The organism is Streptomyces sp. NPDC058246 (assembly GCF_042881985.1).
GTDB lineage: Bacteria > Actinomycetota > Actinomycetes > Streptomycetales > Streptomycetaceae > Streptomyces.
Window position 1 is genome coordinate 57,672 of the sequence record NZ_JBHVWZ010000026.1, and the last position, 57,671, is coordinate 115,342.

The 57,671-nt window shown below is 70.6% G+C and carries 43 protein-coding genes and 1 pseudogene (2 of these 44 cut by a window edge); 30 read left to right on the forward strand and 14 right to left on the reverse strand.

Translation table 11 applies throughout. The features are described 5' to 3' along the window. The 5 genes from ACFVXA_RS30210 to serA all read left to right on the forward strand — a co-directional run. Window positions 1-704 carry the 3' end of a putative bifunctional diguanylate cyclase/phosphodiesterase gene (locus tag ACFVXA_RS30210; protein WP_390027708.1) on the forward strand. It extends 2,548 nt beyond the left edge of the window, so the window shows 704 of its 3,252 coding nt (coding positions 2,549-3,252); its start codon lies beyond the left edge, outside the window; its stop codon occupies window positions 702-704. Between the two features lie 227 nt (window positions 705-931). Further along, window positions 932-2,788 (forward strand): acetolactate synthase large subunit, encoded by a 1,857-nt coding sequence (locus ACFVXA_RS30215; protein WP_362026495.1) that lies wholly within the window; start codon window positions 932-934, stop codon window positions 2,786-2,788. Window positions 2,789-2,808: 20 nt separating this feature from the next. Continuing rightward, window positions 2,809-3,336, forward strand: coding sequence for an acetolactate synthase small subunit (gene ilvN, locus ACFVXA_RS30220; RefSeq protein WP_362026499.1), 528 nt, complete (start codon window positions 2,809-2,811; stop codon window positions 3,334-3,336). 119 nt (window positions 3,337-3,455) lie between these two features. Beyond that, complete coding sequence (ilvC, locus tag ACFVXA_RS30225) at window positions 3,456-4,457, forward strand: ketol-acid reductoisomerase (RefSeq protein WP_383742910.1); 1,002 nt, start codon at window positions 3,456-3,458, stop codon at window positions 4,455-4,457. A 307-nt stretch (window positions 4,458-4,764) separates the two neighbouring features. Beyond that, complete coding sequence (gene serA, locus ACFVXA_RS30230) at window positions 4,765-6,354, forward strand: phosphoglycerate dehydrogenase (RefSeq protein WP_362026505.1); 1,590 nt, start codon at window positions 4,765-4,767, stop codon at window positions 6,352-6,354. 138 nt (window positions 6,355-6,492) lie between these two features. Here the strand turns inward: serA and ACFVXA_RS30235 are convergent, their stop codons facing one another. Further along, window positions 6,493-9,471 (reverse strand): AAA family ATPase, encoded by a 2,979-nt coding sequence (locus tag ACFVXA_RS30235; protein WP_390027711.1) that lies wholly within the window; start codon window positions 9,469-9,471, stop codon window positions 6,493-6,495. 199 nt (window positions 9,472-9,670) lie between these two features. After that, window positions 9,671-11,218 carry an MFS transporter gene (locus ACFVXA_RS30240; protein WP_384403029.1) on the reverse strand — a complete coding sequence of 516 codons (1,548 nt, stop codon included), beginning with the start codon at window positions 11,216-11,218 and terminating at the stop codon, window positions 9,671-9,673. Window positions 11,219-11,315: 97 nt separating this feature from the next. On the opposite strand from ACFVXA_RS30240, the gene ACFVXA_RS30245 reads away from it, so the two are divergent. Beyond that, window positions 11,316-11,909 (forward strand): TetR/AcrR family transcriptional regulator, encoded by a 594-nt coding sequence (locus ACFVXA_RS30245; protein ID WP_362026514.1) that lies wholly within the window; start codon window positions 11,316-11,318, stop codon window positions 11,907-11,909. A gap of 151 nt (window positions 11,910-12,060) precedes the next feature. Here the strand turns inward: ACFVXA_RS30245 and ACFVXA_RS30250 are convergent, their stop codons facing one another. From ACFVXA_RS30250 to ACFVXA_RS30270, 5 genes and pseudogenes are all read right to left on the reverse strand, one after another. Then, entirely contained in the window at window positions 12,061-13,035 is a 975-nt protein-coding gene (locus ACFVXA_RS30250) for an aldo/keto reductase (protein ID WP_390027713.1), read from the reverse strand. Further along, window positions 13,032-13,868, reverse strand: a complete 837-nt coding sequence (locus ACFVXA_RS30255; RefSeq protein ID WP_390027716.1) for an amidohydrolase family protein — start codon at window positions 13,866-13,868, stop codon at window positions 13,032-13,034. The genes ACFVXA_RS30250 and ACFVXA_RS30255 overlap by 4 nt, the downstream gene beginning before the upstream one ends. A 189-nt stretch (window positions 13,869-14,057) precedes the next feature. Next, window positions 14,058-14,381: an L-rhamnose mutarotase gene (locus ACFVXA_RS30260; RefSeq protein WP_383742895.1), complete on the reverse strand. Its 324-nt coding sequence runs from the start codon at window positions 14,379-14,381 to the stop codon at window positions 14,058-14,060. Between the two features lie 5 nt (window positions 14,382-14,386). After that, window positions 14,387-15,145: an SDR family NAD(P)-dependent oxidoreductase gene (locus ACFVXA_RS30265; RefSeq protein ID WP_383907417.1), complete on the reverse strand. Its 759-nt coding sequence runs from the start codon at window positions 15,143-15,145 to the stop codon at window positions 14,387-14,389. A gap of 1 nt (window position 15,146) precedes the next feature. After that, window positions 15,147-15,287 (reverse strand): annotated as a pseudogene (locus tag ACFVXA_RS30270) (fumarylacetoacetate hydrolase family protein); the annotation flags it as partial. Between the two features lie 288 nt (window positions 15,288-15,575). On the opposite strand from ACFVXA_RS30270, the gene ACFVXA_RS30275 reads away from it, so the two are divergent. From ACFVXA_RS30275 to ACFVXA_RS30305, 7 genes are all read left to right on the forward strand, one after another. Further along, entirely contained in the window at window positions 15,576-16,424 is an 849-nt protein-coding gene (locus tag ACFVXA_RS30275; RefSeq protein ID WP_362026530.1) for an FCD domain-containing protein, read from the forward strand. Between the two features lie 264 nt (window positions 16,425-16,688). Continuing rightward, window positions 16,689-19,952, forward strand: coding sequence for a discoidin domain-containing protein (locus tag ACFVXA_RS30280; RefSeq protein ID WP_390027719.1), 3,264 nt, complete (start codon window positions 16,689-16,691; stop codon window positions 19,950-19,952). A gap of 60 nt (window positions 19,953-20,012) precedes the next feature. Continuing rightward, window positions 20,013-21,110 carry an enolase C-terminal domain-like protein gene (locus ACFVXA_RS30285; protein ID WP_362026535.1) on the forward strand — a complete coding sequence of 366 codons (1,098 nt, stop codon included), beginning with the start codon at window positions 20,013-20,015 and terminating at the stop codon, window positions 21,108-21,110. Between the two features lie 93 nt (window positions 21,111-21,203). Continuing rightward, window positions 21,204-22,592 (forward strand): ABC transporter substrate-binding protein, encoded by a 1,389-nt coding sequence (locus tag ACFVXA_RS30290; RefSeq protein ID WP_383907412.1) that lies wholly within the window; start codon window positions 21,204-21,206, stop codon window positions 22,590-22,592. Beyond that, complete coding sequence (locus ACFVXA_RS30295) at window positions 22,589-23,521, forward strand: sugar ABC transporter permease (protein ID WP_362026542.1); 933 nt, start codon at window positions 22,589-22,591, stop codon at window positions 23,519-23,521. Before ACFVXA_RS30290 ends, ACFVXA_RS30295 begins: the two co-directional genes overlap by 4 nt. Then, on the forward strand, window positions 23,518-24,444 hold the full coding sequence (locus ACFVXA_RS30300) for a carbohydrate ABC transporter permease (RefSeq protein WP_389749309.1): 927 nt from the start codon (window positions 23,518-23,520) through the stop codon (window positions 24,442-24,444). Before ACFVXA_RS30295 ends, ACFVXA_RS30300 begins: the two co-directional genes overlap by 4 nt. Before the next feature lie 311 nt (window positions 24,445-24,755). Beyond that, window positions 24,756-28,202 carry an AAA family ATPase gene (locus tag ACFVXA_RS30305; RefSeq protein WP_390027721.1) on the forward strand — a complete coding sequence of 1,149 codons (3,447 nt, stop codon included), beginning with the start codon at window positions 24,756-24,758 and terminating at the stop codon, window positions 28,200-28,202. A gap of 312 nt (window positions 28,203-28,514) precedes the next feature. Here the strand turns inward: ACFVXA_RS30305 and ACFVXA_RS30310 are convergent, their stop codons facing one another. Further along, the gene (locus tag ACFVXA_RS30310) at window positions 28,515-29,879 is read right to left on the reverse strand and encodes a PucR family transcriptional regulator (protein ID WP_390027724.1); all 1,365 of its coding nucleotides are present in this window, start codon (window positions 29,877-29,879) and stop codon (window positions 28,515-28,517) included. A 182-nt stretch (window positions 29,880-30,061) separates the two neighbouring features. Between ACFVXA_RS30310 and ACFVXA_RS30315 the strand changes: the two genes are divergently transcribed. Further along, window positions 30,062-30,988 (forward strand): proline dehydrogenase family protein, encoded by a 927-nt coding sequence (locus tag ACFVXA_RS30315; RefSeq protein WP_383742875.1) that lies wholly within the window; start codon window positions 30,062-30,064, stop codon window positions 30,986-30,988. 37 nt (window positions 30,989-31,025) lie between these two features. Then, on the forward strand, window positions 31,026-32,657 hold the full coding sequence (pruA, locus tag ACFVXA_RS30320) for an L-glutamate gamma-semialdehyde dehydrogenase (protein ID WP_390027727.1): 1,632 nt from the start codon (window positions 31,026-31,028) through the stop codon (window positions 32,655-32,657). A 145-nt stretch (window positions 32,658-32,802) separates the two neighbouring features. Here the strand turns inward: pruA and ACFVXA_RS30325 are convergent, their stop codons facing one another. Both ACFVXA_RS30325 and ACFVXA_RS30330 read right to left on the reverse strand, forming a co-directional pair. After that, on the reverse strand, window positions 32,803-33,009 hold the full coding sequence (locus tag ACFVXA_RS30325) for a DUF5988 family protein (RefSeq protein ID WP_362026559.1): 207 nt from the start codon (window positions 33,007-33,009) through the stop codon (window positions 32,803-32,805). Window positions 33,010-33,013: 4 nt separating this feature from the next. Beyond that, window positions 33,014-33,370, reverse strand: a complete 357-nt coding sequence (locus tag ACFVXA_RS30330; RefSeq protein WP_362026562.1) for a hypothetical protein — start codon at window positions 33,368-33,370, stop codon at window positions 33,014-33,016. A 32-nt stretch (window positions 33,371-33,402) separates the two neighbouring features. Here ACFVXA_RS30330 and ACFVXA_RS30335 point away from each other — a divergent pair, with 32 nt between their 5' ends. Continuing rightward, the gene (locus ACFVXA_RS30335; RefSeq protein ID WP_383907399.1) at window positions 33,403-33,942 is read left to right on the forward strand and encodes a GNAT family N-acetyltransferase; all 540 of its coding nucleotides are present in this window, start codon (window positions 33,403-33,405) and stop codon (window positions 33,940-33,942) included. A gap of 27 nt (window positions 33,943-33,969) precedes the next feature. On the opposite strand, the gene ACFVXA_RS30340 is transcribed toward ACFVXA_RS30335, so the two are convergent. Further along, window positions 33,970-34,968, reverse strand: a complete 999-nt coding sequence (locus tag ACFVXA_RS30340; protein ID WP_390027730.1) for an NADP-dependent oxidoreductase — start codon at window positions 34,966-34,968, stop codon at window positions 33,970-33,972. 205 nt (window positions 34,969-35,173) lie between these two features. Here ACFVXA_RS30340 and ACFVXA_RS30345 point away from each other — a divergent pair, with 205 nt between their 5' ends. Together ACFVXA_RS30345 and ACFVXA_RS30350 are read left to right on the forward strand one after the other, a co-directional pair. Next, complete coding sequence (locus tag ACFVXA_RS30345) at window positions 35,174-36,073, forward strand: LysR family transcriptional regulator (RefSeq protein ID WP_390027733.1); 900 nt, start codon at window positions 35,174-35,176, stop codon at window positions 36,071-36,073. A gap of 383 nt (window positions 36,074-36,456) precedes the next feature. Next, on the forward strand, window positions 36,457-36,585 hold the full coding sequence (locus ACFVXA_RS30350) for a hypothetical protein (RefSeq protein ID WP_362026573.1): 129 nt from the start codon (window positions 36,457-36,459) through the stop codon (window positions 36,583-36,585). Between the two features lie 136 nt (window positions 36,586-36,721). On the opposite strand, the gene ACFVXA_RS30355 is transcribed toward ACFVXA_RS30350, so the two are convergent. Continuing rightward, window positions 36,722-38,281, reverse strand: coding sequence for a purple acid phosphatase family protein (locus ACFVXA_RS30355; protein WP_390027735.1), 1,560 nt, complete (start codon window positions 38,279-38,281; stop codon window positions 36,722-36,724). A 142-nt stretch (window positions 38,282-38,423) separates the two neighbouring features. Here ACFVXA_RS30355 and ACFVXA_RS30360 point away from each other — a divergent pair, with 142 nt between their 5' ends. Together ACFVXA_RS30360 and ACFVXA_RS30365 are read left to right on the forward strand one after the other, a co-directional pair. Beyond that, window positions 38,424-39,467 carry a 3-isopropylmalate dehydrogenase gene (locus ACFVXA_RS30360; protein ID WP_383742854.1) on the forward strand — a complete coding sequence of 348 codons (1,044 nt, stop codon included), beginning with the start codon at window positions 38,424-38,426 and terminating at the stop codon, window positions 39,465-39,467. 267 nt (window positions 39,468-39,734) lie between these two features. Then, a complete protein-coding gene (locus tag ACFVXA_RS30365) occupies window positions 39,735-40,823 on the forward strand; it encodes a branched-chain amino acid aminotransferase (RefSeq protein ID WP_362026583.1) in 1,089 nt (362 codons plus the stop codon). A gap of 238 nt (window positions 40,824-41,061) precedes the next feature. On the opposite strand, the gene ACFVXA_RS30370 is transcribed toward ACFVXA_RS30365, so the two are convergent. Then, window positions 41,062-42,507, reverse strand: coding sequence for a cytosine permease (locus tag ACFVXA_RS30370; RefSeq protein ID WP_390027738.1), 1,446 nt, complete (start codon window positions 42,505-42,507; stop codon window positions 41,062-41,064). 168 nt (window positions 42,508-42,675) lie between these two features. On the opposite strand from ACFVXA_RS30370, the gene ureA reads away from it, so the two are divergent. The 8 genes from ureA (at window position 42,676) to cimA (ending at window position 51,842) form a co-directional block, all read left to right on the forward strand. Then, window positions 42,676-43,386, forward strand: a complete 711-nt coding sequence (gene ureA, locus ACFVXA_RS30375; protein ID WP_362026589.1) for an urease subunit gamma — start codon at window positions 42,676-42,678, stop codon at window positions 43,384-43,386. Continuing rightward, on the forward strand, window positions 43,383-45,053 hold the full coding sequence (locus ACFVXA_RS30380) for an urease subunit alpha (RefSeq protein WP_362026592.1): 1,671 nt from the start codon (window positions 43,383-43,385) through the stop codon (window positions 45,051-45,053). Before ureA ends, ACFVXA_RS30380 begins: the two co-directional genes overlap by 4 nt. Window positions 45,054-45,062: 9 nt before the next feature. Next, window positions 45,063-46,100 (forward strand): agmatine deiminase family protein, encoded by a 1,038-nt coding sequence (locus ACFVXA_RS30385; protein ID WP_362026595.1) that lies wholly within the window; start codon window positions 45,063-45,065, stop codon window positions 46,098-46,100. Between the two features lie 34 nt (window positions 46,101-46,134). After that, window positions 46,135-46,725, forward strand: coding sequence for a TetR/AcrR family transcriptional regulator (locus tag ACFVXA_RS30390; RefSeq protein WP_362026598.1), 591 nt, complete (start codon window positions 46,135-46,137; stop codon window positions 46,723-46,725). 269 nt (window positions 46,726-46,994) lie between these two features. Beyond that, window positions 46,995-48,350 carry a TolB family protein gene (locus ACFVXA_RS30395; RefSeq protein WP_390027740.1) on the forward strand — a complete coding sequence of 452 codons (1,356 nt, stop codon included), beginning with the start codon at window positions 46,995-46,997 and terminating at the stop codon, window positions 48,348-48,350. Window positions 48,351-48,484: 134 nt separating this feature from the next. Further along, window positions 48,485-48,625 (forward strand): hypothetical protein, encoded by a 141-nt coding sequence (locus ACFVXA_RS30400; protein ID WP_390027743.1) that lies wholly within the window; start codon window positions 48,485-48,487, stop codon window positions 48,623-48,625. Window positions 48,626-48,653: 28 nt separating this feature from the next. Continuing rightward, the gene (locus tag ACFVXA_RS30405) at window positions 48,654-49,922 is read left to right on the forward strand and encodes a TolB family protein (protein ID WP_390027746.1); all 1,269 of its coding nucleotides are present in this window, start codon (window positions 48,654-48,656) and stop codon (window positions 49,920-49,922) included. Between the two features lie 315 nt (window positions 49,923-50,237). Next, window positions 50,238-51,842, forward strand: a complete 1,605-nt coding sequence (cimA, locus tag ACFVXA_RS30410) for a citramalate synthase (RefSeq protein ID WP_362026609.1) — start codon at window positions 50,238-50,240, stop codon at window positions 51,840-51,842. Between the two features lie 176 nt (window positions 51,843-52,018). Here cimA and ACFVXA_RS30415 read toward each other — a convergent pair whose 3' ends face one another. Continuing rightward, window positions 52,019-53,896, reverse strand: a complete 1,878-nt coding sequence (locus ACFVXA_RS30415) for a ricin-type beta-trefoil lectin domain protein (protein WP_362026612.1) — start codon at window positions 53,894-53,896, stop codon at window positions 52,019-52,021. 309 nt (window positions 53,897-54,205) lie between these two features. Here ACFVXA_RS30415 and ACFVXA_RS30420 point away from each other — a divergent pair, with 309 nt between their 5' ends. Both ACFVXA_RS30420 and ACFVXA_RS30425 read left to right on the forward strand, forming a co-directional pair. Continuing rightward, complete coding sequence (locus ACFVXA_RS30420; RefSeq protein WP_390027748.1) at window positions 54,206-57,229, forward strand: glycoside hydrolase family 3 N-terminal domain-containing protein; 3,024 nt, start codon at window positions 54,206-54,208, stop codon at window positions 57,227-57,229. 231 nt (window positions 57,230-57,460) lie between these two features. After that, on the forward strand, window positions 57,461-57,671 hold the 5' portion of the coding sequence (locus ACFVXA_RS30425; RefSeq protein WP_390027751.1) for a hypothetical protein. It continues 1,160 nt past the right edge of the window; 211 of the gene's 1,371 nt are visible here — the first part of the coding sequence; its start codon is at window positions 57,461-57,463; its stop codon lies off the right edge, out of view.

Genomic DNA, 57,671 nt, shown 5'->3' on the forward strand with positions numbered 1-57,671 from the left:
TGGGCCGCTGGATGCTGGAGGAGGCGATCGAGCAGGCCGCCCAGCGCGCCGCCGTGGGCGGCACGGTGCCCGTCGCCGTCCGGATGAACGCCCGGCGGCTGCTGGACCGCTCCGGCCCCCTCGGCTCCGTGGAGGCCCTGCTGACCCGGCACGGGCTGCCCTCCGGCGCCCTGATCGTCGAGCTGTCGGACACCGATCCCCGGGTCTCCCTGGACGAGCTGGAGCGCCGCCTGAGCGCGCTCAGGCGGCTCGGCGTCCGGGTCGCCCTGGACGGCTTCGGCAGCGGCTATGCCGCCATCACGGCGCTGCGGCGGCTCCCCGTCGACGTACTGAGACTCGACCGCGGTCTCGTGGAGGGTGTCGTCGAGTCCGCCCGGCTGCACAAGATCACCAGCGGGCTGCTGCGGATCGCCGCCGATCTGGGGCTGCAGTCCGTGGCCGACGGGGTGGACCTTCCGGAGCAGGTCATCGCGTTGCGCGCGATGGGCTGTACCCATGGGCAGGGGATGGCCTTCTCCGGGCCGCTCGACGAGTACCGGCTGCGCAGAGCGCTGTCTTCCGGCCATTTTCCGGTGCCGCACGAGCCCGTGGAGCCCGCGTTCGCGGGCGGCGGCCCAGGGGTGTATACGGGTGGTGTGCCGGCGGTTTTCGGGAGCGGTACGGCCCTCCGCTCACATAATGAGACTCCCGTCCCACCTACTTGACAGTCAGTGCGTGCCGGGGGGAGGGTCAATGCCATGCGCACCCGAATTCTCGTACTTGGAAAGCGCGTCGGCTGAAGCTAGGTGGCCACCGGACGGACCCGGAACACCCAGCGACCGCACCCGGCGCGCTCCCCTCGCTTGCCTCACGGCACGAGGGGTTTTTTGTTGCACAGGCACCAGTCGTACACCGCACAAACCTCGCAAAAACCCTCAGCATCGAGAAGAGAATGCCGATGACCGAGCAGGCCACCGGGGCCCACCATCCGCAGCCGCGGCCCCGTTCCGGAGGACAGCAGTCCGCGCCCGAGCAGGTGACGGGTGCGAAGTCCCTCATCCGTTCTCTCGAGGAGGTCGGGGCCGACACGGTATTCGGCATTCCCGGCGGCGCGATCCTTCCGGCCTACGACCCGCTGATGGATTCCCGGCGGGTGCGGCACGTGCTCGTCCGGCACGAGCAGGGCGCGGGTCACGCGGCCACCGGTTACGCGCAGGCCACCGGCAAGGTCGGCGTCTGCATGGCCACCAGCGGCCCGGGCGCCACCAACCTGGTGACCCCGATCGCCGACGCGCACATGGACTCGGTGCCGCTCGTGGCGATCACCGGGCAGGTCGCGTCCAAGGCGATCGGCACCGACGCCTTCCAGGAGGCGGACATCGTCGGCATCACGATGCCGATCACCAAGCACAACTTCCTGGTGACCAAGGCCGAGGACATCCCGCGCACGATCGCGGAGGCCTTCCACATCGCCTCCACGGGCCGCCCGGGTCCCGTCCTCGTCGACATCGCCAAGGACGCCCTCCAGGCACAGACCACCTTCCAGTGGCCGCCCACCCAGGACCTGCCCGGCTACCGCCCGGTGACCAAGCCGCACGCCAAGCAGATCCGCGAGGCCGCCAAGCTGATCACCCAGGCCAGGCGTCCCGTCCTGTACGTCGGCGGCGGCGTGCTCAAGGCGAACGCCACCGCCGAGCTGAAGGTCCTCGCAGAACTCACCGGAGCGCCCGTCACCACCACCCTGATGGCGCTCGGCGCATTCCCCGACAGCCACCCGCTGCACGTGGGAATGCCGGGCATGCACGGTGCGGTCACCGCCGTCACCGCGCTGCAGAAGGCCGACCTGATCGTCGCCCTCGGAGCCCGCTTCGACGACCGCGTGACGGGCAAGCTCGACAGCTTCGCCCCGTTCGCCAAGATCGTCCACGCCGACATCGACCCGGCCGAGATCGGCAAGAACCGCGCCGCCGACGTGCCGATCGTCGGCGACGCCCGCGAGGTCATCGCCGACCTGGTCCAGGCGGTGCAGAAGGAGCACAGCGAGGGTCACACCGGCGACTACACCGCCTGGTGGAAGGACCTCAACCGCTGGCGGGAGACCTACCCGCTCGGCTACGAACAGCCCGACAACGGCTCGCTCTCGCCGCAGCAGGTCATCGAGCGCATCGGACAGCTCGCGCCCGAGGGCACGATCTTCGCCGCGGGCGTCGGCCAGCACCAGATGTGGGCCGCGCACTACATCCAGTACGAGAAGCCCGCGACCTGGCTGAACTCCGGCGGCGCCGGAACGATGGGCTACGCGGTCCCGGCCGCGATGGGCGCCAAGGCCGGTCGGCCGGACCAGACGGTCTGGGCGATCGACGGCGACGGCTGCTTCCAGATGACCAATCAGGAGCTCACCACCTGCGCCCTGAACAACATCCCGATCAAGGTCGCCATCATCAACAACGGCGCCCTCGGGATGGTCCGCCAGTGGCAGACCCTCTTCTACAACCAGCGCTACTCCAACACGGTGCTGCACTCGGGCCCCGAGGCGAGCGGCAAGGAGCCGAGCGCGGGCACCCGCGTCCCCGACTTCGTGAAGCTGTCGGAGGCCATGGGCTGCTACGCCATCCGCTGCGAGTCCCCGGACGACCTCGACAAGGTCATCGAAGAGGCGAACTCGATCAACGACCGCCCCGTCGTGATCGACTTCATCGTCCACGAGGACGCGATGGTGTGGCCGATGGTCGCCGCAGGCACCTCCAACGACGAGGTCATGTTCGCCCGGGACGTCCGCCCCGACTTCGGCGACAACGAAGACGACTGAGAGAGAGCCGAGTCAGACCCATGAGCAAGCACACCCTCTCCGTCCTCGTCGAGAACAAGCCCGGCATCCTCGCCCGGATCGCCGCCCTGTTCTCCCGGCGCGGCTTCAACATCGACTCGCTCGCCGTCGGTGTCACCGAGCACCCCGACATCTCCCGCATCACCATCGTGGTGAACGTGATCGAGGCACTCCCGCTCGAACAGGTCACCAAGCAGCTCAACAAGCTCGTCAACGTTCTGAAGATCGTCGAGCTGGAGCCGTCCGCGGCCGTGCAGCGTGAACTCGTTCTGGTGAAGGTGCGCGCCGACAACGAGACGCGCTCCCAGATCGTCGAGATCGTCCAGCTGTTCCGCGCCAAGACCGTGGACGTCTCCCCGGATGCCGTCACCATCGAGGCCACCGGCGGCAGCGACAAGCTGGAGGCCATGCTCAAGATGCTGGAGCCCTTCGGCGTCAAGGAGCTCGTCCAGTCCGGCACGATCGCGATCGGACGCGGAGCGCGTTCGATCACGGACCGCTCGCTGCGCGCGCTGGACCGATCCGCGTAAGTCTGGAAACGGGCGGCCGGCAGTCGCCGGCCGCCCGCATTCCGAGACCCCGAGACTTCCCCTCACCTCACCGGCATACGGTGGGACGCAACACCTGCACACCAAGGAGAGAACCCAAAGTGGCCGAGCTGTTCTACGACGCTGACGCCGACCTGTCCATCATCCAGGGCCGCAAGGTCGCGGTCATCGGCTACGGCAGCCAGGGCCACGCCCACGCGCTGTCGCTGCGCGACTCGGGTGTCGACGTCCGCGTCGGTCTGCACGAGGGCTCCAAGTCCAAGGCGAAGGCCGAGGAGCAGGGCCTGCGCGTGGTGACCCCGTCGGAGGCCGCCGCCGAGGCCGACGTCATCATGATCCTCGTCCCGGACCCGATCCAGGCCCAGGTGTACGAGGAGCACATCGCCCCGAACCTGAACGACGGCGACGCGCTGTTCTTCGGCCACGGCCTGAACATCCGCTACGGCTTCATCAAGCCCCCGGCCGGCATCGACGTCTGCATGGTCGCCCCCAAGGGCCCGGGCCACCTCGTCCGCCGCCAGTACGAGGAGGGGCGCGGCGTTCCCTGCATCGCGGCCGTCGAGCAGGACGCGACCGGCGACGCCTTCGCGCTCGCCCTGTCGTACGCCAAGGGCATCGGTGGCACCCGCGCAGGCGTCATCAAGACGACCTTCACCGAGGAGACCGAGACCGACCTGTTCGGTGAGCAGGCCGTTCTCTGCGGTGGTACGGCCGCGCTGGTCAAGGCGGGCTTCGAGACCCTGACCGAGGCCGGCTACCAGCCGGAGATCGCGTACTTCGAGTGCCTCCACGAGCTGAAGCTCATCGTCGACCTGATGTACGAGGGCGGCCTGGAGAAGATGCGCTGGTCCGTCTCCGAGACCGCCGAGTGGGGCGACTACATCACCGGCCCGCGGATCATCACGGACGCCACCAAGGCCGAGATGAAGAAGGTCCTCGCGGAGATCCAGGACGGCACCTTCGCCAAGAACTGGATGGACGAGTACCACTCCGGTCTGAAGAAGTACAACGAGTACAAGAAGCAGGACGCCGAGTCTCTGCTGGAGACCACCGGCAAGGAGCTGCGCAAGCTCATGTCGTGGGTGAACGACGACGAGGCGTGAGCCCGACGACGATGGGGCCGGAACACACTGTTCCGGCCCCATCGTCGAACCCCGGGTAACCTGGGTGACGCTGTTTGTCCACTGAGGCCAGCCACGTCCGGGTGATCCTTCCGCAGAGGCGTAAGACGGCCGCCATGGCGCCACTACACTGCTGCACATCAACAACGCGTCAGGCCCACAGCGTCGTGCGTCTTCCACGCGGCTCGAGCGACACCGAGGAAGTGAAGGCACCTCCCGGCGCCGCTACAACCCTCCACCGCCTGCGGCCGTCGGGACGGCCGTCCGCATTGGACTTGTGAGGACTCACGTGAGCTCGAAACCTGTCGTACTCATCGCTGAAGAGCTGTCGCCCGCGACCGTCGACGCCCTGGGCCCGGACTTCGAGATCCGGCACGCGAACGGCGCGGACCGCGCCGAGCTGCTGCCCGCGATCGCCGATGTCGACGCGATCCTGATCCGCTCGGCCACCAAGGTCGACGCCGAGGCCGTCGCTGCCGCCAAGAAGCTGAAGGTCGTCGCACGAGCCGGCGTCGGCCTGGACAACGTGGACGTCTCCGCCGCCACCAAGGCCGGCGTGATGGTCGTCAACGCCCCCACCTCGAACATCGTGACCGCCGCCGAGCTGGCCTGCGGTCTCCTCCTGGCCAGCGCGCGCCACATCCCGCAGGCCAACACGGCGCTGAAGAACGGCGAGTGGAAGCGCAGCAAGTACACCGGCGTCGAGCTGGCCGAGAAGACCCTCGGCGTCGTCGGCCTCGGCCGTATCGGCGCGCTCGTCGCGCAGCGCATGTCGGCGTTCGGGATGAAGGTCGTCGCCTACGACCCCTACGTCCAGCCTGCTCGGGCCGCGCAGATGGGCGTGAAGGTGCTGTCGCTGGACGAGCTGCTCGAAGTCTCCGACTTCATCACCGTGCACCTGCCGAAGACCCCCGAGACGGTCGGTCTGATCGGCGACGAGGCGCTGCACAAGGTCAAGCCCTCGGTGCGGATCGTGAACGCCGCGCGCGGCGGGATCGTCGACGAGGAGGCGCTCTACTCGGCGCTCAAGGAGGGCCGCGTCGCGGGCGCCGGCCTCGACGTGTACGCGAAGGAGCCCTGCACGGACTCCCCGCTCTTCGAGCTCGACGAGGTCGTCTGCACCCCGCACCTCGGTGCCTCCACGGACGAGGCGCAGGAGAAGGCCGGTATCTCCGTCGCCCGCTCGGTGCGTCTCGCCCTCGCCGGCGAGCTGGTCCCGGACGCGGTGAACGTGCAGGGCGGGGTCATCGCGGAGGACGTCAAGCCGGGCCTGCCGCTCGCCGAGAACCTCGGCCGCATCTTCACCGCCCTCGCGGGCGAGGTCGCGGTCCGTCTCGACGTCGAGGTGTACGGCGAGATCACCCAGCACGACGTCAAGGTGCTCGAACTCTCCGCGCTCAAGGGCGTGTTCGAGGACGTCGTCGACGAGACCGTGTCGTACGTCAACGCCCCGCTGTTCGCGCAGGAGCGCGGCGTCGAGGTCCGCCTGACGACCAGCTCGGAGTCCCCGGACCACCGCAATGTGGTCACCGTGCGCGGCACCCTCGGCGACGGCCAGGAGGTCTCGGTCTCCGGCACGCTCGCGGGCCCCAAGCACCTCCAGAAGATCGTCGCCGTCGGCGAGTACGACGTGGACCTGGCGCTCGCCGACCACATGCTCGTGCTCAGCTACGAGGACCGTCCCGGTGTCGTCGGCACCGTCGGCCGCATCCTCGGCGAGGCGGGCATCAACATCGCCGGGATGCAGGTCGCCCGCGCGGCCGCCGGGGGCGAGGCCCTCGCGGTCCTCACCGTCGACGACACGGTCCCGCAGACCGTCCTCTCCGAGGTCGCCGCGGAGATCGGCGCGACGTCGGCGCGGTCGGTCAACCTCGTCTGAGGCTGCCCGACCCTCTGGGGGCTCCCGCCCCCAGAGGCCCGTACTCCACCTGGACGCTCTCGTCCTCGGACGCCGGACGGCTGAGAACTCAGCCCGTCCGGCGTCTTTGCGTGCCGTACGTCCCGCTCGCGTGAGGACTCAGGGCGAGGCGGTCGGCTCCGGCGCGACCAGACCCTCTCGATAGGCGATGGCCACGGCCTGCGTACGGCTCGCGGCCCCCAGCTTGGCCAGGATGTTGGACACATGGACGCTCGCCGTCTTGCCCGTGATGAACAGCTCCTCGCCGATCTGACGGTTGGTCCGGCCCCGGGCGAGCAGCCGCAGCACATCGCTCTCCCGCGCGGTCAGCACGGGGATCCGGTCCGCGCCGGACGGCGCCTCGGCGAGGCGACCCCGCCGGATCAGGGCGTCCACGGATTCCAGTAGCGGCACGGCACCGAGGCGCAGGGCGGTGTCACGGGCCGCGCGTGCCTGCTCGGCCGCCTCCTCGCGGCGGTCGGCCGAGAGCAGCGCCTCGGCGAGCCGCCGCCGGCAGCGCGCCAGTTCGTACGGATCGCCGTACCCGAAAGCGGCGACGGTCTTCTCCCAGGCCGCGACATCCGGCCCGGAGTGCGCGCGCAGCCACTCCGCCTCGGCGCGGGCCAGCCACGCCAGCCCCTCCGGGCCCTGAGGGGTACCGTCCTCTCCCTTGGCGGCCGTGGCCCGGGCCCTCTCCACCAGCTCGGTGGCGGTGTCGACCCGGCGGCGGGCCCCCGCCGTGTCGCCGGTCAGCCGCAGCTCCACGGCTGAGTCGGCGACCGCGGACAGGGCGAGCGCGGCGAGCCGCACTCCGACGTCCGGCCCGTCGGTGGCCTCGTCGCCGGCGAGCGCCGCGATCGTGGCGCGCTGCTGCTCGACGGCCCCCTCGGCGTCCCCTCGTACGGCTGCGGCGTCGGTCAGCACGATGCCCGCGACGAGCGTGGCCATCCAGTCGAACGGCCCGTCGGTCAGGGCACGGGCACGGTCGGCGGCGTCCTGCTCGCCGCGCGCCAGGGCGACGTACAGGGCGGGTCCGGTCGCGAATCCGGCCGCGGCGGGCAGCCGTTCGGCGTCCGCGGCGGCGGCTCGCGCGCACTCGTCCCAGCGGCCCAGGGTGTAGAGCACCAGGGACTGGAGGTAGCGCAGCTCCAGGGCGTACGGCGAGGAGAGGAGGCCGTTGCGGCGGGCCCGGTCCAGGCCGTCGGAGAGCCAGGTCAGACACTCGTCCAGGTCACCGGATTCGTAGCACCCGACGGCGAGGTTGTAGAGCGCGCGCATCTCGACCGGGATGTTGCCCGCGCCCCGGGCCAGTTCACGGGCCTCCCGCAACCGGTCGCGGCCCCGCGGGGTGCGCCGGTTGTGCCTCTCCAGGCCGACCATGGAGATCATCAAGTCGGCCTGGGCGTCGACCAGTCGGAGCTCCTCGGATACGCGCAGCGCCTGCCGGGCGATCCGCAGGGCGTCCTCGTCCCGCCCCACGTAGCGCGCCGCCATGACATGGGTCGCCGCCGCCCACACCCAGGTGTACGACGGTGGCTCGGCCGGGATCATGGCGAGCGCCTCGCTGCTGTACGTGAACGCGGCGTTCAGGCTGTCGATGCGCATCAGGTTGCCCGCGAGCGTGTAGCGGACGCGGGCGGCGAGCTCCGAGTCGGCGTCCGATCCGGCCCGGGCGAGCGCGGCGCGGGTGAGCTGCACCGCGCGGTGGCTCTCACCGGCGTGCGCGGCCGCCGCGGAGGCGCGCAGGGTGAGGGTCACCGAGTCGCCGTCCTGGGGGCGGGCGGCCGGGTCCACCGCCGGCCACAGTTCGAGTGCGGTCTCCAGGTGGCGCAGCTCCTCGGCGGGCGCGCCGACCCGCTGGGCGTGATCGGCGGCTTCGAGTGAGGCCGCGAGCGCGTCGGCGAGATCGTGACTCTCGCGCGAGTGATGGGCCCGCTCCGCCGCGCTCTCCGCCGAACGGCCTTGCCCGGCAAGGAGTTCGGCGAACCTCCCGTGCAGCCGGACCCGCTCGCCCGGCAGCAGGTCGGCGTACACGGCCTCGCGGGTCAGGGCATGCCGGAACGAGTAGGTGGCGTCCTCGCCGGGGACCAGCAGCTGCCGTCCGACGGCCTCGCGCAGCGCCGACTCCAGCTCGTCCTCCGGCAGTTGTACGGCGTCACGGAGCAGCTCGTGCTCGACGCGGCGCCCGGCGACGGCGGCCGTGCGCAGCACCTGCTGGGCGGTCTCGGAGAGTTGCTCGATGCGGATGAGTAGCACGTCGGCCAGGCCGCTCGGCATGGCGGGCGAGGCCGGGCCGACGTCGCCCGGCAGGGCGGCGAGCAGTTCCTCCGCGTAGAACGCGTTGCCCTCGGCGCGGTCGACGATACGGCGGACGGTGGTGTCCGGCAGCGGGTCCGTGCGCAGTGCCCTGACCAGCCGGGCCACGTCGGCGTCGGCCATCGGCCGCAGTTCCACGCGGTCGACGGCGGGCAGCCGGATCAGCTCGGCGAGCAGCGGGCGCAGGGGGTGGCGGCGGTGCAGGTCGTCCGCGCGGTACGAGGCGAAGACCGCCAGGCGGTGGGCCGGCCCGCCGGGTCTCGGACGCTGCAGGAGCCCCCGGCTGAGCAGGAAGCGAAGGAGGTCGCGGGAGGACTGGTCCGCCCAGTGCAGGTCTTCGAGGACCAGGAGGAGGGGGGTGATGTCGGCGAGATCGGCCAGCAGGGCGGCCGTGCTCTCGAAGAGACGCAGCCTGCCCCCGCCGTCCGGGGCGACGTCGGGGCCCGCGCCGGTGCCGCCTCCGAGGAGGCGCCCCACCGCCGGGTGGGCGGTGAAGGCGGACGCGAACCGGTCGTCGGCGGCCAGTGCTCCGAGGATCTCCGTGAACGGGAGGTACGGCAGGCCCACGTCACCCAGGTCCACGCAGTGGCCGGTGAGGACGGTCATGCCGGTGGCGGCGGCGTGGGTGGCGGCCTCCGTGAGGGTGCGGGTCTTGCCGACGCCGGCGTCGCCCGCCACCAGTACGGCGCGGGGGTCGCCGGCCGTTGCGCGGTCCAGCACGCCCGTGAGCCGGGCGAGTTCGTCCTCCCGGCCGATGAACGGCGTACCGAATGTCTGTGCCACGGGGCCCATCCTGGCACGCGGCACCGACAGCACGCGTCTCAGTTCTTCGGCCGCGGGCGTCCAGAGGGGCGCGGGGAACTGCGCAATCTTTCAAGGGGGTTCTGGGGGCGGAGCCCCCAAGCAGGGGACGGGCAGGGGCGGAGGGGGCGAAAAACGCCGGACGGGCCGGGATCCCCCGGCCCGTCTCGAAAGCGCGCCCTCAGGCGAGCGACTCCGCAGCCTCCACGACCTCGGCCTCACGGACCTGCACCTTCCGCAGCGCCGCCGTGGCCAACACCGCCGCCCCCAGCAGCAGCACCGCCCCCGCGATCGCCGCCGCCTGCATGCCACTGGTGAAGGCCTCCCGCGCGGCCGTGGCGAGGGCCTGGCCCGTGTCACCGGGCAGGTGCCGGGCCACGGCCAGCGCACCGCCGAGGGTCTCGTGGGCCGGGGCCGGAGCACCGGCCGGGATCTCGTGGCGGTAGACCGCCGTTCCGATGGAGCCGAGGACGGCCATGCCCAGCGCGCCGCCGAATTCCGCGCCGGTCTCCAGGAGGGATGAGGCGGCGCCCGCGTTGCCGACGGGGACGGTGCCGAGGGCGAGGTCCATCATCTGCGACATCACGGTGACGATGCCGGCGGCGAGGACGCCCGCCCCGGCGAGGACGAGCCACATCGAGTCGGTACCGGCGAGGGTCAACAGCCCGTAGCCGCAGGCGGCGGTGACGAAGCCGCCGGAGACGACATGGGCGCGGTGCACACCCTTCTGCACCAACTGCGCGGCGACCGGGGCCGCCACACCGACCAGGACCGTGGGGAGCAGCGCCCACAGCGCGGCCTCCATGGAGCTCTTGCCGAGCACGGACTGGAGGTACTGGGTGGTGAAGTACGCCGATCCCATCATCCCGAAGGAAGAGATGAGGTTGAGGACGACTGCGGGCGCGAAGCCTCGGCCGCGGAACAGGGCGGGGGAGATCAGCGGGGACTTCGTGGTGCGCTGGCGGTGGACGAAGAGGGCGGCGAAGAGCAGACCGACGGTGATCGAGACGACGTACCGGACGTTCCAGCCCTCGGACGGGATCTCCTTGATGCCGTAGATGACGGGCAGCACGGCGGCCATCGACAGCGGCACGCTCAGCAGGTCGAAGCGGCCGGGCTCCGGGTTCCTGGACTCGGGAAGCAGGATCGGGCCGAGGACCAGCAGCAGCGCCATCGCGGGCAGGTTGACCAGGAAGACCGAGCCCCACCAGAAGTACTCGACGAGCACACCGCTCATCACCGAACCGAGCGCGACGCCGCCGGTCATGACGCCGGACCAGATGCCGATCGCCTTCGCGCGCTGGCCCGGATCCGTGAACATCGTGCGGATGATCGCCATCGTCGACGGCATCAGGGTCGCGCCGCCGATGCCGAGGATCGCGCGGGCGGCGATCAGGGTCTCGGGGCTGGTGGCGTACGCGGCGATCACCGAGGCGGTGCCGAAGGCCGCGGCGCCGAAGAGGAGGAGCTTGCGGCGGCCTATGCGGTCGCCGAGGGAGCCCATCGTCATCAGCAGTCCGGCGAGCACGAACGCGTAGATGTCGAAGATCCAGAGCTGCTGCGTGCCGCTCGGCTCCAGGTCCGCGCTGATCGAGGGGATCGCGAAGTAGAGGACCGAGACGTCCATCGAGACCAGGAGCAGCGGAAGCATCAGCACGCCGAGGGCGGTCCATTCGCGGCGGCCGGCGAGGGCGCCGGATGCGGGGGTCGTGCTCGTCGAGTTCGTCATGGCAGGAACTGTACGAGCGTCTTAAACACTTGTCTAGAACGACTGTGTAATACATGCGTCTGGTACGGGTGTCTGAATCGGAGGTACGCTGGCCCGCATGGGACACCGTGAGGATCTGCTCGAAGGCGCCAAGCGCTGCCTGATGGAGAAGGGGTTCGTGCGCACGACGGCGCGCGACATCGTGAAGGAGTCAGGGACGAACCTCGCGTCCATCGGCTACCACTACGGATCGAAGGACGCGTTGCTGACGCAGGCCTTCGTGGAACTGATTCAGCAGTGGGGCGACAGGTCCGACCCGCCCTCGGCGCGCGAGGCCGAGCCCGGGGGATCCGTGGAGCGGTTCCACAGTGTGTGGGCGCGGATGCTGGAGTCCTTCGAGGACTTCCGCCCCCTGTGGGCGGCGAGCATGGAGATCGCGACGCAGGGGGACCGGGTGCCGCAACTGCGGGACCTGATGGCGAAGGCCCAGATCGAGGGCCGGTCCGGGCTCGTCGCGATGTTCACGGGGCAGGACGAGGAGACGCTCGACGAGCGGACCGTACAGTCGCTCGGCGGCTTCTACCAGGCGCTGCTCAACGGCCTGATGGTGCAGTGGCTCTTCGACCCGGCGAGCGCGTCCACCGCGGACGATCTGACGGAGGGTCTGCGCCGGGTGATCGACGCGGCGTCGGCCCCGCGGTCGCGCGACTGAGCCGCCCCCGGGCGTACGGCCCGAGCGATCCGTCGGCGCACCGTGCGGGCTTCAGTCCTGGACGACTCCGCCCGTGCGCGTCTCGGTCGCCCGGTCGGTGAAATGCCGTCCCGGGCTCAGCGCCCCGTCTCGGCGGCCTGCTCAACGCGCTTCAGGCGCTGGGCTCTTCGGCTGCCACGTCGAGGTCCGACCAGGCGGCGTCGGTCAGGTCGGTGGCGGCCCAGTGGGCGGCGGAGGCGACCTCGGCGGCGGAGCGGAAGCCCGCCACCACGCCGGCCACGACCGGGGCGCGGAGCGGGAAGCGGACGGCGACGTGCGGGAGGACGGTGCCGTGCGCCGCGCAGATGTCGGCGAGATGCCGGGCGCGGCGCAGTACCGCGTCGGGGGCGGGACCGTAGTCGAAGGTGGCGCTGTCGGGTGGGCGGGGCCGGCTGAGCAGACCGGAGTTGAACGGCGCCGCGGCGACCACCGAGACACCTCGCTCGGCGCACGCGTCCAGCAGCGGGCGGGCGGTGCGGTCGAGCAGCGTCCACCGGCCGGCCACCATCACGGCGTCCACGTCCGCCTCGGCGACGATCCGCAGCAGCGGGTCGACGGCGTTCATGCCCACGCCGACCGCGCCGATCACCCCTTGGTCGCGCAGGGCCGCCAGCGCGGGCAGTGCCTGCTCGACGGCGATGTCCAGGTGGTCGTCGGGGTCGTGGACGTAGACGATGTCCACCCGGTCCAGGCCGAGGCGGGTCAGGCTGCCCTCCAGGCTCCGCAGCACGCCGTCGCGCGAGTAGTCGGGGCGGCGGATCAGTGTGTCCGGTACGGCGAATCCGCCCGCGGCCAGGTCGGATCCGGTGGGTGCGGGGTGGGGTTCCAGCAGGCGGCCCACCTTGGTGGAGACGGTGAACTCCGCCCGGGGGCGGTGGGCGAGGGCCGCGCCGAGGCGCCGTTCGGACAGTCCGAGGCCGTAGTGCGGGGCGGTGTCGTAGTAGCGGACGCCGACGTCCCAGGCGGCGTCGATCGCGCCCCGTGCCTGGTGGTCGTCGAGCGGGGTGTAGAGGTTGCCGAGGGGGGCGGCGCCGAATCCCAGGGAGCTGACGTGGACGCCCGTACGGCCGAGCCGGCGGGCTCTCACGCGGGGATTCCGTACCAGCGGGCGGCCGTCGTGCCGAAGACCGCCTCGCGCTCCTCGGCGTCCAGGTCTTCGGTGAGGGTCTCGGCGACGGCCAGGACCTCGTCGTACTCGGCCGCGAGCAGGCAGACCGGCCAGTCCGAGCCGAACATGAGGCGGTCCGGGCCCAGTGTCGCTAGCAGTACGTCCGCGTAGGGGCGCAGCGCGGCATGGGCCGGCGTCTTGGCGGTCCGGGTGACCAGGCCCGACAGTTTCACGGCGACGTTGGGGCAGTCGGCCAGCTCGGTCAGCGGCGAGGTCCACGAGGCGAGACCGTCGCCGCCCACAACCGGATTGCCGGCGTGGTCCAGGACGAAGTGGACGTCGGGGAGTTCGCGTACCGCCCGGACGGCGGCGGGGAGTTGGTCCGGCCGGACGAGCAGGTCGTAGACGAGGCCCGCGGCGGCGACCGCCTCGATGCCGCGCCGGACGTCGGGACGTGCCGTCCAGTCCGGATCCGCCTCGTCCTGGATACCGTGCCGGATGCCGACGAGCGCGGAGCCCCCGGGCCCCTCGCGCAGTTCCGCGAGCCGGTCGGCGATGCCGGGGTCCGTCAGACTGGTCCAGCCCACCACCGCCCGGATGTGCGGATCCCCGGCCGCGAGGGCGAGCAGTTCAGGTGTCTCCTCCGGTACGGCGATGGTCTGTACGACGACGGTGGCGTCGATCGTGTTCCGGTCGAGCGTGGGACGCAGTTCGGCGGCGGTGAAGGTCCGGCGGAGGGCGGGTAGGTCCCGCGTCCAGGGCTGGTCCCGGACTTCGAGGTCCCAGAGATGGTGATGAGCGTCGATGCGCACCGTTTGATCCTTGGGGATGAGGGGCGGATTCTGAGGGGGCGGATTCTGGAGGTGCGGGGCTCGGTGGACGGGGGAGGGCGGCCGGAGGTGTAGGGGGCTTTGAGGTACGGGTCCTTGAGCTATGGGCCCTTGAGGTACGGCCCCTTGAGGTGCGGGGCTTTGAGGTGCGGGGCCTCGCTGTACGTGCCTTCAGTCGAGGTGGAAGATCTCCTCGGCCGGGGCCCACCACTGTCCCTCGGTCACGGTGTCCAGCGGCTGCTGGCACGGGTCGGTCAGCGCCCACCAGTCGCGGGAGACGGGATCGGCCGCGATCGCCGCGGTGTCGGCGGCGTAGTCGGTCCCCGTGTATTCGAGGTAGCTGAACAGCAGTCCGTCGCGGAGGAAGATGGAGTAGTTGCCGATGTTGGCCCGCTTGAGGGCGGCGAGTACGTCCGGCCAGGCGGCGGCGTGGAGTGCGCGGTACTCCGACTCCTTCTCGGGGCGCAGTCGGATCACGGCGGCGAAGCGTCGCATGGTGGTCAGCTCTCCTTCCGCGGCCGCAGCCGCAGTCCGTCCATGCCGCCGTCCACGGCCAGGGAGGTGCCGGAGGTGGAGGCGGCGGCCGGGGAGGCCAGATAGACGACGGCGGCGGCGACTTCGTCGGCGCTGACCAGGCGGCCGTGCGGCTGCCGGGCCGCCAGCGCCGCGTGTTCCGCCGCTGGATCGTCCGCCCGGTCGAGCAGCCGGCCGACCCACGGTGTGTCGGCGGTGCCGGGGTTCACGGCGTTGACCCGGATGCCCTCCGGCAGCAGGTCGGCGGCCATGGCCCGGGTCAGCGAAAGCACCGCGCCCTTGCTGGCCGAGTACAGCGCACGCTGCGGCAGGCCGGCCGTCGCCGCGATCGAGCTGATGTTGACGACCGCCGCGTGGGCGGAGACGCGCAGCGCGGGCAGCGCCGCCCGGGTGACCCGCACCAGGCCGAGGACGTTGACGTCCAGCACCCGGTGCCACTCCTCGTCGGTGTTGTCCTCGATGCCGCCCTGCGCCCCGATCCCGGCGTTGTTGACCAGGACGTCCAGCCCGCCTAGGACCGAGACGGCTTCCCGCACACCGGCCACGACCGACGCGTCGTCACCGATGTCCGCGCGGATGTGAGCCGCGAAGGCCCCGGGCGCCGCATCGGTCCGATCGAGCACGGCCACCCGCGCCCCCTCGGCGGTGAGCAGCCGGGCGGTGGCCAGACCGATGCCCGAGGCACCGCCGGTGACCAGGGCCCCGAGTCCGTCGAAAGCGCCCATGTCAGGCCTGCTCGAAGGTCTGCCGCAGGCGGCCGAGGCCGTCGATCTCCACGTCCACGATGTCTCCCGCTCGTAGGTAGGGCTCACCGGCTCGGCCCAGGGCGACGCCCGAGGGCGTACCGGTGTCGATCACGTCACCGGGGTGCGGGAGTCGTGCGGCGGGCCCGTCCCGGGCGTTGCCGCTCCCTGCTGCGCGAAGGATCTGATTCATCCGGCAAGGATCTGCTTCATCTGACAGGCAGGACCTTAAGGATGGGATCCTTCCTGTGCAAGAGTTTCGATGCTATGCACCTTTAGTTACCTTAAGGGGCGGTTCAACAGGCCCATAAATTAAGTTCTGTTCGCACTCTTCTCAACGTGTAACACGGATGTCATAGTGGCCACCGTCGATGAACCTGATTAATCCGAACGGGCAAGAGGGGGGTACGCAGTGGCCGATCCAGCACAGGTCCCTGGCGAAGGAGATGACGAGGCGTCACGTCCTTACCGGCCGGGGTACGAACTGGTCGCCGAGCAGCTGCTGAACTACATCGCCGAACAGAACCTGCGGTCCGGCGACCGGCTCCCCACCGAACAGGGCCTCGCCCAGATCCTGGGCGCCTCCCGCAACGTCACCCGCGAGGCGGTGAAGGTCCTGGCCGCCATCGGCCGGCTGAGTGTGCGGCGCGGCGCCGGGATCTTCGTCGCGGACTCGGCCGGCGGCCTGGTGGACGACCAGCTCTCGCACTTCCGGCCGACGAGCATGGAAGACGTTCTGATGCTCCTGGACTACCGGACGGTGATCGAGTCGGAGACGGCCCGCCGTGCCGCGTCCCTGGCCACGCCGATCGAGGTCCGGACCATCCGGGAGGGTGCCGAGACCTCGCTGGTGGCGGCCGGGGAGGACGACGGGTACGCCTTCGCCAAGGCCGACGCCGCGTTCCACGACGCGGTCGGGGCCGCCTCGCACAACGTGTTCCTGAGATCGAGCGTCGCCGGCGTACGGCGCCTCGCGTCCCAGTCCGATGTCCTGCTCTTCCATGGCGACGCGCCCGGCTCGCTGGAAGTCGCCGCACGTCAGCATCTCGCCATAGCCGAGGCGGTCGCCGCGGGGGAGGCCGACCTCGCCAGTGAGCTGATGGTGGAGCACATCGCCACCACGCAGAGCCAGTTCGAGCGAAAGATTCGCGACCGGCTGTTCAACCTCGACGACCGCGGCGCCTCCGGGCCGCCCCCGCGGACTTCGAGGAACACCGGCGCCGGGGACCCACCCCTGTCCCCGGAGACATCCGCTTCGTAAACCGGCACCACGCACACCTGCACGCGCCACGGCACCAGCACAGAGCACCCGACGTGGCACGAGCACCGAGCTTCACCCACGCGCCACGGCGCGGGCACCGAGCACCGCGCCCGTGCCACGGCTCCCGCACCGAGCCGCTTCTGCACCGAGCCGCTCCGGCACCGAGCCCCCAACGCCCTGGGACCCGGAGGACGACCGGGTTCCCAGACATCACTCCCCTCAGGCGATTGGATTTCCGTGTCTCTACCGTCTGCTCGCGGGGGCATGTTCGCGCCCCTGCGAAGAAGCCTCATAGCCGCCGTGTCCCTGGCCACGGTGGCGGCACCGCTGGCCGTCGCCGTACCGGCCCAGGCCGCGGCGAAAGCGTCGGACCTCGACGTCTACGTCTCACCGGCCGGCCGGGACTCCGGCACCGGCACCGCCGCACATCCCTTCAAGACGCTGGAACACGCACGGGACTATGTGCGCGACGCCAAGAAGAAGGTCGGCGGCGAGGTCCACGTACGGCTGCTGTCCGGTACGTACCAGCTCAGCCGCACCTTCACACTGACCGCCCAGGACTCCGGAAGCGACGGGCACAAGGTGGTCTACGAGGCCGCCCCCGGCGCGCACCCGGTGATCAGCGGGGGCAAGCAGGTCACCGGCTGGACCCCGGCCGACTCGGCGGGGAAGGTCTACAAGGCCAAGGTGGGTGACATCGACACCCGCCAGCTCTATGTGAACGGCGAGTTGGAGACCCGGGCGCGCGGCGGCAAGAACCCGTCCGGGTTCAGCAAGACGTCCACCGGCTACACCTTCACCGACAGCAGTCTCAGCGGCTACAAGCGTCCCTCGGACCTGGAGGTCGTCAGCAGCTGGGGCTGGAAACTCATGCGCTGCCCGGTGGAGTCGATCTCCGGCACCACGATGACGATGCAGCAGCCCTGCTGGCACAACGCCAACCTCCAGCAGGGCCAGGAGATCACCAACCCGACCTGGCTGGAGAACGCCCGCGAGCTGCTGGACACCCCCGGCGAGTGGTACCTGGACAAGGGCCAGGGCGAGATCTACTACATGCCCAAGTCCGGTCAGGACCTGTCCACCGCGACCGTCACGGTGCCGCGCGTGCAGGACCTGGTCGACCTGAACGGCACCAAGGCCGACCCGGTGAGCGACGTGTCCTTCGAGGGCATCACCTTCTCCTACTCCACCTGGCTCGCCCCCAGTTCGTCCGAAGGCCTCATCGAGGGCCAGGCCGGCTTCCGGATGGTCGGCAACGACCCCGACTTCGACGCCACCCGGTTGAAGTGGCAGAAGACGCCCGGCGCGGTCAACGTGAGCCACGGCCACGACGTCGGCTTCCAGGGCAACACCTTCACCCATCTCGGCGCGGTCGGTCTCAACCTGAACACCGGCACTCAGGGCACCGACATCACGGGCAACGTCTTCCGCCAGATCGCCGCCACCGGCATCCAGATCGGCGGCGTCGAGGTGATCGACGCCCACCCCGACGACCCGCGGGACATCACCAAGGACACCACGGTCGACAACAACGTGGTCACCAAGGTCGCCGACCAGTACAACGGCTCGCTCGGCATCCTGGCCGGCTACACCGACCACACGGTGATCACCCACAACAAGGTCTACGACCTGCCCTACTCCGGCATCTCCGTCGGCTGGGGCTGGGGTTTGACCGACAAGGGCGGAGACACCAACTACCCGGGCAACTCCGGCGTTCCGGTCTGGGACACCGACACCACCAGCCGGGACAACAAGGTGACGGACAACGATGTCTTCGACATCATGAAGTCACAGGCCGACGGCGGCGCCGTCTACACCCTCAGCACCAACCCCGGCGGTGTGGTCTCCGGCAACTACCTCCACGGCGTTCCGGCGCCGGCCTACGGCGCCATCTACCACGACGAGGGCAGCCGTTACTGGCAGAACACCGGCAACGCCCTGTGCGACGTGGCGTACCAGTGGCTGCTGATGAACCACGGCATGGACATCACCGCCACCGGCAACTTCACCACCCAGCCCGCGTTCACCACCCAGGCCAACAGCACGGGCGATGACGTGAGCGGCAACATCACCGTCGGGTCCTGCGACCAGCTCCCGGCCTCGATCGTCAACAACGCCGGACTCCAGCCGAGTTACCGTCACCTCGACCCGGGCCCGGCCGTCACCGACACCAAGGCGCCCACCGCGCCCGGCACCCCGACCGCGGTCACCGACTTCCCGACCGTGGCGGACCTGAGCTGGCCCGCGGCGAGCGACGACACGGGTGTCACGGGCTACTCCGTCTACCGTGACGGCAAGCTCATCAGCGCCACCGGCAAGACCTCGGTGCGGCTGTCCGGGCTGACGGGCGGGAAGACGTACGGCTTCGAGGTCACCGCCCGGGACGCGGCAGGCAACGAGTCGAAGCCGAGCGGGGCGTTGAAGGTCACCATGCCCTCCGGCTCCGACCTGGCGCTGAAGAAGCCGGTCACCGCCTCCTCGGATTCGGAGGGCAACGTCCCCGGGAAGGCCGTGGACGGTGACCTCTCCACCCGCTGGGCCCAGGGTCTCGGCCTGCCCGACCCGTCCTGGATCCAGGTGGACCTCGGTGCCTCGTACGACGTGAACGGCGCGATCACCACCTTCGAGAAGAGCAGCGGCTACAAGTACCGCGTCGAGGTGTCACCGGACGAGGTCCACTGGAAGACGCTCGCGGACCACACCTCCGCGAACACCACGGCGATGACCGACTACGCCCACACCGCCGACCCGGTCACCGGCCGCTACGTACGGCTGACGGTCACCGGCTCCAGCGGCAACGGCGGCAGCATCTTCGACTTCCAGGTCTACGGCACCCCCAGCGCACCCAGCTCGGACCACACGGCCCCCGCGGCGCCCGGGAAGCCCACCGTCAAGCCGCTGCTGCCGAGCCTGGTGGACGTGAGCTGGCCGGCCGCGACCGATGACACCGGCGTGACCAGCTATGTCGTCTACCAAGACGGCAAGCGGATCGGCGTCACCGGCGCCACGACGCTGCGGGTCTCCGACCTGACCCCGGAGAAGGAGTACTCCTTCACCGTGGTGGCCCGCGATGCCGCGCTGAACGCCTCCGATCCCAGTGAGGCAGCCGTCGTCACCACCCCCGCCGACAACGACCTCGCGCTGAAGAAGACGGTCACCGCCTCCTCGTACTCGGAGGACAACACGCCGCAGAAGGCGGTGGACGGCGACCTGTCCACGCGCTGGGCGCAGGGCCTGGGGCTGCCCGACCCGTCCTGGATCCAGGTGGACCTCGGCAAGGACACCAGTGTCTCCAGCGTGGTGACCACCTTCGAGAAGTCCAGCGGCTACCAGTACCTGCTCGAGTACTCCGCCGACGGCGTCACCTGGTCCACCTTCGAGGACCACACCTCCCAGAACACCGTCTCGGCGGCCAACTACTCCTTCGCCGACCAGCCCGTCACCGCCCGCTACCTGCGGCTGACCGTCACCGGTTCGAGCTGGAACGGCGGCAGCGTCTACGAGCTCCAGGCGTACGGCGACTTCTGAGCCGTCAGCCCGTCAGCCCCCGGGGCGGGTCGGCGCTCCCACACAGAAACGAAAGCCAGGATGAAGATCACCCAAGTCGAAGTACACCGGATCGATGTTCCGGCGGCCAGCCCGCCCTTCCGCTGGCGGGACGGGCTGAGCGGAAGCGCTCCGGTGGGCGACGGCGCGGTCCTGCGGATCGGTACCGACGAGGGTGCCGAAGGGGTGGCCCTGTTCGCCCGGCCCGGGGCCTTCAACACCCTCCAGTACCTGGTGGAGCAGGTCTTCCGTGAGGAACTGGTCGGAGCCGACCCCTTCCAGCGGGAATGGCTGTGGCACCGGGTGTGGGAGCTGGACCGCATCCACGAACTCCCGCTCCCCACCCTGGGCCTCATCGACACCGCCCTGTGGGACCTGGCGGGCCGGTACCACGGCGAGCCGGTCTGGCGCCTGCTCGGCGGTTTCCGGGAATCGATCCCCGCCTACGCCTCCACCTCGACGTTCTCCAGCATCGCGGAGTTCCTCGACGTGGCGGACCAGTGCCTGGCACTGGGCTATGTGGGCATCAAGCTGCACGCCTGGGGCGACGCCCGCCGGGACGCGGAGCTCTGTCTGGCGCTGCGTGATCACGTCGGCCCCTCCGTCCCCCTCATGTACGACGGGTCGGCCGGATTCGACCTGCCCGACGCGATCCGCCTCGGCCGGGCGCTCTCGGAGGCGGACTACCTCTGGTACGAGGAGCCGATGCGCGAGTTCAGCATCTCCGCGTACCAGAAGCTGGCCGAGGCCGTGGACATCCCGCTGCTGGTCGCCGAGACCTCCGACGGGGCGCACATGAACTCGGCGGACTTCATCCGGGCCGGCGCCGCCACCTTCGGCGTACGCGCCGGCACCACCCTCCGGGGCGGCATCACCGGCGCCATGCGCACCGCCCACCTCGCCGACGCCTACCGGCTGCGGGCCGAGGTGCACGGTTCGGACATCCCGAACCACCACCTGTGCATGGCCATCTCCAACACCACCTACTACGAGTCCCTGGTGACCGCGACGAACGTCGTCCGCGAACGCCATGTGGACGACCAGGGCCTGGTGCACGCCCCCACGGGGCCCGGCATAGCCCTTCCCCTCGACTTCGGCTACGGCGAGGAACTCCTGCCGTTCGTCGAACAGCCGCGCTGACCGGGCGGTGGCCGTCCGCCCGGACGGCCACCGCAGCCGGCGCCCCCCATCCGGCGCGCCCCCTGTCCCACGCAAGAACAGAAAGGCAAGACAATGAGGTCTTCCGGATCTCCGAGAGCCGGCCGACGCCGCACCGCGGTGCGCACAGCGGCGGCCGCGCTCTCCCTGGTCACCGCGGCTGTGCTGGCCGGCTGCGCCAGCGCCGACACCACCGCCCAGTCCTCCTCCTCCGCCCAGCCGACGTTCAAGCCGGTCACGCAGAAGGCCGGTTCGCAGATAACGGTGTGGGCCGACTCGACCCGGCTGCCGTCGGTGCAGGCGTACCAGAAGGCGCACCCGGACGTGAAGATGAAGATCGTCACGTACGACGGCGGGGCCGACGGCTCGACGTATCTCCAGTCGAAGGTGCAGCTGTTCGACCGGACCGGCAGCGGCTGGCCGGACGTGGTGTTCGGCTCACCCACCGACGTGACATGGGCGTCGGAGGCCACCAAGCCCGGAGCGCAGCCGTTCGCCGCGCCCCTGGACGACAAGCTGGTCCCGCAGAGCACGCTGGACGGCTTCGCCAAGGGCTCCCTGACGCCCTGCGAGTTCAACGGCCACACCTACTGCCTGCGCAACGACATCGCGCAGGTCGTCCTCTGGTACAACAAGTCCCTCATGGACAAGTGGGGATACCAGGTCCCCACCACCTGGGAGGACTACGAGGCCCTCGGCAAGAAGGTCGCCAAGGACCACCCCGGCTACCTCGTCGGCTCGGTCGGCGACACCAACTCCCACGAGTCGTACTTCTGGTCCGGCCAGTGCCCGGCGTTCAGCCTGACGAAGCCGGACACCCTGCGCAGCGACCTCCAGGACCCGAAGTGCACCCGGACGGCGAAGCTCCTGGACAGCCTGATCGACGCCAAGGCCGTCACCACCAAGGGCTTCTTCAGCCAGGGCTTCGCCAAGGACAGCGGCAGCAAGGTCCTGATGGCGTACGGCCCGTCCTGGTACGGCCAGTACCTGTTCAAGGCCGCCTTCAAGGCCCCGGCCAAGCAGATCGCCGCGGCGTCCCCGCTGACCTGGAAGGGTGAGACCACGGCGGCCACCGGCAACGTCGGCGGCGGCGTGTGGATGGTGTCCTCGCACAGCGCCAACCTCAAGGCGTCCACGGACCTCGCCACGTGGCTGACCACCTCCGACGAGAACCAGGCCGCCGCGCCCACCTACCCGGCCTACACCAAGGCCGCGCAGGCCTGGCTCGCCAACCCGGCCAACAGCGACTACTTCGCCAACGACGTCAGCAAGCCGTTCCAGGAGGCCGCGAACGAGGTGTGGACCGGCTGGTCGAACACCAAGTTCCCGGACGCCACCGCCTGGTCCAGCGTCGTCCTGCCGGCCCTGACCGCGGGCAAGAGCCTGACCTCGACACTGCCCGCCTGGCAGCAGGAGATCAGCAACGAGGCGAAGGCGCAGGGATACAAGGTGGTCAATCAATGACCTTGCTGGAGACCGAGCGCGTCGCCGTCTCCCCCCTCCGCCGCGGCAGCACGCCGCGGCGGAGGGGCCCCGGTCTCGCGGGCTACTTCTTCGTCGCCGGATACGCGGTGCTGCTGCTCGCCTTCGGCGTCTTCCCCACCGGTTACTCGTTCTACCTGGCGCTCACCAACGACCGGGGGCAGTTCACCGGCTTCAACCAGTTCGTGAAGGTCGCCCAGGACTACCGGTTCGTGCCGGCCTTCACCCACATGCTGATCTACCTGCTGCTGTGGCTGGTCGCCCTGGTGGTCCTGGTCGTCCTGGTCGCGGTGGTGCTGCGCGGCCGGGTGCGTCCGGGTACGTCGGCGCTCTTCCGCTTCCTGTACTACATCCCCGGCGCTCTCGCCGGAGTGGCGAGCGTGCTGGTCTGGCTGTTCATGCTGGACCCGGACGTCAGCCCGGTGTCCTGGGTGCTCAAGAGCATGGGGCTGGGGACCTTCGCGGCCGTGCTCGCCCCCGGCAACCTGCCGCTGATCCTCATGCTGATCGCCTTCTGGACCGGCGCCGGCGGCTGGATGGTCGTGATGTACGGGGCGCTGAACAACATCCCCGACGAGGTGCTGGAAGCCGCCCGGATGGACGGCGCGGGGCCCTGGCGTACCGCCTGGCACATCCAGATCCCGATGATCCGGCAGTGGATCGTCTACATGACGATCATGGCGTTCGCGACCGGCACCCAGCTGTTCGTCGAGCCCCAACTGCTCCAGACCGCCAGCCTGGGCCGGGTGAGCCCCACCTGGTCGCCCAACCAGCTGGCCTACGTCTACGCCTTCCAGCAGGGGGACTTCAACGGCGCCGCCGCCATCGCCGTATTCCTGCTGGCCGTGGGACTGCTGGCCGCCGGACTGCTGGTCGCCCGATCGAACCTGTTCAAGTTGGATGAGAAATGACGCAATCCACTCTCTCCTCGGCGCACTCCTCGGCAGCGGCGGGCCGGCGCGTCCGGCCGTCCCGGGCCCTCTCCTTCCTGGTGGTCGGCGTCCTGCTGGCCGCGCTGCTGGTGTTCTTCGTGCTGCCGGTGGTCTGGCTGCTGCTCGCACCGTCCAAGACCGCGGGCGAAGTGGTGCGGGACAACCCGTTCTCCTTCGGGTCGTTCCAGCAGATCGGCGCGGCCTGGCGACACCTGTTCACCTTCCAGGACGGCGCCATGGTCACCTGGCTGCGCAACTCGGCGATCTACTCCGGCGGTTCGCTCGTCCTGACGCTGGCCGTCAGCGTGCCGGCCGGCTACGCGCTCGCCCTGACCAGTTTCCGGGGACGCAAGACGCTCCTCATGATCACCCTGGTCACGATGATCATGCCGCAGGCCACCCTCGTACTGCCGGTCTTCCTTGAGCTCAACCGCTTCCACCTGATCGGCACCGTCTGGTCGGTGATCCTGCCCTTCTCCTTCTACCCGTTCGGCGTGTACCTCGTGTACATCTACTTCGGGAGCAGCCTGCCCAGGGACCTGCTGTCGGCCGCGCGGATCGACGGCTGCACGGAATGGCAGCTCTTCTCGCGCATCGCGCTGCCGCTGGCGAAGCCGGTGGTCGGCCTTGTCGCGTTCTTCAGCTTCGTGGGCAACTGGAACAACTTCTTCCTGCCCTACCTCGTCCTGCCGAACAGCGAGCAGTTCCCTGTCCAGGTGGGCCTGAACCAACTGCTCACCTCCACCCCGTCCTTCAACCCGGTGGCCGGCGCCGGTCTGAACATCACCATCCCGGAACTGGCCCTGGCGATCATCGTCGCCATCCTGCCCGTGCTGGTGCTCTTCCTCTTCTCGCAGCGCACACTGGTCTCCGGGATGCTCGCCGGAGCGACCAAGGAATGAGCGCCCGCCGTGCCGCCGTGGTGCGCGCGGTTCTCGTCCGGGCCTGAGCCCCGGTGCCCGCGGCCGTTGGCGCCGTTGCAGGAAACCGCTGTAGGGTCCGCGGTTTCGTTCTATGGTCTGGTTGATCGCCGGTTTCGCCAACCTGGGGTCGGCGGCCTGCTCGCCTGAACCACCCTGCGACGCGGCTGCGGGGCGGTGAAGGTCTGGAGCCTGCCGACCTGTGCTTCTTCGGCGAAGTGGACATGCAGCGGCCCCGGGTTGTTATGGGGATCTGCCCATCTCGGTTTTGCTGACGGCTAAGTTGTCGATCTATGGATCGACGCCCCATCAAGCTCGTGGTCGATGTCCTGCTCATGCTGGTCGGGACCCTGTTGGGTATCGCGACGAACTACGCGACCGGCCAGTCGGACCATGTGCCGCCGGCGCTGCGGCTGTTGCGGGACTGGTCGGTGCCGCTGATCGGCGTCGCTCTGGTGCTGCTGGTCGGGGGCCAGATCGCGCTGCATCTCCTCGATCGGCCGGCGCCGGTGCGCCGGGTGTGGAACAAGGCCCAGCCGCCGTACCCGGGGCTTGAAGCTTTTGCGGAGGACGACGCGGCCGTCTTCTTCGGGCGGGACCGGGAGATCGCCGAGCTGGTCGGGCGGCTGCATCCGGCGGTGCCGGGGCGGGCGCAGCGGTTTGTGACCGTGGTCGGGCCGTCGGGGAGCGGAAAGTCGTCGTTGGTGCGGGCCGGGCTGCTGCCGGCGCTGGCCCGGCGACGGGGGCGCTGGGCGGTCGCGGTACCGTTCTCGCCCGGTGAGGACCCGGTCGGCACCCTGCGACGGCGGCTGGCCCAACTGCCCGATGAGCGGCCAGCGTTGCTGGTGGTCGACCAGCTGGAGGAGTTGCTCACCCTGTCCGGTCGCGAGGAGCGGGACGCGTTCCTCACCGCCGTACGCGACGCGCTGCGGCGTGACTCGCGGCTGTGGCTGGTGGCCACCCTGCGCTCGGACTTCCTCACCGGGTTCCTGGAGTCAGGTTTCGCCGAGCTGGTGCGTAACCCGGCCGTCGTTGGCGCACTCGCCCGGGACGCGCTGTATGAGGTCATCGAAAAGCCCGCCGAGCAGGCCGGGCTGACCTTCGCACCTGGCGTCGTGGCCCGCATGGTCGATGAATGTGGCGGAGGCGACGCGCTGCCGTTGCTCGCCTACACCCTCCAAGAGCTGTACCTGCGCGCCGGAGGGTCCGGCGGGACGGTGACCCAGGAGGCGTACCGCGCCCTCGGCGGCGTCGCCGGAGCCCTGTCCGAGCGGGCCGACCAGATCACCGGCGAGCTGGTGGACGCACCCGTGATGCCCACCCTGCTGCGGTTCGTCACCATAGACCGCAATGAAGCCACCCGCCGCCGGGTCCGCCGTGCGGACCTCACCCCGCGGGAACAGGAGGTCGCCGACGCCTTTGTCGCCGGACGCCTGCTTACCGGCGACGGGGGCGTCCTGGACGTGGCTCACGAGGCGCTGTTCCGCCAGTGGGCGCCGCTGCGCCAAGCGGTCGTCGCCCGTAGCGAGGACCTACGCCGCCGCACCGAGCTGGAACGCTGGGCGCAGGACTGGGACCACGCGGAGCGCCAGGACGCCTACCTCCTCACCGGGGAGCGGCTGTCTGTCGCCCGGCGGTGGCTGGCGCAGTCCTCGCGGACGGTCGGCGCGACGCCACTGGTCGAGGAGTTTGTGAACCGGTCGCTACGGGCGGACCGGGCCACGATGGAACGTGCCGCGGACGCGGTGGCCGTCCGGGCCCTCGAAAGCCTCGACAAGGAGCCGGAGACCGCCGTGCTCGCCGCCCTTGCGGCAGTCGAGGAGTGCGCGGCCACACCCGGCGCGGTCCAGGCGCTGCACACGGCCCTGGGCGCCTCACGGCTGCGAGCCGTGCTGCGCGGCTTCGATCGCGGCGCGTCCGGGGTGGCCTGGTCGCCGGACGGGCTGCGGCTGGCCGTGTCCAGCGAGGACGGCACCGTACGGGTGTGGCGTCCGGACCGCGACGACCAACCGGTGGTGCTTGCGGGGGAAGGCGGCAGGGTACAGGGGGTGGCCTGGTCCCCCGACGGACGCAGGCTTGCGGCCGGCTGCAGGGACACCACCGTGCGCGTCTGGTCCTGCGACACCTGGGCCGAACTGGCCGTCCTGCGCCACACGGCGGCGACCGGCGACCGGGAGGAGGGGGTCGGCGGTGTCGCCTGGTCGCCTGACGGCAGCCGCCTCGCGTCGGTCGGCAGCGACTGCGCCGTGCGGATCTGGGATGCCGACTCCTACGCCGAATCCGCAGTGCTGCGCGGGCACCAGCGCATGGTCTGGAGCGTGACGTGGTCACCTGACGGGAAACACGTGGCCAGTGGCGGAGAAGACGGCACGATACGGGTCTGGGCCGCGGCCACCGCAGCCGTCGTCACCGTGCTCACCGACCACCAGAACAACGTCGAGTCGATCCGGTGGTCGCCGGACGGCCGCCGGCTCGCTTCGGCCTCCGGTGACCGGACCATACGGATCTGGGACACCGGCAGCTGGCAGGTGCGGCGGACGCTGGAGAGCCCGGAGGTCATCAACTCCCTGGCCTGGTCACCGGACGGCACGCGCCTCGCTGGTGGTGACGCGGACCGTACGGCCTGGGTCTGGAGCCTCGATGGGACCGAAGGCGAGGACCGGCTCACCGGGCACGCCGACACCATCTACGGCATCGCCTGGTCTCCCGACGGGAAGCGGCTGGCGACCGCCTCCCGCGACCGGACCGCGGCCGTGTGGAACGTCACCGAAACCACCAACGTCTTCAGCGGCCGCGATGGCGCGGTCCTCCGCGTCGCCTGGTCGCCCGACGGGACGTCCATCGCCTCCGTCTACCAGGACGGCTCCCTGAGCATCCGGGACTTCGCCTCCGGCCGTACGACCGGCGGCTGGCACGGCGGTGAGGTGTCCGATGCGGCCTGGTCCCCCGACGGCACCCGTCTGGTCATCGCCCTGCGCGATGGTGCGGCCGTCGTGTGGCGGGAGGACGGCAGCGACGATGACATCAACCTGGCCGGACACACCGAGGCACTGTCCCACGTCTCCTGGTCCCCTGACGGCACCCGCATCGCCACCGGATCCCGCGACGGCACAGCCCGCGTCTGGGACGCCGCCACCGGTGCGACCGTCCACATCCTGCGGGGCCACGAGGACTGGATCGGCGGTACGGCGTGGTCACCGGAGAGCCGCTATCTCGCCACGTCCAGCACGGACCGCACCGCCATCGTCTGGGACACCACCGACGGCACCGCCGTCACCACCCTGCGCGGTCACCTGGACTACGTCTGGAAGGTCCACTGGTCACCCGACGGCCGCCGCCTCGTCACCGGCTCCCGCGACCGCACGATCCGCCTGTGGGACCCCTTCGAAGGCACCGAACTCGCCGTCATGGCCGGCCACGAGCAGCGGGTCCAGGACGTTGCCTGGTCACCCGACGGCACCTGCATCGCATCCGTGTCCCAGGACCGCACGGTCCGGCTCTGGGACCCGGACAGCGCCACCCAGACCGCGGTACTCGGCGTCCACGCCGACCGGGTGAGCGGCCTCGCCTGGCACCCGGACGGCTCGCGGCTGGCGACCGCCTCCCGCGACCGCACCGTACGCGTCTGGACGATGGCCGATCACGACATCGACGGCCTGCTGCGCCGCGCCGGCCGGCGGACCTTCCGGGAACTCAGCACCGAGGAGCGCCGCTCTTTCCTCCTACCTGACAGGAACTGACGCCCACCTTCGGCGCCTGCCCACTGGAAAGGAGTGGGGTAAAGGATCGCGGACGACACCGTGAGCGCCGGAGCATTCTTGTACCGGATCGGCGCCGTAGGAATCTTGCGTGGACGACGGGCGCCGCCCGGACTCCTCACTGCCATGACGGAGACGGACCGAAGCACGGGCAGCACACGCCCGGTGAAGATCGAAAGAGACCTACGGAAGACCGCTACTGAACGGAGTCCTTGTCAACGGGATCGCGGATTTGCTGATCCACTGCTGACGAACCACCTTCATTGCCAACGAAGTCGCGGATGCTGGAACCGCTCAGAGCCGTGCCCCCTTCAACGCCATGTGCAGCAGCAGCCGGTCCTCGCCGTCGTCCAGGTCCAGCCCCGTCAGTTGCTCGACGCGCGACAGGCGGTAGTAGAGGGTCTGCCGGTGGATGCCCAACTCCGCCGCCGTGCGGCCTGCTTGGCCCGCGCAGTCGAGGAACACCTCTGCGGTGCGGGCGAGTTCGTGGTGGGCGGGGGCCAACAGCGTCCGTACGGCGGGGTCCTGGGCGGCCTCCGGAGGCAGCGAGGTCAGGAGGCGGAAGGGGCCGATGGACGCCCACTCGGCGACCGGGCCGAGGCGCGGCTCGGCCAGCGCGGCGCGCGCTGCGGCGGACGCCTCCTGCCAGGCGGCGCCCAGCTCGGCGAGACCGACTCGGGCGGCGGCCACTCCGGCCGTGGCCCGGCCCGCGCCACGGGCTCCGCCCGCACGGCCGCCCGCCGCCGTCCTGCCGCCCCCGGACCCGCCGCCTGCCACCGCTCCCGACCCCGCCGTGGCCCCGCCGCTCCTCGCCCTCGCGCCCGTGCCGTCTTCCGTGCGGCTCCCCCTGCCGCCCGTTCCGGGCCCGCCCTGCTCCCTCGAGTCGCGCGCCCCGCGCTGCCCCTCCGCCTCGCGGACGAAGCGGGAAGCCGCCGTCAGTGCCGGGGTCAGTACGTCCGGCGAGCGCAGCCGTACGAGCAGGGCCAGGCTCTGGCCGGTCGTCCCCCACGGCACCGTGCACAGGGCCGTCGCGCCCGGCACCGTACGGGCGGAAGGGGCGTCGTCCGGGTCCGCCGAGGGCCAGGGGGTCACGCAGACGACGGTGTGCAGGCCCTCGCCGCGCGGACCGAGGGCCGTACGGAGTTCGGCGACGGCCATGTCGCGCTGCCAGCCCCGCTCGGCGGTGAGGACGGCACGCAGCTCGCGGGTGAGGTCCGCGCCGGCCTGCGCCTCGTCCGCGAGCAGGGCGCCGATGCGGGAGGCGACGTCCATGGCGGCGGCCAGCTGGGCGTCGGTGGGGCCGGGATCGTCGTCGAGCAGCCAGACGTAGCCGAGGACGACACCCCGATGGCGTACGGGAAGACAGATCCGTCCCCGGTACACCCCCGCCTCCGGGGTCGGCGGGATACGGACCGGGCCGGTGGCGCGGGTGATGCCGAACCCCTCGAACCAGGTGCGGACCGCCGTGGTGGACCGGCGCGTGAGGATCGAGCGGGTGCGCACCGGGTCGAGCGCCGACGCGTCGAGCTCGCCCTCGCTGTCGTACGCGCCGAAGGCGATCAGCTCGAAGTCCCGGTTCTCCAGCGTGGCGGGGACACCGAGGAGCGCCGAGATCTCATCCACCAGCTCTTGGTAGTCGCCTCTGTATTCACCGCTCATCCGGGCATTCTGCCTCATTTCCGAGCGCCCTTCATACATCTGTCTGAGATCCAGTGCACGGATGCGTGACAGCTGTCGATGGCCGAGGATCGGAGGGATCCCTAGGTTTCACGGTGGTTCTCCGTGCCGTACCCGAATGGTCGGGATTCGGCCTCCTGCTGGCTTTGTTGTGGAGGTGCCCCGTGCTGGGTCCCGTGATTCTCGCCGCCTCGCGCAGCGACAAGTTGCGCCGTCTGATCTCGTCGGCCCCGGTGACCAAGCCGGTCGTCGACCGCTTCATCCCCGGCGAGACCGTCGACCAGGTCGTGCCGATCATCCAGGACCTCACGGGCAGGGGCCTGGAGGTCACGATGGACGTCGTCGGCGAGGACATCACGACCCCCGAGCAGGCCACGGCCGCCCGTGACGCGTATCTGGAGCTCATCCGGCGCCTCAAGGAGCTGGACCTCGGCACCCAGGCCGAGATGTCCGTCAAGCTCTCGATGTTCGGCCAGTCCCTGGAGGGCGGCCACGAGCTCGCGCTCGCGAACGTCCGCCCGGTCGTCGAGGCCGCCGCCGCGATCGGTACGACGGTCACGCTGGACGCGGAGGACCACACCACCCTCGACTCGATGTTCGCCATCCACGAGGAGCTGCGGAAGGACTTCCCGGGGACCGGCTGCGTCATCCAGGCCTACCTGTTCCGCACCGAGGCCGACGCCCGCCGCCTCGCCGCGAGCGGCAGCCGCGTACGCCTGGTGAAGGGCGCCTACAAGGAGCCCGCCGAGGTCGCCTACCAGCAGAAGGCCGAGACAGACAAGGCGTACGTCCGCATCCTGCGCATCCTGATGGAGGGCGACGGGTACCCGATGATCGGGTCCCACGACCCGCGTCTCATCTCCATCGCGCAGGAGCTGGCCCGGCGCGCCGGGCGCAAGCTGGACGAGTACGAGTTCCAGATGCTGTACGGCATCCGCAGCGACGAGCACCTTCGGCTCGCCGCCGAGGGCCACCGCATGCGGGTGTACACCGCGTACGGCACCGACTGGTACGGCTATTTCATGCGCCGCCTCGCGGAGAAGCCGGCCAACCTCCTCTTCTTCGCCCGCTCGATCCTCACCAAGGGCTGAGACCGAACCACCCGCTCATAAAGGAGTTACGGAACCCATGGACGCTGTGACCCAGGTCCCCACCCCCGTCAACGAGCCGGTGCACGGCTACGCCCCCGGCTCGCCCGAGCGCGCCCGCCTGGAGGCCAAGCTCAAGGAGCTGGCCGAGAACCCGATCGAGCTGTCGATGACCATCGGCGGCGAGAAGCGGCTCGGCGGCGGTGAGCGTTTCGAGGTCGTGCAGCCGCACAACCACAAGGCCGTCATCGGCACCGGCGCGCACGCCACGCAGCAGGACGCCCAGGACGCGATCGACGCGGCCCTCGCCGCCGCTCCGGCCTGGCGCGCGATGTCCTTCGACGACCGCGCCGCGATCATCCTGCGCGCCGCCGAGCTGCTGGCCGGTCCCTGGCGCGAGACCCTCGCCGCCTCCACCATGCTCGGCCAGTCGAAGACCGCCCAGCAGGCCGAGATCGACTGTCCCTGCGAGCTCGTCGACTTCTGGCGCTTCAACGTCAAGTACGCCCGTGACCTGCTCGCCGAGCAGCCCCCGGCGAACTCCCCGGGTGTCTGGAACCGCCTGGACCACCGCCCGCTCGAAGGCTTCGTCTACGCGATCACCCCCTTCAACTTCACGGCGATCGCGGGCAACCTGCCGACCGCGCCGGCGCTGATGGGCAACGTCGTCGTCTGGAAGCCGTCCCCGACGCAGACGCACGCCGCCGTGCTGCTGATGCAGCTCCTGGAGGAGGCGGGCCTGCCCAAGGGCGTCATCAACCTCGTCACCGGCGACGGCGTCGAGGTCTCCAAGGTCGCCCTGGCCCACCGTGACCTCGCGGGCATCCACTTCACGGGCTCGACCAAGACCTTCCAGTACCTGTGGAAGACGGTCGGCAACAACATCGAGAAGTACCGCTCCTACCCGCGCCTGGTCGGCGAGACCGGCGGCAAGGACTTCCTGGTCGCGCACCCGAGCGCCGACCGCGCCGTGCTGAAGACGGCGCTCACCCGCGGTGCCTTCGAGTACCAGGGCCAGAAGTGCTCCGCCACCTCCCGCGCCTACATCCCGGCCTCCATCTGGAACTCCGGTTTCAAGGAGGAGTTCGCGGCCGAGGTCGACTACCTGACCATGGGTGACGTCACCGACCTGTCGAACTTCATCGGCGCGGTCATCGACGAGCGTTCGTTCGCCAAGAACAAGGCGGCCATCGACCGCGCCAAGTCGGACCCGACCTGCGCGATCGTCGCGGGTGGCTCGTACGACGACTCGGTCGGCTACTTCGTGCGCCCGACCGTCGTCGAGTGCTCGGACCCGGAGAACGAGGTCTTCAAGACCGAGTACTTCGGCCCCTTCCTCGCGGTGCACGTCTACGAGGACGAGAACTACGACGAGATGCTGACCCAGATGGAGTCGGCGTCGGACTACGCGCTCACCGGCTCGGTCGTGTCCAACGACCGTGCGGCGGCCGCGTACACGATGGAGAAGCTCCGCTACGCCGCGGGCAACTTCTACATCAACGACAAGTCGACCGGCGCCGTCGTCGGCCAGCAGCCCTTCGGCGGCGGCCGCGCCTCCGGCACCAACGACAAGGCCGGCGCTCCGCAGAACCTGATGCGCTGGACCCTGACCCGCGCCATCAAGGAGACGCTGGTCCCGCCGACCGACTACGGGTACCCGCACATGGGCTGACACGCCCCGCACACCCGGGCCGGGAAGCCCGCCCCCGAGCAGGCTTCCCGGCCCGTTTCCATGTGCAGGCTTCCCGGCCCGTTTCCATGTCCGCCCGGGCAGCAGCGCGTTCGCGGACGAAGCCGGGCTGGTGGCGGGCGCTGCGTCACCCGGCGAATTCCGTCCGCTCCCACCACTCGTACACGGGCAGCCTGCCCTCCGGCGTGTCCGCGTGCCGTGGGGTCGCCCTGAAGTGTTCGTATCCGCCGCGGAACTCGATCTTCACATCCGTTCCGGGGGGCGGGATCGGGACGGTCCGTTCGGGCAGATCATCAGGGCCGCCCTCGAGAAGTGCCTTGGCCGTGTCGCTCATGACGTCACCGTTCCCCTCGCCGGAGCCCGATGTCGCATGCCGCGCGGAGGATCAGTCGTGTGGCCGATCCGCTGCTCGGCCCTCGTCCGCCGTACTCGGAGATCAGGCCGGGCTGGATGCCGGGCTGCCCGGGGCGGCCCGGCGCCGCCGCGTCGTGCTCGTACCCGACCGGACCGGCGAGGCTCGGGTCCCAAACGCCGTGCGCCGCGGCCCTGGACCGGATGCGGCACGTGTACTCCCTCAGTCCGATCCGCTCCGCGAACTCGCCTGTGATCTCGGCCAGTTGGGTGCAGGCGTTCGAGAATTCACCGGACGCCGGTGCCGTCGAGCGGCCGGAACCCAGGTGGCCGGGGGCGACCACGACCGCCGTCCGCGCCCCGTGATACTGGGCCGATGACCACCCGACTGCGTACCGCCCACACGGCGGACCTCACCCCGGCCGAACTCCGCGCCGCCCGCACCCTCCTGGACGACGCCTTCGACGGGGGATTCAGCGACGAGGACTGGGATCACGGACTCGGCGGCATCCATGTCCTCGTGCACGACGAGCGGGGCCTCGCGGCGCACGGCTCGGTGATCCAGCGGCGCGTCCTGCACCGCGGCCGCTCGCTGCGCGTCGGGTACGTGGAGGCGGTCGGGGTCCGTGCCGACGCGCGCCGCACGGGTCTCGGCGGCCGGGTGATGGCCGAGGTGGAGCGGATCGTCGAGGGGGCGTACCCGCTCGGGGCGCTCTCCGCGAGCGAGGAGGGGGCCGCCCTGTACGCGGCCCGGGGCTGGCAGCTCTGGCCCGGCCGGATCTGCGCGCTCGGCCCGGACGGCATCGTGCGCCTCCCGGAGGAGGAGGGCACCACATACCTGCGACCCTCCTCGGCCGGCCCCCTCGACCCGGCCTACGACCTGGTCTTCGACTGGCGTGACGGCGACGTGCTCTGACGCCACGCCCCGGGGCGGCCGTGCCGGTCACCGGGAGGCGTGCCGGACGATCATCTTGCCCGTGTTGCCGCCTCGTAGCATCGACAGGAACGCCTCCACGATCCGCTCGAAGCCGTCGACGACGGTCTCGTCCGGCACGAGACGGCCACTGAGCAGATGCGGTACGGCGAACTCGTACAACTCCGCCTGCACGTCCTGGTAGTCACGCACCAGGAAACCCTCGACGCGCAGGCTCTTCTCCACGACGTCGGCGTGATTGAAGAGCACCGGCGGGGCGTCCGGGGTGTTGTACTGGCCGACCGTGCCGACCCGCACCACCCGGCCGCGCTCGCGCAACGCGCCGACGGCCGCACCGAGTTGGGCGCCTCCGACGTTGTCGACGAACACGTCGATGCCGTCCGGGGCCGCCTTGCCGAGGAGTTCGGCCGCGGCACCCGCGTGATGGTCGAAGGCCTCGTCGTAGCCGACCCGTTCCCTCAGGTACCTCACCTTCGCCGGGCTGCCCGCGCTGCCCACCAGCCGTCCGGCCCCCAGCAGCCGTGCGAACCGCCCGGTCGCCGTACCGACCCCGCCCGAGGCGGCCGAGACGAACAGGTCCTCGCCTTCCCGCAGTCGGGCGATCCGCGTCAGACCGACGTACGCGGTCAGGCCGGTGCCGCCGAGCACGCTCAGATACGCGGACAGCGGTACGCCGTCGTGGTGCGGGAGGCGTCTGGTCTCCTCCGGGCGTACCACGGAGTGGGTGCGCCAGCCCGCGCGGTGGAAGACGATCTCCCCCTCCGGGAGCGCCGGATCCCGGGACTCGATCACGCGGCCGAGGGTCCGGCCCTCCAGCGGGGCGCCGAGCGCGAAGTCGCCGTCCATCATCTCGCGGTGGTAGGGATCGACGGACCAGTAGAGGTTCTCCACGAGTGCCGTGCCGGGTGCGGGCTCGGGCACGGGCGACTCCGCGAAGCGGAAGTGGCCCGGGGCCGGGAAACCGGTCGGGCGGGCAGTCTGCTGGACGGTGAGCGCGATGTCGTTCATGGGAAGGGACCGTAGGAAGGAATGCCGGCTCCGGGCAGAGGGTTGCGCTCATACGACGGCCACTTCCATGAGCCGTGTTCATAGCAGCAGGCAGCAGGCAGCAGGCAGCGGGCAGCAGGCAGCAGGCAGTGGGCAGCAGGCAGCAGGCAGCGGGCAGCAGGCAGCGGCGGTCGGCAGAGCCGTACGGCGCCAAGGGGGGACCTTCATGAGCACAGCCGACCTCGCCCCGCGGGAGCTGCGGACTCTGGTGGCCGTCGCCGGCGAGGGCGGGTTCTCGGCGGCGGCCCTGACGCTCGGCACGACCCAGTCCGCGGTCTCCCACGCGGTACGCGGCATCGAACGCAAGGTGGGTGTCGTGCTGTTCGAGCGCGGACGGCACGGGGCGCGTCCCACCGCGGCGGGCGAGCGGGCGGTGGCGCACGCGCGGCGGGTGCTGCGGATGCTGGACACGCTGGTCGCGGAGGCGCGGGGTGCGGGCGCGGGTCCCGACGGCGGGGACACCGTCGCCGGGCCGCTGCGCATCGCCGCCTTCCGGAGCGCGGCACTGCATCTGCTGCCGCCCGCGCTGGAACGGCTGGCCGTCCGGCACCCCGGGATCGAGCCGAGCGTGCGCGTCGTACGGGAGGTGGGGCCCGGCACCGCGGGGGAGGTGTCCGAGGGGCGAGCGGACGTCGGGATCGCCATACTCGGCACGAGCACCCCGGTGCCGCCGGAACTGGTCGGTGACGTACTCCTGGAGGAGCCCTACGCCCTGGTGCACCCGGCCGGTCATCCGGACCCGCGCTCGCTGCCGCTGGTCGACTGGACCGAGAACTGCTCGTCCTACACCCGGACTTGGTGGGCCGCGCAGGACTGGATCCCCTGCGCGACGATTCGCGCCGAAGACGACGGAGCAGTGCTCTCGATGGTGAGCAGTGGTCTCGGAATGGCGATCATGCCCGCGCTGTCCCTCACGAGTGCACCGCTCACCACCGAGATCACCGATCTCGGTCCGGAGCGCCCGACCCGCTCCGTCGGCTACGTCACGACGCCGGAACTCGCCAGGACGGTCGCGGTCCGGGCGCTGATCAGGGAGTTGCGGGGCCTGCGTGTGCGGGGAGGGTGACCTCGGAGGCCATGCTCGGCGGACGCCGTCGCGTTCGTGGCCCTCGGCGCGCTCTGCCTGATCCGATGGTGGGCGCCCCGCGGCTGCACACCCCGCGGCGGGTGATGTCGTGCGGACTGTCGTCCCAGGTCAGGGCGGGGTGCCCCGATCCGCCGTCTCAGATAGTAGGAAGTCCGAGTAATTGTGGAGACAGATGTCCGCTCCTCGCTTAGCTTTGTAGGAGCCGAACGTCTCGCTCGACCAAGCGAATGGCGGTCGTGAGCCGGAGCCTTTGGCAGGCAACCCCTGCGGCACCGCTCCCCGCCCCTTCCGGCGTCTCGTATCCCTCACCGCATTTCCGGTGGCCCCTCCGGGCCGCGCCGGAGGCAAGGAGTCGATTCACCATGGCCGAGACGACCGTCCGCCGAGTCCGCCACATCTCCCGTACGAGTGAGTCCGACCGCAAGAACGCCGCCGCCGCGCTCCAGCGCGCCCTCGACCGCAGGGACAACGGCGGCGAGACGGGCCACTGACCCGCCCGCTGCACCTCGATACCGGGAGCCGCACCCGCGCGGGGTGCGGCGCGAGGCACCCGCCCCGCGCCGTACCCCGCAGTGCCCGGCCTCCGCGCCGTACGCCCCAGTGCCCGGCCGCCGCGCCGCGACGTGCTCACCCGCCGCGCCGCACCTCGAAGTAGTCGATGCGCTCGCCGCTCTGCGCGAGTGCGGAGACCTTGAGCTTCGGTGCCGTGCCCGTCTCCGCCTCCACCGAGAGGAAGGAGTAGCCGGTGTACCGCACGCGCGACCACTCCACGGTGTCCTTGTTCTGCTGCTGGGACGACGTCCAGTGGAAGGTGTCCACGGAGTCGTGGCGGGTGACCTTCCCCTCGTAGCTGTCCCGCACCCCGTCGGGGAACCGGTACAGGCTCTTGCCCGCGCCGCCCGCCGTCACGTACACGATCCCGTCCCGTGTCGGATCGGTCGACGCGCCGATCGGCACCTGCCTGCCCACGGCGCCGCCCTTGATGGCGTCGGTCCGCTCGTACACGTGGTTGTGCCCGTTGATCACCAGGTCCACCTGGTGCTTGGTGAACAGCGGCAGCCAGGCGTCCCGTACACCCCCGTCGGAGGCGTGCGTCGACGTCGAGTACGCGCAGTGGTGGAAGAAGACGACGACGAAGTCGGCGGACTTCCGCAGCTCACCCAGCCGCCTGTCCAGCCACGCCGTCTGCTTGCCGTCCGTGTAGCCCCGGTTGGCGGGGATCTCGTACGACACGTCGTTCGCGTCCAGCGCCACGATCCCGACGTTGCCGTACGTGAACGAGTAGACGCCCGGCGCTTTCCGGGCGTCGAAGCCGCTGTCCGGGAGCGACCAGCGCGCGGACTGGCCCCCGTACCCGTTCGGCGAGTACCACGCCTCCATGTCATGGTTGCCGGTCGTCACCATCCACGGCACCGACTTCGCCACCGACTCGGTCTGCCGGAGGAACCGGTCCCAGTCGCCGGGGTCGTAGCCGTCCGAATCCTTGCCGAGGCCGACCACGTCCGCGTAGCAGATGTCGCCCGCGTGCAGATGGAAGGCCGGCCGCCGGCCGAGGATCACCTTGTCGTTGGCGAGCGCGTCCGGTGTGACGCCCTGGTCGCCGAAGGCGGTGAACACGAACTTCTCGGGGGTGGCGGGTGCCGTGCGGAACTGGCCCACCGTGGCGTGCCGTTCCTTGGACGCGGGGTCGAATCCCTCGTGGCCGACGCCGTAGTAGTACGTCGTGCCGGGGCGCAGGCCGTCCAGCGCCGCGTGCAGGTAGTACTGGTCCAGGGCGAGCCGCTGCCCCGGCACTCCCGGTGTGTGCAGGTCGCGGACCTCGGCCTCGATCTTCCGGCTCAGCCCCCAGGGCGTCAGCCCCACGCGCACATACGGCTTCCTGACCGCGAACGGCACCTGCCAGGAGATCCGCATCTGGGTCCTGGGGTCCGCGCCGAAGGCGAGGTGGCGGCCGAAGGGGGTGACGACGGAGCCGGGCACGCGACTGGTGGCGGTGCCCGGCGTCGCGCCGGCCGGGCGCGTCGGCGTACCCGAGGAGCACCCGGCCAGCAGCCCGCCGCCCGCGAACGCGCCGGCCGTGATCAGCGCACGGCGCCGGGTGAGCTCGGTCCGCAGGTGCTCGTGCTGCTCCGCCATGCTCATCCGGCGTGCGAGCTGCTCGGGAATCCCGACGTCAGGGGTGTCCATGTTCGAGAACTTCCCAGCAAGTCCCAACGTGCGCCATACGTACGGGTGAACGCAGACTTACGAGTCCCCGCCGCGACACTCCGCCATGTCCGTATGGCGGACACCTCGTGTCATCCCATGGGACAAGGAGTACGGTGCCGTCATGTCTCGCAGCATCAATCTCGCAGTGATCCCCGGTGACGGCATCGGCCAGGAAGTCGTGGCCCAGGGGCTCAAGGTCCTCTCCGCCGTCCTTCCGCAGGATGTGAAGCTGGAGACCAAGGAATTCGACTTCGGCGCGCGGCGATACCACGCCACCGGTGAGACCCTCACCGACGCTGACCTGGACGCCCTGAAGCAGCACGACGCGATCCTGCTCGGCGCGATCGGCGACCCCTCGGTCCCGTCCGGCGTCCTGGAGCGCGGCTTCCTGCTCAAGCTCCGCTTCGCCTTCGACCACCACGTCAACCTGCGTCCCTCGAAGCTGCTGCCGGGTGTCGCCACCCCGCTGGCCGGCCAGCCGGAGATCGACTTCGTCGTGGTCCGCGAGGGCACCGAGGGCCCGTACACCGGCAACGGCGGCACCATCCGCAAGGGCACCCCGCACGAGGTCGCCACCGAGGTCTCGGTGAACACGGCCTTCGGTGTCGAGCGGGTCGTCCGTGACGCCTTCGCCCGTGCGCAGGCCCGCCCGCGCAAGAAGCTGACGCTGGTCCACAAGAACAACGTGCTGACCTTCGCGGGCCACCTGTGGACGAACGTCTTCAACAAGGTGGCCAAGGAGTTCCCCGAGGTCACCACCGACTACATCCACGTCGACGCGGCGACGATCTACCTCGTCACCGACCCGGCGCGCTTCGACGTGATCGTCACCGACAACCTCTTCGGCGACATCATCACCGACCTCGCCGCGGCCGTCTCCGGCGGCATCGGCGTCGCCGCCTCGGGCAACATCAACCCGAGCGGCGAGTTCCCCTCGATGTTCGAGCCCGTGCACGGCTCGGCGCCCGACATCGCGGGCCAGGGCAAGGCCGACCCCAGCGCCACCGTCCTGTCCGTCGCCCTGCTGCTGCGCCACCTCGGCTACGAGGCCGAGGCCGCCCGCATCGAGGACGCCGTCTCCGCCGACCTCGCCGAGCGCGTGGGCAAGCCCGCCCGCAGCACCGAGGAAATCGGCGATGCGCTCGCCGTACGAGTAGCCGGCTGACCCGCCGCTGCACATACGTTTCGCAGAAGCCGCCGGGTCGCATCCGCACCCGGCGGCTTTTCCTATGCCCTCGCCGGGTGCCACCATCAACCCCTGGGCAAGCCCGAGGGCCGCATTCACGCCGTTTCCGTCCACGGCCTCCCGCGGGCGATAATCGAACGCGGAGCCGCGGAATGAGGGAATGCTCGGACGTCCTAACACTGGCCACTGGCAGTTCGGGGCGTGAGCGCGGCCCGTCACACACAACCGGTGAAGGACAAACCACTCATGACGCAGCCCACGATCGAGCTCAAGCCCTCCGCCACTCCGCTCTCCGCCGCGGAGCGCGAGGCGATCCTGGCCAACCCCGGGTTCGGCCGCCACTTCACCGATCACATGGTGACGATCAAGTGGACGGAGGGCCGTGGCTGGCACGACGGCCAGCTCGTTCCGTACGGCCCGCTCTCCCTCGACCCCGCCAACATGACCCTGCACTACGCGCAGGAGATCTTCGAGGGCCTCAAGGCCTACCGCCAGCCCGACGGCTCCGTCGCCACCTTCCGTCCCGACAAGAACGCCCGGCGCTTTCAGGCCTCCGCCCGTCGGCTCGGTATGCCGGAGCTGCCGGTGGAGACGTTCATCGAGGCCTGTGACGTGCTCGTCCAGCAGGACCGCGACTGGGTTCCCGCGCACGGCGGCGAGGAGTCCCTGTACCTCCGCCCCTTCATGATCGCGACCGAGGTCGGCCTGGGCGTGAAGCCCGCCAACGAATACCTCTTCCTCGTCATCGCCTCGCCCGCCGGCGCGTACTTCGCGGGCGGCGTGAAGCCGGTCTCCATCTGGCTCTCCGAGGACCGCGTCCGCGCCGTCCCCGGCGGCATGGGCGACGCCAAGACGGGCGGCAACTACGCCGCCTCGCTGCTCGCCCAGGCCGAGGCCGCCGCCAAGGGCTGCGACCAGGTCTGCTACCTCGACGCGGTCGAGCACAAGTGGATCGAGGAACTCGGCGGGATGAACCTGTACTTCGTGTACGGCGACAAGATCATCACGCCGTCGCTCACCGGCTCCATCCTGGAGGGCGTCACCCGCGACTCGCTGCTGACGGTCGCCCGCGACCTCGGCTACCGGTCCGAGGAGGGCCGTGTCTCCCTCGACCAGTGGCAGCGTGACGCGGAGAACGGCACCCTGACCGAGGTCTTCGCCTGCGGCACCGCCGCCGTCATCACCCCCGTCGGCACGGTCAAGCGCACGGGCGCCGAGTGGAAGCAGTCCGGCGGCGAGCCCGGCGAGGTCACCCTGAAGCTGCGCGAGGCGCTGCTGGACATCCAGCGGGGGATCGCGGCGGACAAGCACGGGTGGATGCACCCGCTGGGCTGAGGGCCTGAGGGCCTGAGGGCCTGAGGGCCTGAGGGCCGGAAGGCCTGACGGTCTGGGGGCCTGACGGTCTGACGGCCTGACGGCCTGACGGCCTGAGGGCCTGAAGAACTGACGTGAGGCGGGGCCCGCACCGGCGTACACCGGTGCGGGCCCCCTCGTTTCCGCCCCCTCGGGCCGGGCGCTCTTCCGCGTTCTCTGCGCGTTCGCGCGCGTTCTCGCGCGCTCGCGCGTTCTCGCGTCAGGACGCCACGGGTGCCCCCTCGTGTTCCGCCGCGTCCGCAGGCACCGGCACCTGGGCCGTCCGCGCCGTCCGCGCCGTCAACGCCAGGTAGACGGCCCCGCCCACCAGCCCCGACAGCACGAAGCTGCAGTCCACGCCGCCCGTCAGGGACAGCAGTGGGCCCTGGTAGGAGGGGAGGGACACCGCGAGCAGGCCGGTGAAGGCGCCGAGGGCCCAGGCCACCGCGGCCTGGACGTTCCAGCCGCCGCGGTACCAGTAGACGCCGCCCCGGGAGCGGCGGTTGAAGACCTGGAGGGCGTCGGGGTCGTAGACGCCGCGGCAGCGGGCGAAGCCGATGAGGGTGATGACGGCCCAGGGGGTGCCGATGGCGGTCAGCAGGAGGACGAACGACGTCATCGCGGACTGCGCGTTCCAGGCGTAGTGGCCGACGAAGACGCAGACCGTGGCGACGATCGCGACCGTGTAGGTGGCTCGGGCACGGGAGGCGCGCGGCAGGATCGCGTCCAGGTCGAGGCCCATGGAGTAGAGCATCAGGCCCGCGTTGCCGACCGAGCCCGCGGAGGCGGCGAGCAGGAGCGGGACCAGGTACCAGGTGGGGGAGGCGGAGACCAGCGGGCCCGCGTAGTCGAGCGCCGCGCGCGCCGCGTACGCCGTGAAGGTGCCGAAGAGCTGGGGGACGAGGAGACCGGCGCACAGGCCCAGCCAGGTGGCGTGCAGGACGGTGCGGGAGGTGTGGCGGGTCGGGGAGATGTAGCGCGTGTAGTCGCCGAGGAGCGTGATGAAGGCGATCGGGCCCGACAGGCCCGCCGCCACCGCCGCCAGCAGCCAGGTCGGCCAGAAGGAGCCGAGCAGATAGCCGCCGGTCTCCGGGAGCGGGGAGGTGGTGAAGTGCGGGGCGTACGCGATCACGCCCACGATCAGCAGGGCTGTCATGCCGATCGCGAGGACCCGGGACATGGCGAGCAGGACCCGGTAGCCGTACACCGCGCCCGCCACCGTCGCCGTGGCGAGCACTCCGTACACCACCGCGTACGACACACCCGACGCCGGCAGTCCGAACAGGCGGTGCAGGACTCCGACCATCACGTCGCCGCCGATCCACACGGTCAGCGCGGTGTAGCCGAGCGCGAGGAGCAGGCCGACGACCGAGCCGACCAGCCGTCCGCGTACGCCGAACTGGGCGCCGGAGGAGGTGGAGAGGTTCGTCGCGGTACGCAGCGACACCAGGGCCAGCGGTGCCGTCAGCGCGGTGCCGACCACCGTGCCCACCACGATCGAGCTCACCGACGCCCACCAGCCGAGCCCGAAGGACGGCGGCAGCCAGCCGAAGATGATCACGCCGAGACACAGGTTGGACCCCAGCAGGATCGACATCAGGTCACGTGGACCACTGGTGCGTTCCTCGTCGGGGATCGTGTCGACTCCGCGCTGTTCTATCGGCATGGCTGGTCTCCTTCGATCGGCCGCCAGAAAGCTCACCCAGGCGATGGGAGAATGTTTGAGCGACGTTCAATGTGACCTCTCAGAAGGTCACCCGTCAATGTTTCCGTTTCATGAATCTGCCGTTTAGAGTGATGTTCTAAAGCGAGGAAGGCAAGGAGGTGTCGTGGCGTGAGACTGACCCCCACGGAGCGTGACCGGCTGCTGCTGTTCTCGGCCGCCGAACTGGCGCGGGCCCGCAAGGCGCGCGGCCTCAGGCTCAACGTGCCCGAGGCGACCGCGCTCATCGCGGACACCGTCTGCGAGGCCGCCCGCGACGGGCGCCGGCTCGCGCAGGCCATCGAGGCGGCCCGGTCGGTGCTCGGCCCCGACGACGTCCTGCCGGGTGTCGCGGACGTCGTCACCGAGGTGCATGTCGAGGCCGTCTTCGACGACGGTTCACGGCTCGCGGTCGTCAGCGACCCCATCGGCGGCGGACTCGCGGACCAGGCCCCGGGTGCCCTGCTGCCGGGGCCCGCGCACGCCGAGGCCGAGGCGGACGTACGGATCCTGGTCACCAACACGGCCACGGTCCCGGTCTCCGTCACCTCCCACTTCCACTTCTTCGAGGCCAACCCGCGGCTCGACTTCGAGCGGGCCCTCGCCTACGGGCGGCGGCTCGCCGTCCCCGCCGGATCGTCCGTCCGCTTCGGGCCGGGCGAAAGCGTCGAGGTCGGGCTGCTGCCCATCGGGGGCGAGCGGATCGCGATCGGGTTCGCCGGTCTGGTCGACGGGCCGCTGGACGCGCCCGGAGCGAAGGAAGAGGCCCTGCGCAGGGCAGCCGCCTGCGGTTATCTGGGAGCGGCGGCTCCCGGGGGCGAGTTCGAGGGAGCGATGCGATGAATCCGTACGAGTACGCGGCCACCCACGGCCCGCGCGCCGGCGACCGGGTCCGCCTGGGCGACTCGGGGCTGACGATCCTCGTCGAGTCCGACGCCCAGCGCTACGGCGACGAGTTCCTCGCCGGCTTCGGCAAGACCGCCCGCGACGGACTGCACCTCAAGGCCGCCGCCGTCCGTGAGACCTGCGACGTCGTCATCAGCAACGTGGTGGTGATCGACGCGGCACAGGGGATCCGGAAGGTCTCCATCGGCATCCGCGAGGGGCGGATCTGCTCGATCGGACGGGCCGGGAACCCCGACACCCTCGACGGCGTCGACGTCGTGGTCGGCACCGGCACGTCCATCGTGTCCGGCGAGGGGCTCATCGCCACCGCCGGAGCCGTCGACACGCATGTCCATCTGCTGTCGCCGCGCATCATGGAGGCCTCGCTGGCCTCCGGCGTGACCACCATCATCGGCCAGGAGTTCGGCCCGGTGTGGGGCGTCGGCGTCAACTCTCCCTGGGCGCTGCGCCACGCCTTCGGCGCCTTCGACGCCTGGCCGGTCAACATCGGCTTCCTCGGGCGGGGTTCCTCGTCCTCGGACGCGCCCCTGGTCGAGGCCCTCGCCGAGGGCGGCGCGAGCGGCTTCAAGGTCCACGAGGACATGGGCGCCCACACCCGCGCGCTCGACACCGCGCTGCGCGTCGCCGAGGACCACGACGTCCAAGTCGCCCTGCACAGCGACGGGTTGAACGAATGCCTGTCCGTCGAGGACACGCTGCGGGTCCTCGACGGACGGACGATCCACGCCTTCCACATCGAGGGCTGCGGCGGCGGGCACGTACCGAACGTGCTGAAGATGGCGGGAGTGGCGAACGTCATCGGCTCCTCCACCAACCCGACCCTGCCCTTCGGCCGGGACGCGGTCGCCGAGCACTACGGGATGATCGTCTCCGTCCACGATCTGAAGACCGACCTGCCCGGCGACGCCGCCATGGCCCGCGACCGGATCAGGGCCGGCACGATGGGCGCCGAGGACGTGCTGCACGACCTGGGCGCGATCGGCATCACCTCGTCGGACGCCCAGGGCATGGGCCGCGCGGGCGAGACCGTCCGCCGGACCTTCGCGATGGCCGGCAAGATGAAGGCCGAGTTCGGCGCCCCCGAGGACCACGACAACGAGCGCGTCCTGCGCTACATGGCCAAGCTGACCATCAACCCCGCCATCGCGCACGGCCTCGCCCACGAGGTCGGCTCCCTCGAGGTCGGCAAGCTCGCCGACATCGTGCTGTGGCGGCCCGAGTACTTCGGCGCCAAGCCGCAGCTGGTCCTGAAGTCCGGCTTCCCGGCGTACGGCGTGGTCGGCGACCCGAACGCGGCCACCGACACCTGCGAACCCCTCGTCCTGGGGCCGCAGTTCGGGGCGCACGGGGCGACCCCCGCCGAGATCTCGGTCGCCTTCGTCGCCCAGGCCGCCGTCGACCAGGGCCACGACACGATGCCGACGCGCAGGCGCCGGGTCGCTGTCCGCGGCACCCGCGGCATCGGCCCCGCCGACCTGCGGCTCAACTCCCGTACCGGAGCGGTCGATGTCGACCAGCGCACCGGCCTGGTCACCCTCGACGGGGACCCGCTGCGCTCCGAACCCGCCGACTCCGTGTCCCTCAACCGTCTGTACTTCCTGTAAGGATCACCCATGTCTGCTGCCGCCGACGGCTTCCGTATGCCCGCCGAGTGGACCCCGCACGAGCGCACCTGGATGGCGTGGCCGGGCCCCAACCCCACCTTCGACAACCCCGACGACCTCGCCGAGTCGCGCCGGGCGTGGGCGGGCGTGGCCCGTGCGGTCCGCCGCTTCGAGCCGGTCACGGTCGTCTGCGGTCCGGGGCAGTCCCAGGAGGCAGCCGCACTCCTCGGTCCCGGCATCGACATCGTCGAACGCGAACTCGACGACGCCTGGATGCGTGACATCGGCCCCACCTTCCTCACCAATGGGCAGGGCGAACTCGCCGCCGTGGACTGGACGTTCAACGGCTGGGGCGCACAGGACTGGGCCCGCTGGGAGCACGACGCCAAGATCGGCGCGTACGTCTCGGACCTCGCGGGCGCGAAGACGTACGCCTCGCAGCTGGTCAACGAGGGCGGCGCGATCCATGTCGACGGCGAGGGCACCGTGCTGCTCACCGAGACCGTGCAGCTCGGGCCCGAGCGCAACCCCGACTGGACCCGTGAGCAGGTCGAGGCGGAGATCCACGCCCAGCTCGGCACCCGCAAGGCGATCTGGCTGCCGCGCGGACTGACCGGCGACTACCCGCCGTACGGCTTCGGCACCCTCGGCCATGTCGACATCGTCGCCGCCTTCGCCCGCCCCGGTGTGATCGTCGCCCACTCCCAGCAGGACCCGGCGCACCCCGACCACGAGATCAGCAAGGAGATCATCGGGTTGCTGGGCGCGCAGACCGACGCCCGCGGGCGTCGCCTGGAGGTCGTCGAGGTGCCCGCCCCGACCGTCCTGGAGGCAGACGGGCACTGGGCCGACTACTCCTACATCAACCACTACCTCTGCAACGGCGGCGTCGTGCTCTGCGGCTTCGACGATCCGCGCGACGAGATCGCGGCCGGGATCTTCCGCCGGCTGTTCCCGGAGCGGACGGTGACGCTGGTGGACGCCCGTACGATCTTTGCGGGCGGGGGAGGCATCCACTGCATCACCCAGCAGCAGCCGAAGGTCTGAGGGCCGAAGGCCCGGGGAACGACAGGAGTCAGGGATGGCCGGTGCGCGAAAGAACGCGCCTCCGCGGGAGGACGTGCTCGCCGCCGCCATGGACATGATCGCCGAGCGCGGTCTGGAGAAGCTCACCATGGCGGCGCTCGGCCGCGAGGTCGGCATGAGCAGCGGCCATCTCCTCTACTACTTCCGCTCCAAGGACGAGCTGCTGCTGCAGACCCTGGAGTGGAGCGAGGGCCGCCTCGGCGCCGAGCGCAGCCGACTGCTGGCCGCGCGGGGAACCGCCCGCGAGCGCCTCGACGCGTACGTCGACCTGTATGTCCCCGACGGCCACCGCGACCCGCACTGGACGCTCTGGCTGGAGGTCTGGAACCGCTCGCAGAACGCCGACGACGCCGCCCGCGAGCGCCAGGTCGCCATCGAGGGCGCCTGGCACCGGGACCTGGTGGCCCTGCTCGCCGAGGGCGTCTCGCGCGGCGAGTTCCGTGCCGTCGACCCGGACCGTGTCGCCGCCCGGCTGCGTGCCCTCCTCGACGGCTTCTCCATCCATGTGGCGATCGGCCTGCGCGGCACCGATCGCGGCCAGATCCTGTCCCACGTACGGGAGTTCCTGGACGAGTCGCTCGGCTGACGACCGGTCGACTGCGGGACCGGCGGCTGTGCGTCCGGCGACTGCGGGTCCGGCGGCTGTGCGTCCGGCGGCTGTGCGTCCGGCGACTGCGGGACCGTCGGCTGCGCGTCCGGCGTGCGCGGACGGTCGATCAGGCGCCCGGGTTGTACGTAATCGAGCGCATTGACCCGGGGTGTGTGGTGCGGTTGCATCCAGGTGTGCCCCCGGTGCGGGACCGGGGGCCGACACGATTTCGGGGGGAAATCATGTCCAGTGCCGCACGTGTGTCCTTGGCGACGTTAGTGGCGGCCGTGCTCGCGGGCGCCGCCCTGCCCGCCGCGCACGCCGATTCCGCGCACGCCGGTTCCACACACGCCGCTTCCGCGCCGTCCGGCTCCGCGCGGTCCGGCTCCGCGCGGTCCGGCTCCGCGCACGCCGGTTCCGCCGCGCCGCGCACCGCGCGGGTGAGCGTCGCCACCGGCGGACACCAGGGCGACGGCGCCTCCGCCGCGCCCGCGATAAGCGCCGACGGCCGCTACGTGGCGTTCACGTCGGCCGCCGACAACCTCGTGCGCGGGGACAGGAACGGTGTCGCCGACGTCTTCGTCCGCGATCTGCGCACCGGCCGCACGCAGCGGATCGCCGAGGGCCCGGCCGACGAACCCGCGCTCAGCGCGGACGGCCGGTACGTCGTCTTCGCCACGACAGCCGCGCTCGTGAAGGCCGACGACAACGGCCTCGACGACATCTACCTCTACGACCGCAGGACACACCGGACCCAGCGCATCAGCACCGGTCACGCGGACGCGCCTCCCCGCTACAAGCTCAACTATTCGCCAACGATCAGCGCGAACGGCCGGTTCGTCACGTACGCCACCTCGACCCCGGACGCCGCGCCCGGCGACACCAACGGCCGGGACGACGCGATCGTCCTCGACCGGAAGACCGGCCGCACCGAGCTGGTCCAGTACCGCACCGACGGCGCACTCGGCGACAGCGACTCCGGGGCGACCTCGTTCAGCGCGGACGGCCGCTTCGTCGCCTTCGACACGGCGGCCCAGCTGGATCCGTCGCACGACTTCACCCACGCGCTGAACGTGTACGTGCGCGACCGGGCGAAAGGCACGACGGAGCAGGTGAGCCTGCCCACCCGCTACGTCTACAAGAAGAGTTCGTGGGGCGGATCCATCAGCGCGAACGGCCGCCTGGTGGCCTTCTCCTCCAACGTGAACTCCCTCGTGCCCGGCGACACCGACTTCTTCACCGACGTGTTCGTCTTCGACCGGGACCGGCGCACGACCGTGCGTGTGAGCACCGCCGCCGACGGCACCTCGCCCGACGGACCCAGCCAGGGCGCGATCCTGAGCGCGGACGGCCGCCGGGTCGCCTTCGTCTCCAGCGCGAGCAACCTCGTCCCCGGCGACACGAACGGCGTCCCCGACGTCTTCGTCAAGGACCTGAAGACCGGTGCCGTCGAACGCGTCAGCCTCGCCGCCGACGGCAGCCAGGCCGACGGCCCCACGGACGCCGTGTCCCTGAGTCGCGACGGCCGGGCCGCCTTCTCCTCGACGGCCGGCAACCTCGTCCCCGGCGACACCAACGGCGTCGCCGACATCTTCGTACGGCACCTGGGAGCTCACCGGTGAGACCCGTGCCGCGGAGCGCAGCCCTGGCCGCCGCGCTCACCCTGACCGTCCTCCCGGCGCACGCCGCACCGGCGGCACCCAGCGGGTGAGCACGGACACCGCTCCTCGACCGGCGCGGCGGCGCTCGGCACGACGTGGCCCCGGCGGGAGCGACCGCCCTCCCGGGCGCGGTCACCCGTCACGGCCGTGCCGTCGTCTTCACCACCGGGGCTGACGACCTGGTGGGGGAGGACACCAACGGGGCCGTGGACGTGTTCACAGACCACATCCACTGACCGATCACCATCTCAGGGGGAACAGATCTTGTACGCCAGCACACGCACCGCCGCGCTCGCGGCCGCCGTCGTCGCCGCCACCGTGGCGCTGACCGGCCCCTCGGCAGGCGCCGCCCCCGGGGGCCCGCACACCGAGCGGGTCACCGTGTCGGCCACGGGGGAGCAGGGCACGGGGAGTTCCACCGGCCCCTACCTCAGCGCCGGCGGCCGCTACGCGGCGTTCGGCTCGGAGGCGCCGAACCTCGTCCCGGGCGACACGAACGACGCACCGGACGCCTTCGTCCGCGACCTGCGCACGGGTCGCGTGGAGCGGGTCGGCGTCGCCACGGGCGGCGCCCAGGCCGACCGCGGTTCCCAGGCCGTGGCCATCAGCGCCGACGGGCGGTACGTGGTGTTCGTCTCGACGGCCACCAACCTCGTCGACCGGCCCGTGCCCGGGCCCGACTGGGCGCAGGACGTCTACGTGCACGACCGGCGCACGGGCCGTACCGAACTGGTCAGCAAGGCGCCGGGCGGGGTGTCCGCCTACGCGCACGGCGACGCCGCGATCTCCGACGACGGCCGGTACGTCGCCTTCAACGCCCGGCCCAGCCAGATGGAGACCGGCACGAGCGTCATCTACCCGGCCGTGTACGTCACCGACCGCCGCACCGGGACCGTCGAGCGGATCAGCAACCGCGACCAGCCGACCCGTGGCTCCTACCACCTGGACCTGAGCGCCGACGGCCGCTACGTGGCGTACACGCAGAACGACCCGCGCGGTGGGACGGGCCCGCTGATGGTGCACGACCGCCGCACCGGCACCGAGGAACAGGTCAACGTCACACCGGACGGCAGCCCCGGCAAGGTGTACGGCCTCGACCCCTCCCTGTCGGCGGACGGCCGCTCCATCGCCTTCTCCTACCGCGGCGACGACCTCGTCCCCAACGGCGCCGTCAACACCGGCACCTACGTACGCGACCTGCGAACGCACACCACCCGGGCCGTCGTCCACGACGGCCCGGGCGGCCCCGGGGTCATCTCCGCGCCGCGGATCAGCCGCGACGGCCGGTACGTGGCCTACCCGTTCCGGGAGCCGCAGGGGCAGGACAACATCTACGTGCGGGATCTGCGCACCGGCACCTCCCGCCTGGCCAGCGTGGCGGCCAGCGGCGGGCCCGTCACCGACGAAGGCGTCTACGTGACCTCGTTCGGCGGTCGCGGAGGCACGCTCCTCGGCCTCGGCTCCGGCTCCGCGCAACTGGTCGCCGGCGACACGAACGGCGCGACCGACGGCTTTGTGCGCCGACTGCGCTGAATCAGCTGAATCACCCGCGGCTCGCATGGTGAGACACCGGTGAGCACGGGGGCGGACTGTGCCAGACTGCCCCCGTGCTCTCGTTCGCCATGATTATTGGCAGCAGGCGCGCCGGTCCGCAGTGACCGCCACGTACGACCAGGTACGGGCGGACACCGTCGTCCTCGACCCGCGCGCAGACCTCTCGCACCCGCGAGGGGTTTTTCGCTTTTCTGGCCCACCTTCAGCCGGGAGCGCAGCGCGAGGGATCATTGGGGGACGGTGGAGCCGGTCATTCCGGTACAGACCGAGATCCGACATCAGGAGCCAGAGACCATGACGGACACCAGCGAACTCGACGATTCGTTCCACGTCTTCGACACGACGCTGCGCGACGGCGCGCAGCGTGAGGGCATCAACCTCACTGTGGCGGACAAGCTGGCCATCGCACGGCACCTGGACGACTTCGGCGTGGGCTTCATCGAGGGCGGCTGGCCCGGCGCCAACCCGCGCGACACCGAGTTCTTCGCCCGCGCCCAGCAGGAGATCGACTTCAAGCACGCCCAGCTCGTCGCGTTCGGCGCCACCCGCCGGGCGGGCGGCAAGGCGAGCGAGGACCCGCAGGTCAAAGCGCTCCTGGACTCCGGCGCCCAGGTGATCACCCTCGTCGCCAAGTCGCACGACCGGCACGTCGAGCTGGCTCTGCGCACCACCCTCGACGAGAACCTGGAGATGGTCCGCGACACCGTCTCCTACCTGTGCTCGCAGGGCCGCCGGGTCTTCGTCGACTGCGAGCACTTCTTCGACGGCTACCGCGCCAACCCCGCGTACGCCAAGGCCGTGGTCCGCGCCGCCTCCGAGGCCGGCGCCGCCGTGGTCGTGCTCTGCGACACCAACGGCGGCATGCTTCCCGCCCAGGTCCAGGCGGTCGTCGCCACGGTCCTCGCCGACACCGGCGCCCGGCTCGGCATGCACGCCCAGGACGACACCGGCTGCGCGGTCGCCAACACCCTCGCCGCGGTCGACGCGGGCGCGACCCACGTGCAGTGCACGGCGAACGGCTACGGCGAGCGGGTCGGCAACTCGAACCTGTTCCCGGTCGTCGCGGCCCTGGAGCTCAAGTACGGCAAGAAGGTCCTCCCCGAGGGCGCCCTGCGCGAGATGACCCGCATCTCCCACGCGATCGCCGAGGTGGTCAACCTCACCCCGTCCACGCACCAGCCGTACGTAGGCGTCTCGGCCTTCGCCCACAAGGCGGGCCTGCACGCCTCCGCGATCAAGGTCGACCCGGACCTGTACCAGCACATCGACCCCGAGCAGGTCGGCAACACCATGCGGATGCTGGTCTCCGACATGGCGGGCCGCGCCTCCATCGAGCTCAAGGGCAAGGAGCTCGGCGTCGACATCAGCGGCGACCGCGAACTGGTCGGCCGGGTCGTCGAGCGGGTCAAGGAGCGCGAGCTCAAGGGCTACACGTACGAGGCGGCCGACGCCTCCTTCGAGCTGCTGCTCCGCGCGGAGGCCGAGGGCAAGGCCCGCAGCTACTTCGAGGTGGAGTCCTGGCGGGCCATCGTCGAGGACCGCCCCGACGGCAGCCACGCCAACGAGGCCACGGTCAAGCTCTACGCCAAGGGCGAGCGCATCGTCGCCACCGCCGAGGGCAACGGCCCGGTCAACGCCCTGGACCGCGCCCTGCGGGTCGCCCTGGAGAAGATCTACCCCCAGCTCGCCAAGCTGGAGCTCGTCGACTACAAGGTCCGCATCCTGGAGGGCAAGCACGGCACGTCCTCCACGACCCGAGTCCTCATCTCCACGTCCGACGGCACGGGCGAGTGGTCCACGGTCGGCGTGGCGGAGAACGTCATCGCCGCCTCCTGGCAGGCACTGGAGGACGCGTACACGTACGGCCTGCTGCGGGCGGGGGTCGAGCCGGCGGAGTAGGTGGTCTGTGGTTCCAGCCCCTCCGGCGTCTGAGGAGCGGGCCTGGGGAGCGGGGTCTGGGGCGGAGCCCAGGAAGACAGGAAGAGAAGGCAGGAAGAGAAGACAGGAAGAAGGGACGGGCAGGGGCGGAGGGGGCGAAAAAATCTCCCCACCCCCACCCCACCCGTCCCGCACCCCTACTGCAGATGCCACTTCTGGTTGGCCGCCCCCGTGCAGGTCCAGATCTGCGCCCGAGTCCCGTTCGCCGACGAATTCCCTGTCACATCAAGGCACTTGTTGGCCGCGGTATTGACGACATCCCCGGTGGTGGAGTTGTACGACCACCGCTGAGCCCCCGAACCGTTGCAGTCGTAGAGCTGGACCTGTGCCCCGTCGGCGGTCGACGCCGAGGTCACGTCCAGGCACTTGCCCAGTGCCTGGACGGAACCGTCGGCCTGCACCGTCCACCGCTGCGCGGTCGAGCCGTTGCAGTCGTAGAGCTGCACCGCCGTGCCGTTGGTGCTCGAACCCCCGGCCACATCGAGGCACTTGCCGGCCAGCCCGACGAAGGCCCCCGACTGGCTGCCGCCCCCGCCCTGCGTCCCCGACCAGGTGAACGTCGCCGACGTCTTGCCCGGCAGCGAGTACGTCGCGTGCTGCGAGCCCCAGTTGATGGTCACGGTCTTCGCGGTCGACGCGTCGTTGTACGCGATCAGCGCCTTCGACCCGTCCGGGTTGCGCCACGCGACGTTCGGCACCGACGAGCTCGCGGTCGACGCGATGCGCTGCGCGCCCGGCCGTACGAACTTCGTCAGATGCCCCATCGTGTAGTACTCGATGGTGTAGTCGACCGTCCCGCTCTGGCCGTCACCGTTGTGGACCGTGATGAGCCCGGTGCAGGTACCGCAACCCCCGTTGTGCGGACCCATGTTCTGGTCCACGGCCAGCGACCACTTCGTCACCGACTTCGCCCAGTTCCGGGTGTAGTCGACGATGTTGAGCATGTCCTCGCGCTGCTGGTTGGCGATCCAGGTGCCGCCCGAGTGCTCGGTCCCGAAGGCGTCCAGCGTGGGGTACTGGTTGTGGACGGTGGTCTGCTTGGTGACGTCGCCGCCGTAGCCGTGCCAGGCGATCCCGCCGAAGTTCGGGTGCGAGCGCACCGCCGCGTCGTCGACGGTCTGGGCGGCGTACGAGTCGTACACGTCCCAGTTCCAGTCGTGCGCGAGGACCTTCGTGGACAGCCCCGCCGCCTGGAGCTTCGGCAGCAGCTCGCTCTTCGTGAAGTAGGCGAGGCCCGAGGCGTTCCAGCTCATCGAGGGGTATCCGGAGCAGCACGTCGGCTCGTTCTGCGCCGTCACGTACGACACCGGCACGCCCTGGTCCCGGTACGCCTGGAGGTACTTCACGAAGTACGAGGCGTACGCCCCGTAGTCCTCCGACTTCAGCCAGCCGCCGTTGAGCGACCCGCTGTCCTTCATCCAGGCCGGCGCCGTCCACGGCGAGGCCATCACGGTCAGCGAGGGGTTCAGCTGGAGCGCCTGCTTGGTCAGCGGCACCACATCCGCAAGGTCGTGTGCGATCGAGAACTTGGTCAGGTTCGGGTCGGTCTGCCCGGCCGGCACGTCGTCGTAGCTGTAGCCGTACCGTGCCAGGTCCGACGCGCCCATCGGATTGCGCAGGAAGGACAGACCGATGCCGTCGGTCGGCGAGAACAGCTTCGTCATGGTGGCGTTGCGCGTGGTCTGCGACAGTGCGCCGCTGCTGTTCATCAGCCATGCCGCGGTGTCCGTGAAGGACGCGCCGCCGCCGGTGAAGGTCTGGTATCGGGTGTTCTCGTCGACGCTGATGTTCTCGCCGCTGCCCCCGCTGCCGGACTGGAAGGCGAATGGCGTTTGCGCCTGCAATCCACGGGTGACATGGCGGCCGCCGGTGTCGTCCGTCGTGGTCAGCCAGGCCGTGACCTGCTCGCCCGCGGCGTGCGCGGGCACCGAGCCGACAGTGGTCAGCCCGGCGGTCGTCAGCAGCCCGGCCAGCAGCAGCCGTGCCGTCCGGGTGGGTCTACTCAGGAGGCTCATGGGCGCCGCCCTTCTGGGAGTGGGGGAGTGGGGCGTGCGAGGCGTGAGTAAATGACGGCTGCGGACGCGCGTCAAGGGGGTGCGCGTTCACAGTCTGAAGGAACAACGGCCCTGTTCCGGCTGCCGATTGGCTGTGTACCGGTTCTGACGTGAAGTCTTGACGGGTTCCGGGGACGCCAGTTAACTCACGCCGTGATCTAAGTCGTAAGAGTACTCAAGAGGCTTACTGAGGCCCGCTGTGGTTCGCCGCAGCCCGCTGAAGATCACGGAGCTCACTGAAGAGGATTTACGAGAGTCGAGGGAAGGTCCATGCGAAGAACCGCCCTGCTCGCCTCCGCCGCCTTGCTCACCGGGCTGCTGCCCCTGGCCTCAGCGGGGGCCGCCGCGGGGGCCGACGAACCGGCCCCGGTCCCCGTCGATGCCTTCGAGGGAGAGGTCCCGTTCGCGAATCCGCCCGCCGACGGCATCTTCACCTGGGGCAGTGACACCGACGACCCGCCCCAACTGGCCCTGACCGCCCGCGCCGACGCCCCCGAGGGCGCCAAGGTGCTCACCGGCAGCTACGACATCAGTGGCTACGGCGGCTTCACCCACGACTTCGCCTCCGGCCTGCCCGCCCACGACTGGTCCACGCACAAGGGCATCCGTTTCTGGTGGGACGGCCAGAACAACGCCAAGAAGATCGCGTTCGAGATCAAGGACGGCGGCGCGAACGGCGAGGCCTCCGAGCTGTGGACGACGTCCTTCACCGACGACTTCACCGGCTGGAAACAGATCGAGATCCCCTTCACCGACTTCACCTATCGCACGGACTACCAGCCCGTCGGCGGTATCGACCAGGTCCTCGGCCTCACCCAGATGTGGGGGTACGCCGTCACGCTCCCGGTCGGCCTCAAGGGCAAGTTCGCCATGGACGACGTCGAGTTGTACGGCAAGGCCGACCAGTCCCTGCGGGCCTCCGTGACCACCGACTCCGCCGTGTACCCGGTGAAGAAGGGCGGCACGGCCGCGGTGAAGGTCTCCGTCGCCACCACCGGCGCCGCCCCGATCGACGAGCCGGTGACCGTCGCGTACGAGAGCGCGGGCGGCACCGCCGAGTCCGGCACGGACTACACCCCGGTCAAGGGCGAGGTCACCTTCCCCGCGGGCACGGCGTCCGGCACCTCGCGCACGATCCAGGTGCCCACGCTGAAGGACAAGTCCGCCGAATCCGCCGAGACGATTCCGCTCAAGCTCACGGTCGCCGGCGCGAAGGCCCCCACCGAGACCCCGCAGGTCGTCATCGACGCCCACGGACTCCCGTATCTGGACCCGAAGCTGCCCGTGCAGAAGCGGGTCGCCGATCTCGTCTCCCGGATGTCCCTGGAGGAGAAGGCCGGGCAGATGACCCAGGCCGAACGCGGCGCGGTCACCACGCAGGGCGACATCGCGACGTACGACCTCGGCTCGCTGCTGTCGGGCGGCGGCTCGACGCCGACGCCCAACACCCCCGAGGCCTGGGCGAAGATGATCGACGCCTTCCAGCTCCGCGCCCAGGCGACGAGGTTCCAGATCCCGCTGATCTACGGCGTGGACGCGGTGCACGGCCACAACAACCTGGTCGGCGCGACGATCATGCCGCACAACATCGGCATCGGCGCGACGCGTGATCCCCAACTGGCCCAGAAGACAGGCTCGGTGACGGCCTCCGAGGTCCGCGCCACCGGCATCCCGTGGGACTTCGCCCCCTGCCTCTGCGTCACCCGCGACGAACGCTGGGGCCGCTCGTACGAGTCCTTCGGCGAGGACCCGGCGCTGGTGAAGTCCATGGAGACGATCATCCAGGGCCTCCAGGGCGCCGCCAGTGGCAAGGACCTGAAGGACGACGACAAGGTGCTCGCCACCGCCAAACACTTCGTGGGTGACGGCGGCACGGTGTACGGCTCGTCCACGACGGGCTCGTACACGATCGACCAGGGCGTCACGAAGGTCACCCGGCAGCAGCTGGAGGCGATCCACCTCTCCCCGTACCAGACGGCGGTCGACCGAGGCATCGGCTCGGTCATGCCCTCCTACTCGTCCCTCGACATCGTCGGCGACGGTCAGGGCCCGGTGAAGATGCACGCGCGCGCCGACATGATCAACGGCGTCCTCAAGGACCGTATGGGCTTCGACGGCTTCGTCATCAGCGACTGGGCGGCCATCGACCAGATCCCCGGCGACTACGCCTCCGACGTCCGTACGTCGATCAACGCGGGCCTCGACATGATCATGGTCCCGTACGCGTACAAGGACTTCCGCACCACCCTGATCGACGAGGTGAAGGCGGGCCGCGTCAGCGAGAGCCGGGTGAACGACGCCGTCTCGCGCATCCTCACGCAGAAGTTCAAACTGGGCCTCTTCGAGAAGCCGTACGCCGACACGAGCGGCGCGGCGCAGATCGGCTCGACCGCGCACCGGGCCGTCGCCCGCCAGGCGGCAGCCGAGTCGCAGGTCCTGCTGAAGAACGCGAACGGCGTACTCCCGCTCAAGAAGTCCCAGAAGGTGTACGTCGCCGGATCGAACGCCGACGACCTCGGCAACCAGACCGGCGGCTGGACCCTCACCTGGCAGGGCTCGTCCGGAAAGCACACGGACGGCACGACGATCCTGGAAGGGATGCGGAAGGCCAGCGGTGACGTCATCACGTACTCCAAGGACGCCTCGGCGCCCACCAGCGGCTACGACGTGGGCGTGCTCGTCGTCGGCGAGACCCCGTACGCCGAGGGTGTCGGGGACGTGGGCAATGGCAACGACCTCGACCTGACCGCCGCCGACAAGGCCGCCGTGGACAAGGTGTGCGCTGCCATGAAATGCGCGGTCCTGATCGTCTCGGGCCGCCCGCAGCTCATCGGCGACCGGCTGTCCGCCGTCGACTCCCTGGTCGCCTCCTGGCTGCCGGGCACAGAGGGCGACGGTGTCGCCGACGTCCTCTACGGCAAGCGCCCCTTCACCGGCCAACTCCCCGTCACCTGGCCGAAGTCGGAGTCCCAGCTCCCGATCAACGTCGGGGACACGTCGTACGATCCGCAGTTCCCGTACGGCTGGGGGCTGACCACTCTCACGAAGGTGCCGCAGGGCGGCTCGGCCACGCTGAAGGGTCTCGAGATCGCCGCCAGGATCGCGGAGAAGGCCGGCTCGGCCGAGGCGGGCCGCGCACTCGTCACCAAGGCCCGCCTCCTGGTCCAGCAGAAGATCGGCTCGGCCATCACCGCGGCAACGGCAAAGCCCTTCGCCGACGCCGACCACCTCCTCCTGACCGGCGACTACGCGGCCGCGGTCGCGAAACTGACGGAGGCGTACCGGGCCGGGTGACCGCCGACCCGTCCGGCGTCTCCCGTCCGAAAGTCTGAGGCGTCCGAAAGTCTGAGGCGTCCGAAAGTCTGAGGACGAGGCCGTTCAGGCCGAGAGCGCGGGGTCTGGGGGCGGCGGCCCCCAGGTACGGGACGGGTAGGGGCGGAGGGGGCGAAAACCCCCGTAAGCCCCTACCCGTCCCAAAAACCACATTTCCACCCCTCCGGAGTGGTTTCGGGTAGTTTCGAAGACATGAAGGCCGCACGCACCCGAGGGCTCCCCGGACTCCTGCTCGCGCTGGTCGTCGCCGCCCTGGCGGTACTCGCGCCCGGCGCGCCCAGCGCGCCCAGCGCCCACGCGGCCACCTCCATCGACACGATCGCCGCCGCCCTCCGCAAGACGCCGGTCTACGTGGACCCCGCCGCCTCCACCCAGTTGTCCGCCACGGACGCCACCACCCTCG

Coding starts and splice junctions, on each gene's coding strand:
- ACFVXA_RS30215 (WP_362026495.1), top strand. CDS start 932: ATGCCGATGACCGAGCAGGCCACCGGGGCCCACCATCCGCAGCCGCGG.
- ilvN (WP_362026499.1), top strand. CDS start 2,809: ATGAGCAAGCACACCCTCTCCGTCCTCGTCGAGAACAAGCCCGGCATC.
- ACFVXA_RS30240 (WP_384403029.1), bottom strand. CDS start 11,218: ATGACGAACTCGACGAGCACGACCCCCGCATCCGGCGCCCTCGCCGGC.
- ACFVXA_RS30245 (WP_362026514.1), top strand. CDS start 11,316: ATGGGACACCGTGAGGATCTGCTCGAAGGCGCCAAGCGCTGCCTGATG.
- ACFVXA_RS30260 (WP_383742895.1), bottom strand. CDS start 14,381: ATGCGACGCTTCGCCGCCGTGATCCGACTGCGCCCCGAGAAGGAGTCG.
- ACFVXA_RS30265 (WP_383907417.1), bottom strand. CDS start 15,145: ATGGGCGCTTTCGACGGACTCGGGGCCCTGGTCACCGGCGGTGCCTCG.
- ACFVXA_RS30280 (WP_390027719.1), top strand. CDS start 16,689: ATGTTCGCGCCCCTGCGAAGAAGCCTCATAGCCGCCGTGTCCCTGGCC.
- ACFVXA_RS30285 (WP_362026535.1), top strand. CDS start 20,013: ATGAAGATCACCCAAGTCGAAGTACACCGGATCGATGTTCCGGCGGCC.
- ACFVXA_RS30290 (WP_383907412.1), top strand. CDS start 21,204: ATGAGGTCTTCCGGATCTCCGAGAGCCGGCCGACGCCGCACCGCGGTG.
- ACFVXA_RS30295 (WP_362026542.1), top strand. CDS start 22,589: ATGACCTTGCTGGAGACCGAGCGCGTCGCCGTCTCCCCCCTCCGCCGC.
- ACFVXA_RS30300 (WP_389749309.1), top strand. CDS start 23,518: ATGACGCAATCCACTCTCTCCTCGGCGCACTCCTCGGCAGCGGCGGGC.
- ACFVXA_RS30305 (WP_390027721.1), top strand. CDS start 24,756: ATGGATCGACGCCCCATCAAGCTCGTGGTCGATGTCCTGCTCATGCTG.
- ACFVXA_RS30310 (WP_390027724.1), bottom strand. CDS start 29,879: ATGAGCGGTGAATACAGAGGCGACTACCAAGAGCTGGTGGATGAGATC.
- pruA (WP_390027727.1), top strand. CDS start 31,026: ATGGACGCTGTGACCCAGGTCCCCACCCCCGTCAACGAGCCGGTGCAC.
- ACFVXA_RS30325 (WP_362026559.1), bottom strand. CDS start 33,009: ATGAGCGACACGGCCAAGGCACTTCTCGAGGGCGGCCCTGATGATCTG.
- ACFVXA_RS30335 (WP_383907399.1), top strand. CDS start 33,403: ATGACCACCCGACTGCGTACCGCCCACACGGCGGACCTCACCCCGGCC.
- ACFVXA_RS30340 (WP_390027730.1), bottom strand. CDS start 34,968: ATGAACGACATCGCGCTCACCGTCCAGCAGACTGCCCGCCCGACCGGT.
- ACFVXA_RS30345 (WP_390027733.1), top strand. CDS start 35,174: ATGAGCACAGCCGACCTCGCCCCGCGGGAGCTGCGGACTCTGGTGGCC.
- ACFVXA_RS30350 (WP_362026573.1), top strand. CDS start 36,457: ATGGCCGAGACGACCGTCCGCCGAGTCCGCCACATCTCCCGTACGAGT.
- ACFVXA_RS30355 (WP_390027735.1), bottom strand. CDS start 38,281: ATGGACACCCCTGACGTCGGGATTCCCGAGCAGCTCGCACGCCGGATG.
- ACFVXA_RS30360 (WP_383742854.1), top strand. CDS start 38,424: ATGTCTCGCAGCATCAATCTCGCAGTGATCCCCGGTGACGGCATCGGC.
- ACFVXA_RS30365 (WP_362026583.1), top strand. CDS start 39,735: ATGACGCAGCCCACGATCGAGCTCAAGCCCTCCGCCACTCCGCTCTCC.
- ACFVXA_RS30370 (WP_390027738.1), bottom strand. CDS start 42,507: ATGCCGATAGAACAGCGCGGAGTCGACACGATCCCCGACGAGGAACGC.
- ACFVXA_RS30380 (WP_362026592.1), top strand. CDS start 43,383: ATGAATCCGTACGAGTACGCGGCCACCCACGGCCCGCGCGCCGGCGAC.
- ACFVXA_RS30385 (WP_362026595.1), top strand. CDS start 45,063: ATGTCTGCTGCCGCCGACGGCTTCCGTATGCCCGCCGAGTGGACCCCG.
- ACFVXA_RS30390 (WP_362026598.1), top strand. CDS start 46,135: ATGGCCGGTGCGCGAAAGAACGCGCCTCCGCGGGAGGACGTGCTCGCC.
- cimA (WP_362026609.1), top strand. CDS start 50,238: ATGACGGACACCAGCGAACTCGACGATTCGTTCCACGTCTTCGACACG.
- ACFVXA_RS30415 (WP_362026612.1), bottom strand. CDS start 53,896: ATGAGCCTCCTGAGTAGACCCACCCGGACGGCACGGCTGCTGCTGGCC.
- ACFVXA_RS30420 (WP_390027748.1), top strand. CDS start 54,206: ATGCGAAGAACCGCCCTGCTCGCCTCCGCCGCCTTGCTCACCGGGCTG.